This window comes from Mesorhizobium sp. M0028 (assembly GCF_040323855.1).
Taxonomy (GTDB): domain Bacteria; phylum Pseudomonadota; class Alphaproteobacteria; order Rhizobiales; family Rhizobiaceae; genus Mesorhizobium.
This window is the reverse complement of record NZ_JAMYVG010000016.1, coordinates 57,672-115,093: the sequence shown is the minus strand read 5'-3', so window position 1 is coordinate 115,093 and position 57,422 is coordinate 57,672. Positions and strand designations below refer to the sequence as shown.

Genomic DNA, 57,422 nt, shown 5'->3' with positions numbered 1-57,422 from the left:
CGAGGCTTTCATCGAAGAGCTGGAGCTGGCGCGCGAAGCCTGCCGCCCGCTCGACCTCGATGCCTTCCGCGAGGGCCATCTGACGCCGGTCTATTTCGGCTCGGCGCTGCGCAATTACGGCGTGCGCGACCTGATCGAGGCGCTCGGCGCCTATGGGCCGCCGCCGCGTGCGCAGGAGGCCGACAGCCGCAAGGTCGAGGCGACCGAGGACAAGATGACGTCCTTCGTCTTCAAGATCCAAGCCAATATGGACCCTAACCATCGCGACCGCATCGCCTTCGTCCGGGTCTGCTCCGGCAAGCTCGAGCGCGGCATGAAGGCCAAGCTGGTGCGCACGGGAAAGCCGATGAGCCTGTCGGCGCCGCAATTCTTCTTCGCCCGCACCCGCGTCACCGCCGACGAGGCGTTCGCCGGCGATGTCGTCGGCATCCCCAACCACGGCACGCTGCGCATCGGCGACACGCTGACCGAGGGCGAGGAGATCCTGTTTCGCGGCGTGCCGAATTTCGCGCCTGAAATCCTGCGCCGCGTTCGCCTCGGCGATGCCATGAAAGCCAAGAAGCTCAAGGAGGCGCTGCATCAGATGGCCGAGGAAGGCGTCGTGCAATTGTTCTCGCCGGAGGACGGCTCACCGGCCATCGTCGGCGTCGTCGGCGCCCTGCAACTCGATGTCCTGAAAGAGCGCCTGAACTTCGAATACACACTGCCGGTCGATTTCGAGATGTCGCGCTTTTCCGTCTGCCGCTGGATATCGGCCGACGACAGGGCCGAACTCCAGCGCTTCATCGAAGCGCATCGCGGCGACATCGCCCGCGACCTCGACAATGATCCAGTGTTCCTCGCCCAGCACGCCTTCTCGCTAAACTACGAAGCCGAACGCTGGAAGGCGATCCGCTTCGCGGCGGTGAAGGATTACCAGGTCCGCGACAGAGCGGCTTGATGCGGCGCTTTCCTTCTCCCCTTGCGGGAGAAGATGTCGCCGAAGGCGACGGATGAGGGGTGTTCCAGGAAACACCAACGTCTCATTCCGTCCAACACCCCTCAACCGTCTCGGCGCCTTGCGCCGATCCCCTTCTCCCACAGGGGGAGAAGGGAAGATCGCGTTCGTTCACCCCTTGGCCGCCTCTTCGATCTTGGCGACGTCGATCTTGGTCATCTGCATCATCGCCTGCATCACGCGGCCGGCCTTTTCCCTGTCGGGGTCCAACAGCAGTTTGGGCAGCTGCTCGGGAACGACCTGCCAGGAGAGGCCGAATTTGTCCTTCAGCCAGCTGCACTGGCTGGGCTCGCCACCGCCCGCGATGAGCCTGTCCCAGAAATAGTCGACCTCTTCCTGCGTCTTGCAGTCGATGGAGAGCGAGACCGCCTCGGTGAACTTGAATTGCGGGCCGCCGTTGAGGGCCTGGAACGGAACGCCGTCGAGCTCGAATGAGACCATCAGCACCTTGCCCTCACGATCGCCGCTGCCCTTGGGCCAGCGCATCACGCTCAGCACCTTCGAATTCTTGAAGATGGAAACGTAGTGGTTCATGGCCTCCTCGGCCTGGTCGTCGAACCACAGGCAGGTGGTGATCTTTTGCATTCTCTTGCTCCTCGGGCTGGTTTGTTTGCTTTCGAAACGGCCGGCTGGTGATGATGCCCCGCTCCTGCCGTCTGCCCAAGGACGCTCGAGCAAAACACGATCCGACAGCACCTCTGACTTTTTTGCGGTCTGGACCGGCTGCGTCTTTGGCTGGCCGTTCGTTCCGCTACCTGGCGCAGCGCAAAATTGTGGCCAGACCAGAGCGTGGCGTCTATAAGGCCTGCGGCTCAATTCCGGTTTTCCGCACCTTTGGGTGCGACGCAGACAGCAAGGACAGTTCAATGCCCGCCTACCGTTCCCGCACCACCACCCATGGCCGCAACATGGCCGGCGCCCGCGGCCTGTGGCGCGCCACCGGGATGAAGGATTCGGATTTCGGCAAGCCGATCATCGCCGTGGTCAATTCCTTCACCCAGTTCGTGCCGGGCCACGTCCATCTCAAGGACCTCGGCCAGCTGGTTGCCCGCGAGATCGAGAAGGCCGGCGGCGTCGCCAAAGAATTCAACACCATCGCCGTCGACGACGGCATCGCCATGGGCCATGACGGCATGCTGTATTCGCTGCCGTCGCGCGAATTGATCGCCGATTCCGTCGAATACATGGTCAACGCGCATTGCGCAGACGCCATGGTCTGCATCTCGAATTGCGACAAGATCACGCCGGGCATGCTGATGGCGTCGCTGCGCCTCAACATCCCGACTGTCTTCGTCTCGGGCGGACCGATGGAGGCCGGCAAGGTGGTGCTCGCCGGCAAGAGCCAGGCGCTCGACCTGGTCGACGCCATGGTCGCCGCCGCCGACGACAAGATCTCCGACGAGGACGTCAAGATCATCGAGCGCTCGGCCTGCCCGACCTGCGGCTCGTGCTCGGGCATGTTCACCGCCAATTCGATGAACTGCCTGACCGAGGCGCTCGGCCTCTCGCTACCCGGCAACGGCTCGACGTTGGCGACGCACGCCGACCGCAAGCGCCTGTTCGTCGAGGCCGGCCATCTGATCGTGGATCTCGCCCAGCGCTATTACGAGCAGGACGACGACACCGCGCTGCCGCGCAGCATCGCCTCGAAGGGCGCCTTCGAGAACGCCATGACGCTCGACATCGCCATGGGCGGTTCGACCAACACCGTGCTGCACATCCTTGCCGCAGCACATGAGGGCGAGGTCGACTTCACCATGGAGGACATCGACCGGCTGTCGCGGCGGGTACCGGTGCTTTGCAAGGTGGCTCCGGCCAAGGCCGACGTCCACATGGAGGATGTCCACCGCGCCGGCGGCATCATGGCGATCCTCGGCCAGCTGGATAGCGCCGGGCTGATCAACCGCGACCTGCCGACGGTGCACACCGCGAGCCTCGGCGAAGCGCTCGACCACTGGGATATCTCGCGCACCACCAGCCAGAATGTCCGCGATTTCTTCCTGGCGGCACCCGGCGGCGTGCCGACGCAAGTCGCGTTCAGCCAGGACCGCCGCTGGGATGATCTCGATCTCGACCGCGAGAAAGGTGTCATCCGCTCGGCCGAACATCCTTTCTCAAGGGATGGTGGCCTCGCCGTGCTGAAAGGCAATCTCGCATTCGACGGCTGCATCGTGAAGACTGCCGGCGTCGATGAATCGATCCTGAAATTCACCGGTCCGGCAAGAGTGTTCGAAAGCCAGGACGCCAGCGTCAAGGCGATCCTGTCGAACGAGGTCAAGGCCGGCGATGTCGTCGTCATCCGCTATGAAGGGCCGCGCGGCGGCCCCGGCATGCAGGAAATGCTCTATCCGACCAGCTATCTTAAATCGAAGGGTCTCGGCAAAGCCTGCGCACTGATCACCGACGGGCGTTTTTCCGGCGGCACCTCCGGCCTGTCGATCGGCCACGTCTCGCCGGAAGCGGCGGAAGGCGGGCTGATCGGGCTGGTCAGGGAAGGCGACACGATCGAGATCGACATCCCCAACCGCACCATCCGGCTGGCTGTCGACGACGCGGAACTCATCGCCCGTCGCGCGGCGATGGAGGCGAAGGGAACAGCCGCTTGGAAGCCCGAGGAAAAGCGCAAGCGCAAGGTAACGACGGCCTTGCGCGCCTATGCGGCAATGGCAACCAGTGCTGCCAAGGGTGCGGTGCGGTACGTGCCGGAATAGGCATCATTCTTCAACGAGGTGGCGATAAATGGATTTCGACCTTGTGGTGCGCGGCGGGACGCTGCCCGACGGCAGGATCGCCGATATCGGCATCGTCGGCGAGACGATCGCGGCGATCGAGCCCGAGCTCAACATCAGCGCCGGCACGGCGATCGATGCCCATGGCAATCTGGTCTCGCCGCCTTTCGTCGATCCGCATTTCCATATGGACGCCACGCTTTCGCTCGGCATTCCCCGCATCAATGTCTCGGGCACGTTGCTCGAAGGCATTTCGCTGTGGGGCGAGCTGAAGCCGCTTCTGACCCACGAGGCGGTGCGCGACCGTGCGCTTGCCTATTGCGACTGGGCGGTGTCGATGGGCCTGCTCGCCATCCGCACCCATGTCGATGTCTGCGACGATCGCCTGCTGGCGGTGGAAGCGCTGCTCGACGTGAAGAAGACGGTTGCGCCGTATATCGACCTGCAATTGGTCGCCTTCCCGCAGGACGGGTTTTACCGCTCGCCGACGGCGCGCGACAACACCACCCGCGCGCTCGACATGGGCGTCGATGTCGTCGGCGGCATCCCGCATTTCGAGCGCACCATGGCCGACGGTACGCGCTCCGTCACCGAGCTCTGCGAGATCGCGGCCGAGCGCGGCCTGATGGTCGACCTGCATTGCGACGAGACCGACGATCCGCTGTCGCGCCACGTCGAGCAGCTTGCCTATGAGACGCAGCGGCTTGGATTGCAGGGCAGAGTGGCCGGCTCGCACCTCACCTCGATGCATTCGATGGATAATTACTACGTCTCGAAGCTGTTGCTGCTGATCGCCGAGGCCGGCGTTTCGGCGATCCCCAATCCGCTGATCAACATCATGCTGCAGGGCCGCCACGACACCTTTCCCAAGCGCCGCGGCTTGACGCGGGTCAAGGAAATGCTGGCGCACGGGATCCGCGTCGGCTGGGGCCAGGATTGCGTGCTCGACCCCTGGTATTCGCTGGGCACCGCAGACATGCTCGACGTCGCCTTCATGGGCCTGCATGTCGCGCAGATGTCGAGCCCAGCCGAGATGGCGCGCTGTTTCGACATGGTCACCGACGTCAATGCCGCCATCATGGGTCTCGACCACCTTGGCCTGGCCGTCGGCAAGCGCGCCAGCCTTGTCGTTCTCGATGCCGGCAACCCGCTCGAGGCGCTGCGCCTGCGCCCCGAGCGGCTCTGCGTCATTGCCAAAGGCAAGGTGGTGGCCGAGCGGAGCCGGCAGGACACGCGGCTTTCGATCGCCGGAAGGCCGGGCACCGTGAATCGGCGCCACGCTTAGACCAGCCGATTTCCGGCGCTGGTCTTACCGAATTCTCGATTTTCGCCTCGTCACGGCCGCTGCTAGCGACTACGACGCGGGTCACCGTAGCCACGGCGAGGAACCGGTAACGGAATGGGGCAGCGCGCAGCCCAGAACTCGACGATCAGGAACGTGCTGCTGGCCGGCATCCTGCTGATGCTCGCCGGCGATTTCCTGTTTGCCTTGAACGACGTGATGGGCAAGTGGCTGGTCGCCAGTTTTTCCGTCGGCCAGGTCGTGCTGATCCGCTCGATCGGCGCCTTTTTCACACTCGGGCCGATGATTGCACATCAGGGTGCGGCCAAGCTGTTTCGCATGGAGCGGCCGGAGCTGCAGCTGCTGCGCGTGGTGATGACGACGCTCGACACGGCGCTGTTCTACGCGGCGGTCGTCTATCTGCCGCTCGCCGACGTGATGAGCTTCTACATGGCCGGGCCGATCTATGTCGCGGCGCTGTCGCACTTCTTGCTTGGCGAAAGGGTCGGCTGGCGCCGCTGGGCGGCTATCCTGGTCGGTTTCTGCGGCGTGCTGATCATGCTGAAGCCGTCTTCGGCGGCGTTGTCGCTGTCGTCGATGTTCGCGCTCGCCGGCAGCATTTCCTTTGCCTTCGCCATCATCCTCAACCGGCGACTGCGCGGCACCAGCGACACCTCGCTGGTCACCTGGCAAACCATCGGCACGCTGCTGGTCGGCGCTGCGTTGACCATCGGCAGTTGGAAGACGCCGTCCTCGCTCGATTTCGGCGCCATGCTGCTTCTGGGCATTGTCTCCTGCGGCGCGCATCTGATGATCACTAGGGCATTGAAGCTTGCGCCTGCCTCGACCTTGGCGCCGCTGCATTACAGCCTGCTGTTGTGGGCAGTGATCTTCGGCTCGGCCTTCTTCGGCGATGTGCCTGGGCCACGCATCCTGGTCGGCTCGGCCATTGTCGTGCTGGCCGGCCTGTTCATCTTCCACCGCCAGAAGGTGGTCGACACGGTGCCGCCCGAAAACGTGCCGAAGGGTGTGAATTAACCCCGGCGCACCGCCGCGAGATGCCGGGAAAATTCCGGCGTCTCCATCAGTGCCTTGCAGCGCGCGAAGCGGCCGTCGGCGTAGGCGCGGAAATCGTCGACCGGATTTTTGTTGGCAAGCTGGATCAAGCCCCACAGCGTCCACAACAGGTCGCACATCGCCTTGTAGATGACGATGCGGGCGCGCTCCGCCGGTCTCGGCTCGCCGCCGAAATAGGCCAGCATCATCTCCTCGTCCTGCGCGGCGTCGAATTGCCCTTCGACGCTGAGGTCGCCGAGATCCCAGAGCGGATCGTTCATCCCGGAATATTCCCAGTCGACGATCCACATCCTGTCGCCCGTATCGAGAAAGTTTTCGCAGAGCGGATCGCAGTGGCAGGCGACGATTGGCAGAGGATGAGCCGCAAGTGCCGAGCGCACGGTTTCCGCTTCGCGGACCCCATCGTGGTAGCCGGCAGGCAGGGCGACGTCCTTGGTCGACAGCACTTTCAGATAATCATCGATCATCGCAAACAGTTCAAAGCGGAAGGGGAACACCGCGCCGGATGTGTGCAGTTTGCGAAAGGCCTTGCCGGCGCGTGCCGGGCTGCCCGGTCGGGTCTTGAATTTTTCCGGCGACATCGTCTCGGCGCTGGCGATGAAGCGGGTCACCAGCACGCCGGTCTCGGCATCGACATGCAGCACTTCCGGGCTGACGCCGGCCTTCGCCGCTTCCCGCGCCGCCACTGCCTCGTTGGCGCGGTTGATGTATTCCTCGGTACCCTTGCCGGGGATACGCAGGCAGAAATCCTTACCCCTGAAGACGAGGTTGGTCAGGCCGCCGAGCCGTTCCAGCGGGCCGTCATAACCGGCCAGCATCGGAATGGCCGCAAGTGCGGCGCGTGCCTGGTCGTCCGCCATGGCTTTCGCTCCTTTTCCAGTCTTTATTGTCGCGACGACGGTTCCACAGTTTTCGCCGTTTGGCTATGATCGCGTCGCAGATCGATACCAGGCGACGGAAAGCGATGACGGACAGCAAACAGCAGAGCGCGCTCGCCGCAGCCTATGCGGCGAAGCGACCGGAAGACGTCGCGGCGCTCTACGACAGCTGGGCCGGCACCTATGACGCCGACATGTCGGCGGCCGGCTATCGCCATCCGACCATCTGCCTTGCCTTGCTGGCCCGCCATCTGCCGCGCGGCGCCGCTCCTCTCCTCGATGCTGGCGCAGGCACCGGGCTCATCGGCGAATGGCTTGCCATCACCGGTTATCCGCAGGTCGAGGCGCTCGACATTTCGGAAGGCATGCTGGCGCAAGCCGCGCGCAAAGGCGTCTATTCGGCCCTTCATTGCCTGGCGCTTGGCGCGCCGCTGCCTTTCGTGGACGATGCCTATGCCGGGATCATCTCAGCCGGCGTCTTCACGTCCGGCCATGTCGGGGCCGAGGGTCTGGACGAGCTGATCCGCATCTGCCGGCCGGGCGGGGTGATCGTGCTGACGGTGAAGAACACGCTGTGGGATGCGGGTTTTGCCGCGCGGATCGCCGAGCTCGAGGCGCAAGGCACCGTCACCCGCGCCGAGGAGACGCCGCCCTATGTCTCGATGCCAGGCGAGGCCGATACGGTGCCCAGCCGGGGGCTGGTGCTCATCGTGAACTGAGGCTGAAACCGGAAGGCTCTAGGCCTTCACCTTTGCTCCCGCCGGATCGTAAAGCGGCTCGAGGTGGATTTTAGCCGGCGTCCGTTCCATCGCCACCACCAGCTCGTAATCGCCGGAGGTGAGGAAATCATCGCCGACGCCATCGGCATTGCGCACATAGCCGTAGCCGATGTTCTTGCCGACGGTATAGCCATAGCCGCCGCTGGTGAGATAACCGACGGCCTCGCCATTGCGCAGGATGGTCTCACGCCCGAGCAGCACGATATCCGGATCATCGACTGTGAAGCCGGCAAAACGTTTCCTGAGCGCCGCGCCGTCGAGCTTTTCAAGCGCCCGCCGGCCGAGGAAATCGGTGTTCTTCCTGAGCTTCACCGCCCAGCCGAGGCCGGCCTCCTGCGGCGTGTCGTTGGGCGTGATATCGGCGCCCCAGGCGCGGTAACCTTTTTCCAGCCGCAGCGATTCTAGCGCCCGATAGCCGACCGGGCGAATGTTGTGGACAGCGCCCGCCGTCATCAGCGCGTCGAAAACCTCGCCCGTCGCCGCGATCGGCGCATGCAGCTCCCAGCCGAGCTCGCCGACATAGGTGACGCGCAGTGCCCGAATGACGTGGCCGGCAATGGCGATCTCGCGAACATGGCCGAACGGAAAGGCGGCGTTCGAGACGTCAGCATCGGTCACCGCTGACAGCACGTCGCGGGCGCGCGGCCCCATCAGCGACAATGTGCCGAACTCCTCGGTGACGTCGGTCAGCGTCACGTCGAACTCGCTGCCGATATGATCGGCAATCCAGGAGAAATCATGCGTGCGGAAACCGGTGCCGGTGACGATGTAGAATTTCTCCTCATCGAGCCTCGCCACGGTCAAATCGGCCTCGATACCGCCGCGCGTGTTGAGGAGCTGCGTGTAGGTCAGCCGGCCGACCGGCTTGGCAACGTCGTTGGCGCAGATCCAGTCCAGCGCCTTCAGCGCGTCGGCACCGGTCATTTCGTATTTGGCGAAAGACGACTGGTCGAAAATGCCGATCTTTTCGCGCACGTGGCGGTGCTCGTCGCCGACGGGTGAAAACCAGTTCTGCCGGCCCATCGAATAGAGGTCCTTCGGCTCGATGCCTTCCGGCGCGAACCAGTTCGGCCGCTCCCAGCCAAGTTTCGAGCCGAACACGGCGCGATGTTTTTGCAGCCGTTCGTATAAAGGCGAAACGATGCGTGGCCGGCCGCTGACATATTCCTCGTGCGGGAAGCCGATCGTGTAGTGCTTGCCGTAGGCTTCCAGCGTGCGGTCTCGGACCCATTGCCGGTCGCGGTGCAGATCGGAAAAGCGGCGGATGTCGACCACCCACAGATCGAGCGGCGCCTCGCCGTCGACCACCCATTGCGCCAGCACCCAGCCGGCGCCGCCGCCGGATGCAATGCCGAAGGCGTTGAAGCCGGCGCCGACGAACATATTGGGGCATTCCGGCGCCACACCGAGGATGAAATTGCCGTCCGGCGTAAAGCTCTCCGGACCGTTGATCATCTGCTTGACGCCGACATTGGTGAGCGCCGGGACACGCTCGATCGCCTGGCTCATATGCTGCTCGAAATGATCGTAATCATCGTCGAACAGCCGGAACTCCCAATCGTCCGGCACATCGCCGCCGGGCAGACCGGTCGTCCAGGCCTGCGGGTTCGGCTCGTAGCCGCCCATCACCAACCCGCCGACCTCCTCCTTGAAATAGGTGCGGCGATCGGGGTCGCGAATCGTCGGCGCATCGGTCGCCAAGCCGTCGATCCTCCCGGTGATGATGTACTGGTGCTTCACCGGCTGCAGCGGCACGTTTATGCCGGCGAGCGCACCCACCTGCCGCGCCCATTGCCCGGCGCAGTTCACCACCTTGTCGCAGGCGATATCGCCCTTGCTGGTCTTCACCGCGGTGATGCGGCCGTCTCTCATTTCGAAGCCGGTGACCCGCACCTCCTCGAACAATTTTGCGCCGTGCATGCGCGCGCCCTTGGCCAGCGACTGGGTGATGTCGGAAGGGCTTGCCTGACCGTCGCTGGGCAGCCAAGAAGCGCCGACGAGGTCGCCGGTTTCCAGCAGCGGCCACATTTCCTTGACCTCGGTCGGCGACAGCAGATGCATGTCCATGCCGAAGCTCTTTGCCGTCGTTGCCAGCCGCTTATACTCAGTCCAGCGGTCGGCATTGGTGGCAAGCCGCAGGCAGCCGGTCATCTTCCAGCCGGTGGCAAGGCCGGTTTCGGCTTGCAGCCCTTTGTATAGATCGACCGAATATTTGAGCACCCGCGTGATCGACGCCGACGAGCGCAGCTGGCCGACCAGCCCGGCAGCATGCCAGGTCGAGCCCGAGGTCAGCTTGCCCTGTTCGAGCAGCACGATTTCGGCCTTGTGGTCGCGCGCCAGATGATAGGCCGTCGAACAGCCGATGATGCCACCGCCGATGACGACGATGCCGGCCTGGGCGGGCAAGGTCATGGCCGCATCCCGTATTTTGTCCTGTAGTTTTCCAGGGCGGCTTCGAGCCGCGCCAGGTTTTCGTCGGCGTAGGCGGCGTAGTCGACGCCGGGCGCATCGAGGTAGAGCTCGGAAACCATGCCCCACATCGCCTCGCGCAGCAGCGACGCGCATTGCATGGCGGCGTGCGAGCGCCGTATCGCTTCGTCCGGCTCCTTCATGAAGTAGGCGGTCAGGAAGGCGAAGGATTCCTCGTCGCTCATGCCGGCATTGGAAGCCGCGCCGGCAAGGTCGAACATCGCGGTGTTGAAGCCGGCATATTCGAAATCGATGAGCCATAGCCTGTGACCGTCATCGATTATGTTAGCCGGCAGAAGATCGTTGTGGCCGAAGACGATCGGCAGCAGTTTTTGCGCGCGCTCGAGCTCGTCCGCCAGCGTCAGCAGGCGTGGCAATTCGCCCAGCTTGCGGCTGCCGCCTTCCTCCAGCGTGCGCGCATAGTCGCGAATGACGTGGAATACCCAGAACATGAAGCCGGCGCCGGAGACATGACCGGGCATCTCCCGGTGGAAACCGCGCAGCAACGCGGCGACGCGGCCGAGATCGGCGCGCACGTCTTGCGCGACATAGGCCTTGGCGCCGAGATACTCCGTCACCATGACGCCGGGTCCGGTGTAGCGGACGGCCGGAGCGAAGCCTGCCGCGTGTGCTGCCCGCGCGGTCATCATCTCGCGCTCGCGAAAGACATGGTGGAACGGATAGTCCTGCCCGATGCGCACGACGTGCCGCCCGGCCGCGTCCTTGACCAGGTAATTGGCATTGCTCAACCCGCCCGGCAGCGGCGCAATGTCGATGCTGCCGGTCCAGCAAGGCAGCGCGCGGATGCGGTCTTCGACAGTCACGATCTCGTCCAACATTGGGTCAATTTTCCACGCATGTCATGGCTGGCCAGCGATGACAATCGGACGGAGGAATGGAGGCAACGCGAAGATCTCGTCGGTGCAGATCTCGGGATCGGTATCCCGCACCGCACCGACGAGCCCCTTTGTGCCGGGTTCTTCGACGCCGGCATCCGCCCCCGCGGATCCTAATTTTCGGTTCCCTCGCACCCGAGGATTTCCCAGGCGTTCAGGCAAGCAATTTTTCGTGCGGCTCAGCCGTCGGCCTCCGTTCCGAGCCTGTCACAGCGATAATGTCGCGCCAGGCTGGAGACGTTGTCAACGCGAAATTGTGGTGTTTTCTGCTTTTTTGCCCGAATTTTGCGAAATATCTTGGAGTAAGTGGCATTTATGCTGTAGAAACGGTCAATGGTGCAACAATTCGACCGGTTGGAACCGATGGGCCACTCGAAGCGGCATGGCGAAATCCTGCGCCTCCTCAAGGAGGAAGGCACCGTCACCATTGCCAGCCTGGCTGACCGGCTGGGCGTCTCGCTGGAGACGGTACGCCGCGATGTCAAGCCACTGACCAGCGATGGTTCCATCCTCAAGATGCATGGCGCCGTCGGCCTGCCGTCGATTGCCGGCGAAGCGCCGTTCGAGCGGCGCATGCGTGAGAACGCCGATGCCAAGCGGGCAATTGCCCGCATGGTCGCTGCCACCATCCGCGACGGCGAGTCGATCATGCTCGACACCGGCACGACCACGAGCTTCCTGGCCCGCGAGCTGCTCGGCCACCGGCGGCTGACGGTCGTCACCAATTCCTCCGACATCGCCCGCACGCTGGCCACCGTCAACGGCAACAAGGTCTATATGGCCGGCGGCGAGCTGCGCAGCGATTCCGGTGCTGCTTTCGGCGTCTCAGCCATCGAATTCGTCAGCCGCTTCTCCGTCAGCCACGCGGTGATTTCGACCGGCGCGGTCGATGCCATCACGGGTGTCATGGACTATGACCTCGAAGAGGCTGAGTTCGCCCGCATGGTGCTGTCGCGCGGCCAGCGTTCGCTTGTCGTCACCGACCACAGCAAATTCGGCCGGCAGGGTCTGGTTCAGGTCTGCGGCTTCGACGGCTTTTCCGAACTCGCGACCGACCGTCTGCCGCCGCATGACATCGCCGCCGCCCTTGCCCAGGCCGGCGCGCGGCTCAGCATTGCGGATGGCGGAAGCGAGGACTGAGCTCTATCGGGAGAACGGCACCAGCACCCACTTCCCAGCGCCGCCTCTGCCGTGTTTAGTCCGGCCATGGCTTTCACCATCCGCCAATTGCAGTTCTTCATCGCCGTCGCCGAGCAAGGCACGGTGTCGGGCGCCGCCCAGAATCTGTCGATCTCGCAATCCTCGGTCACCGAGGCGATCAAGGAGCTGGAGCACGATCTCGGCGTCGAGCTGTTCGAGCGCCACCCGCGCGGGCTGAACATCACCCACAAGGGCCACCAGTTCCTGCGCCATGCGAGGAAGATCCTTGCCGACGTTTCCGATGCGCGCCGCGCCTTCTTCGGCGAACAGATCGCGGCAAGCGGGCGGCTGCAACTTGGCGTCACCTCGCTGGTCGCCGGCTATGTGCTGTCCGATCTTCTTGCCCGCTACCGCCGCGCCTATCCGGGTGTCGAGGTCTCGGCGATCGAGGACAATGGCGACTATCTCGAGCACCTGTTGATCGGCGGCAAGCTCGACATTGCGGTCATGGTCACCTCGAACCTGCGCGACCGCACCGCGCTGCAGTCCGAAATCCTCGAAGTCTCGGCCTACCGGCTGTGGCTGCCGCTCGGCCATCCGTTGGCCGGTGCCGACATCATCGGCATCGGCGATATCGCCTCGGAACCGCTGATCATGCTGACCGTCGACGAGATCGAGGAGAATACCGGAAAGCTGCTGACGGCGATCGGCGCCAAACCGCACGTCGCATTCCGCACCCGCTCGGTCGAAGCGGTGCGCAGTCTCGTCGCCACCGGCGCCGGCGTGGCGCTGCTGCCGGACCTCGTCTACCGGCCATGGTCGCTGGAAGGCGACCGCATCGAATCGCGCGATATTTCGGGATCGTTGCCGGTCGTCCAAGTCGGCATGGTCTGGCGGCGCGGCTCCGGCCTGCCGCAGGCGGCGCGCGACTTCATCGGACTTGCCCAGTCGCAGCGCATGGTGCGCCAACGGCCCGAGAAGATCGGCCGGTGATGTATCGGAAAAACCGATATCGGCTTTCTGATAAATGAATTTGCGAAACCGGAAATTTCGCAGCACTTTTGAGCCAGGGAACAAAGCTGCCGCAGGAGCACGGCCCCTTAGAGCCGCGCATCCAACGTTTGAACGGGCGCATGACCTTTTCCGAAAACCGAAACCGGTTTCGAGGTCATGCAAAATGGGAGATCGACGATGAATTCATTGCTGAAATCATGCACTGCCTTGACGGTCGCGCTGACCTTCTCCGGCCAGGCCATCGCCCAGGTCAAGGAGCTGGGCAAGGGTGAAGGCGAGGTCAATATCGTCGCCTGGCCGGGCTATATCGAGCGCGGCGAAACCGACAAGGGCTATGATTGGGTCACCTCGTTCGAGAAGGAAACCGGCTGCAAGGTCAACGTCAAGACCGCCAACACCTCCGACGAGATGGTTTCGTTGATGAACGAAGGCGGTTTCGACCTTGTCACTGCCTCCGGCGACGCCTCGCTGCGCCTGGTTGCGGGCAAGCGCGTCCAGCCGATCAACACCGACCTCATCCCGAGCTGGAAGACGGTCGACGACCGGCTGAAGGATGCGCCCTGGTTCACCGTCGGCGGTGTCCATTACGGCGTGCCGTACCAATGGGGGCCGAATGTGCTGATGTACAACACCGAAGTGTTCAAGGAGGTGCCGAAGAGCTGGAACATCGTGTTCGAGGAAATGAAGCTACCCGACGGCAAGTCGAACAAGGGCCGCGTCCAGGCCTATGACGGGCCGATCCACATTGCTGATGCCGCCAACTACCTGATGGCCCACAAGCCGGAGCTCGGCATCAAGGATCCGTACGAACTGACTGAGGACCAGTACAAGGCTGCGCTCGACCTGCTGCGCGTCCAGCGTACGCTGGTCGGACGCTACTGGCATGACGCTGCCATCCAGGTCGACGATTTCCAGAACGAAGGCGTCGTCGCCTCCGGTTCATGGCCCTATCAGGTCAACACGCTGATCGCGGCCAAGAAGCCGGTCGCCTCGACCATTCCCGAGGAGGGCGTCACCGGCTGGGCCGACACCACCATGATGGAGGCCGATGCGGCCCACCCGAACTGCGCCTACATGTGGATTGAGCATTCGCTGTCGCCGAAAGTGCAGGGCGACGTCTCCGCCTGGTTCGGCTCGCTGCCGGTGGTGCCCGCCGCCTGCAAGGGCAACGAACTGCTCGGCGAAGAGGGCTGCAAGACCAACGGCTACGACAATTTCGACAAGATCAAGTTCTGGAAGACGCCGGTCTCGAAATGCGCCACCCAGAACGACCAGTGCGTGCCCTATTACCGCTGGGTGTCGGACTATATCGGCGTCATCGGCGGACGGTGAGTTCGTCTCACCTACGAAGCTCGGCGCTGCCCCTCACCCTTACCCTCTCCCCGTGAAGAACGGGGGGTCGCCAGCGTTGGAGCGCCTCCCTTCTCCCCGTCCACTACGGGAGAAGGTACCGGCAGGCGGATGAGGGGCAGCGCTACCCTGAATTTGATGAGCCTGACAGATCAGGACAACCCATGACCCCCGCCGTTTCTTTCCAAAAAGTCTCCCGCCATTTCGGCAGCGTGCGTGCCGTCGACGCGGTCGATCTCGACATCGTGCCGGGCGAGTTCTTCGCCATGCTCGGGCCTTCCGGCTCGGGCAAGACGACGTGCCTGCGCCTCATCGCCGGGTTCGAGCAGCCGACGGCGGGCTCGATCTCGATCTTCGGCGAACGCGCCGAGGGCGTGCCGCCCTATCGCCGCAACGTCAACACCGTGTTCCAGGATTATGCGCTGTTCCCGCATCTCAACGTGCTCGACAACGTCGCCTATGGGCTGATGGTCAAGGGCGTCGGCAGACCGGAGCGGCAAAAGGCGGCGGAAGAAGCGCTGGCGCTGGTGCGGCTTCCCGGCTACGGCGCGCGTCGCCCTGGCCAGCTTTCCGGCGGCCAGCGCCAGCGCGTCGCGCTCGCCCGTGCGCTGGTCAACCAGCCCAAGGTGCTGTTGCTCGACGAGCCGCTCGGCGCGCTCGACCTCAAGCTTCGCGAGAACATGCAGGAGGAGTTGAAATCGCTGCAGAAGGCGCTCGGCATCACCTTCGTGTTCGTCACCCATGACCAGGGCGAGGCGCTGTCGATGGCCGATCGCGTCGCCGTCTTCAACGACGGCAAGATCATGCAGATCGGCACGCCGGAAGACATCTACCAGCGCCCCAAGACCCGCTTCGTCGCCGATTTCGTCGGCTCGTCCAACGTACTGCCGCCGGATTTCGTCCAGCGCTATGCCGGCCAGCATCGCTGGGGCAGCCTGCGCCCTGAATCCATTCGCATCGGCCGGGCGGCCAAGGGCGACGGCGTTGCGGCTCGCCTGGTGTCGACCAACTATCTCGGCGCGACGATAAGACTGGCGCTCGATGCCGAAGGCTTGCGGCTGCATGCCATCGTGCCGGCGGGTGCTGCCTTGCCCCGGGAAGGCGAGGCGGTGGTGCTCACCTTCAACCGCGAGCATTTGCATCTGATGGACGAGCTGGGATGAGCCTGGACACCGCCATGCCGCGGGCCACGACCCCCGCCATCCTGCCGGGAAGCGGCGGCCTGCGCGGCGCGCTCTCCGACCTCTTCTGGCGCCGGCCCCAACTCCTGCTTCTGCTCATGCTGCTGCCGCCGGTTCTTTGGCTCGGCATCGTCTATATCGGCTCGCTGTTCGCGCTGCTTTTGCAGAGCTTCTTCTCGATCGACGAGTTCTCCGGCCTCATCAACCGCGAGTTCACGCTGAAGACTTATGGCGACCTGCTGCAGGCCGCCAATCTCGACATCATCCTGCGCACGGTGACGATGGCGGCGCTGGTGACGTTTGCGTCGGCGGTCATTGCCTTTCCCATCGCCTATTACGCGGCGCGCTATGCGCGCGGCCGTTGGAAGGCGTTGTTTTATCTCGGCGTCATGCTGCCGCTGTGGTCGAGCTACCTGGTCAAGATCTATGCCTGGAAGCTGATCCTCGCCAAGGAAGGCATCCTGACGTGGCTGCTGGCCAAATTGCATCTTCTGTGGCTGCTTGATGCCTGGCTATCGCTGCCGATCGTCGGCGGCAACTCGCTGTCGGTATCGTCCACCGGCACCTTCATCGTCTTTGTCTATGTCTGGCTGCCGTTCATGATCCTGCCGGTGCAGGCGGCCCTCGAGCGCGTGCCGGGCAATCTGGTCGAGGCTTCTTCCGATCTCGGTGCGTCACCCGGCCAGACCTTCCGCAACGTGCTGTTCCCGCTGGCATTGCCGGGTATCGTCGCCGGCTCGATCTTCACTTTCTCGCTGACGCTCGGCGACTACATCATCCCGCAGATCATCGGCACCTCGCGGCTGTTCATCGGCCAGGCCGTCTATTCGCAGCAAGGCACCGCCGGCAACATCCCGCTCGCCGCCGCCTTTACCGTGGTGCCGATCGTCATCATGGGCTTCTATCTCTGGGGCGCCAAGCGCATGGGGGCTTTCGATGCGCTCTGACCGTGGCCCATCCGCGCCGATCGGCCTGAAGCTCGCTGCCACCGGCGGCCTGCTTTTCCTGCACCTGCCGATTCTGCTGATCTTCGTCTATGCCTTCACCACCGAGGAGAAGAGCTTCGTCTGGCCGCCGCCGGGCCTGACCACGCAATGGTTCGCCGTCACCTGGAACCGCCCCGACGTCTGGCAGGCGCTGTCGCTGTCTGTACGGGTCGCGGCGATCTCGACCGCCATCGCGCTGGTCCTCGGCACGCTGTGCGCCGCCGCCGTGTCCCGCACACAATTCTTCGGCCGCGAAACCATCTCGCTGCTGGTGATCCTGCCGATCGCGCTGCCCGGCATCATCACCGGCATCGCGCTGCGCTCGGCGTTCGCGCTGGCCGAAATCCCGTTCTCGTTCTGGACGATCGTGCTCGGCCACGCCACCTTCTGCGTGGTCGTCGTCTACAACAATGCGGTCGCCCGTTTCCGCCGCACGTCCGGCTCGATGATCGAGGCGTCGATGGACCTCGGCGCCGACGGTTTCCAGACCTTTCGGCATGTCGTGCTGCCCAACATCGCAACCGCGCTGCTGGCCGGCGGCATGCTGGCCTTTGCGCTGTCCTTCGACGAGGTCATCGTCACCACCTTCACCGCCGGCCAGCAGCAAACGGTGCCGATCTGGATGCTCGAAGAGTTGATCCGTCCGCGCCAGCGTCCGGTCACCAATGTCGTGGCGATGGTCGTGGTGCTGGTGACGCTGCTTCCCATCCTCGCTGCCTATTACCTGACCCGCGACGGCGACCAGATCGCCGGTTCGGGCAAATGATCTCGTTCATAAGGGAGAGACTTCCATGGACACGCAGATGCTGATCGGCTCGAAATTCGAAAAAGGCACCGAGACCGAGGAACCGATCCTCAACCCGAAGACCGGGGCGACCATCGTCAACCTGCCCGAGGCCAGCCCGGCGCAGATCGAGGCAGCAGTGCTTGCCGCGGAAAAAGCGTTCGTCACCTGGTCCCGCACAACACCGGCGCAGCGCGCCGGCTATCTCCTGAAGATCGCCGATCGCATCGAGGCCGCGGCAAAGGATTTCGCGACGCTCGAGGCGCTGAACTGCGGCAAGCCGATCAATGCCGTGCTCAATGACGAGATCCCGGCGATCGTCGACTGCTACCGCTTCTTTGCCGGTGCGGTCCGCTCGATGCCCGGCCAGGTCGCCGGCGAATACATTCCCGGCCACACCTCGATGGTCCGCCGCGACGCCATCGGCGTTGTCGCGTCGATCGCGCCGTGGAACTATCCGCTGATGATGATGGCCTGGAAGCTGGCGCCGGCGATTGCCGGCGGCAACACCGTCGTCTTCAAGCCGTCGGAACAGACGCCGCTGACCGCGCTGAAGCTGGCGAAAATCCTTGCCGATATCCTGCCGGAAGGCGTCGTCAACGTCGTGCTCGGCCGCGGCGACAGTGTCGGCAACACGCTGATCAACCACCCGAAGGTCAACATGATCTCGATCACCGGTGACGTCGCCACCGGCAAGAAGGTGCTGCAGGCCGCCGCCAAATCGGTCAAGCGCACACATCTCGAGCTCGGCGGCAAGGCGCCGGTCATCGTGTTCGATGACGCCGATCTCGGTGCGGTGGTCAACGGCCTGCGCGCCTTCGGCTATTACAATGCCGGCCAGGACTGCACCGCCGCCTGCCGCATCTACGCCGGCAAGAAGATCTACGACAAGCTTGTCGCCGACCTCTCCGCTGCGGTCTCGACCATCAAGTATGATCGCCCCGACGATACCGAGAACGAGATCGGCCCGCTGATTTCGCGTCGCCAGCGTGATCGCGTCTCGAGCTTCGTCGAGCGCGCCTCTGAGCTCAAGCACATCGAGATTACCACGGGCGGCAAGCCGGGCGAGGGCTCCGGCTTCTTCTACCAGCCGACCGTCGTCGCCGGCGCGCTGCAGGAAGACGAGATCGTGCGCCGCGAAGTGTTCGGCCCGGTGGTCTCGGTCACCCGTTTTTCCGAAGTCGACGAGGCGGTGAACTGGGCCAATGACTCTGACTATGGCCTGGCGTCATCGGTGTGGACCAAGGACGTTTCGCGCGCCATGGCGACGGCCGCCCGCCTGCAATATGGCTGCACCTGGATTAACACCCACTTCATGCTGACAAACGAGATGCCGCATGGCGGGTTGAAACAATCCGGCTACGGCAAGGACATGTCGCTCTATGCGCTGGAGGATTACACAGCCGTCCGCCACGTCATGATTGCGCACGGGTAGGGTCCAGATGCGGGAGAAGGTGGCCTGAAGGCCGGAAGTGGCGGCGCGACTATTCTTCCGCCTCGTCCGTCCCGTCCGCCGCCGGCGCCACCAGCAGCACGGTGGCGCCGAGGAGCGCGGCGATGAAGGAGCCGGCGAGGATGCCGACCTTGACCGCGTCCTGCAGAGCGACGTCGCTGGCGAAGGCGAGCAGGCCGATGAACAGGCTCATGGTGAAGCCGATGCCGCAGAGCAGCGAAATGCCGATCATGTGCAGCCAGCCGGCATTGACCGGCAGATCGGCGAAGCCGAGCCGGATGGCAAGCGCAGAAGACCCGAACACGCCGACCAGCTTGCCGGCGACGAGGCCGGCGGCGACGCCGAGCGTCAGCGGCTCGGCCAGGGCGGCAGCGCTGAGACCGCCGAGTGAGACGCCGGCGTTGGCAAAGCCGAAAATCGGGATGACGAAAAAGGCGACGACTTTGTGCAGGCCGTGTTCGAGCCGGTGCAGCGGCGAATGGTCGAGATCGTGGCCGCTGCCCGGCGATATCTTCAATGGAATGGTGAGGGCCAGCGCGACGCCGGCAAGCGTCGCATGGACGCCCGATTTGAGCACCAAAACCCACAGAACGATGCCGAGCAAGACGTACGGCAGCAACGTCAGCACCCGCATGCGGTTGAGCACCACCAGCAGCGCGATGACGGCGAAGGCGGCGCCGAGATAGGCGAGGGACAGCCCGCTGGTATAAAACACCGCGATGATGAGCACGGCGCCGAGATCGTCGATGATGGCGAGCGCGGTGAGGAATATCTTCAGCGAGCCCGGCACGCGGCCGCCAAGCAGCGACAGCACGCCGAGCGCAAAGGCGATATCGGTGGCGGTCGGGATCGCCCAGCCGGACAGAGCGGCTTCATTGTTGCGGTTGATGGCGACGTAGACCAGTGCCGGCACCGCCATGCCGCCGGCGGCGGCGATGCCGGGCAGCACGCGGCGCGGCCAGGTCGAGAGCTGGCCGTCGAGCATCTCGCGCTTGATCTCGAGGCCGACCAGCAGGAAGAACACCGCCATCAGGCCGTCATTGATCCAGTGCGAGACGCTGAGCGGTCCGAGATAGGCGTGGAGGGCGGAGAAATAAGCCTCGCCCAGCGGCGAATTGGCGACGATCAGGGCCAGGGCCGCCGCAGCCATCAGGATGAGGCCGCCGGCCGCCTCGCTGTCGAGGAATTCGCGCAGCATGGAGACCAGCCGCTTTTCGTCCTGCATGTCGCCTCCGTCGTATCAGCGGCAAGGTCCGACACCGCCAAGCGATGATGCGCAAACAGCGCTGGCCGGGCAAGCCTGCAGTCAGAGCCTTTTAGCGCGGCGCGCGCTTGGCGAGGATACGCTGCAGCGTGCGGCGATGCATGTTCAGCCGGCGCGCGGTTTCCGAGACGTTGCGGTCGCACATTTCATAGACGCGCTGGATGTGCTCCCAGCGTACCCGGTCGGCCGACATCGGATTTTCGGGCGGTGCTGCGCGTTCGCCCGCCGTGCGGGTCAGGGCTGCAAAGATGTCGTCGGCGTCGGCCGGCTTCGACAGATAGTCGATAGCGCCGAGCTTCACCGCCGTCACCGCGGTGGCGATGTTGCCGTAGCCAGTGAGGATGATGGCGCGGGCATCGTCGCGCTTCTCGCGGATCGCGGCGACGACGTCGAGGCCGTTGCCGTCGGCCAGCCGCATGTCGACCACCGCGTAGGCAGGCGGATTGGCGCGCGCCTTGGCAACCGCCTCCTCGACGCTCTCGGCCGTCTCGACCACGAAACCCCTGGTTTCCATGGCGCGGGCAAGCCGCGTCAGGAACGGCTTGTCGTCGTCGACGATCAGCAGCGAGGTGTCCTCGCCTTCGACCATTGCGCCAATCGTTTCGTCAGTACTCATCGTGCTGAAAATCCTGCTGCCTGATTTTTACGCAAATATAGTTTCGCGACGCTATTGTCCAATTTAGGCCGTGTCGAACATGGTGGCCGAAGCCTGCTCGGGATTGAGGAAGACGCTGCGCGGCCACGATATCTGCACGATAGCGCCCTCGCCGGGCTCGCTCGAATTGCGGAAATCGAGCGTCGCCCCGGAGCGTTCGAGCAAGGTCTTGGCGATGAATAAGCCAAGGCCGAGGCCGCCGCCGGCTTCGGTGCCTTGTCGCGTCGACATATAAGGTTCGCCGATGCGGTCGATGATCTCCGGCGGAAAGCCCGGCCCGTCGTCGATGATCGAGAAGCTGACGGCGGCCTCGTTCCAGCTCCAGCGTACAGTGACGTTCTTGCGAGCGAAGTCGACGGCGTTCTCGACCAGATTGCCGAGGCCGTAAATGACGCCGGGATTGCGCCGGCCCACCGGTTCCGGGCCGATGCGCTCGCCCGGCCGAAGCTTGATCGAAATGCCGAAATCGCGGTGCGGCGCCGTCACCTCCTCGACCAGTGAGGTCAGCGGCAGGCGCGAGAGGTGCACCTCGCTCTCGGAGGAAAGGCTGGTCAGGCGCTTTAGGATTTCGCGGCAGCGCTCGCTCTGCGAACGCAGCAGCTTCACGTCCTCGCCGTATTTGGGATCTTCGCCAAGCGCCTTCTCCATCTCCTTGGCGACAAGCGTGATCGTGGCGAGCGGCGTGCCGAGCTCGTGCGCGGCGGCCGCGGCGAGGCCGTCGAGGGCTGAGAGATGCTGCTCTCGCTGCAGCACCAGTTCGGTGGCGGCAAGCGCGTTGGCAAGCAGCCGCGCCTCCTCGGCCACCCGGAAGGCATAGATCGCGGTAAAGGCGATGGAGCAGAACACCGCCATCCACATGCCGGCGACATAGATGAACGGCATCGCCAATGGTGCGCCCTCATGCCAAGGCAGCGGCAGGTGGTAAAAGACCAGCAGCGTCGCCGCCACGATCACCAGCGCGCCGAGCATGGCGGTCAGCCGCAGCGGCAGCGACGTCGCCGAGACGACGACGGGCACGGTCATCAGCAGCGAAAACGGATTGGTGAGGCCGCCGGTCATGTAGAGCAGGCCGGCAAGCTGCAGGCTGTCGAAGGTCAGGATGGCAAAGGCCGAGAGCGGGGTAAGCCGATGCGCCGCCGGATAGCGGAAGGTCAGCAAAAGGTTCATCCAGGCCGAACAAGCGATCAGCGCAAAACACATGCTGACCGGCAGCGGAAATTTCAGCCCGTAAGCGACGACAAGCACGGTCAGGCTCTGGCCGACGATGGCAAGCCAGCGCAACCTGATCAGCGTGTTGAGGCGCAGCCGCTGGCTTTGCTGGAAGTCGGGTGCGTGCAGGATGTTTATCATGGCCAATGATTATAGAGGGGAAACAGCCGGAGGTCTTTTCCGAAAAAGCGCCGAAGCTGGCCTTCCGTTCGGGATAACAGTCCGGGAATCATTAGGCACCGCGCGGTTTGGCGCGGCTCGTTGCGGCGGCGAGAAGCGGGTTCTCCGGCCAGACATGCCTGGGATAGCGGCCGCGCATGTCTGTCCGCACATCGGCCCAGGAGCCGCGCCAGAACCCGGGCAGGTCGCGCGTCGTCTGGATCGGCCGGCGCGCCGGTGACAGCAATTCGAGCGTCAGCGGCACAGTGCCGTTGGCGATCGCGGGATGCCGGTCGAGGCCGAACAGCTCCTGCACGCGGATTGCCAGTACCGGCCATTCGCCGTCATAGCGGATCGGCAGCCGACTGCCCGACGGCGCGTCGAAATGGGTCGGCGCCAATGTGTCGATCTTGCGCTGCAATTCGTGCGGTACCAGCGTCATCAGGCCTTGCGAAAGCACGCTGGGATCGATCGCGGCAAAGGATGCGGCGCCGGAAAGGAACGGCAGCAGCCAGTCGTCGAGGCGCTCGACGAGCGCCGCATCGGAGACATCGGGCCATGGCGCACCGAGGCCGCGATGCAGCCAGCCGAGCCGCTGCCGCAACGTCTCCGCTTCCCTGCTCCACGGCAGCAGCGACAGGCCGTGTTCGCGCAAGGCGTCGAGAATGGCGCTGTCTGCGTCGGCACCGGTCGGCGCCGGCAGCATGCGTTCGGACAACGTGATGGCGCCGAGCCGAACCGTTTCGCGCACCCGCACCGCGCGCCTATCGCGGTCGAAGCTCACCTCGCGGCGAGTCTCGATCTTTTCCGCCAGCGCGGTGCGGATGTCGGCCTCGTCGAGCGCCGCCGCCGCGGTGATGCGGGCGTTCTGCGCCTTACCCTGCAGATCGGCGACGACGAGCCAGGTCTCGCCGGCCAGCGGGTCGGAGGCGTCGAGCATGGCGCCGGAGCCGTTGGCAAGCACGAAGCGGCCACGCTCGCCGCGAGCTTTAGCGACCCGGTCCGGCCAGGCATGGATGAGGAGAGCGCCGGCGGTGCTGCCCTCTCCCTTGAGGGGAGGGTCGATCCGCGTAGCGGACCGGGGTGGGGTCGGTTCGGGCACGCCATCGGCGACCCCGCGTCTCCCTCGTCTCGCTGCGCTCGGCTCGCTCGCCGACCCTCCCGTCGAGGGGGAGGGTGAAGCCTGCTTTGCCAACCTCTCGGCCAGCTGCCGGGCAGCGGTGGCACGCGGCGATCTTTCGGCATGAAAGCGCATCAGCCGCCGTTCGAGATCGGCACCATCGCCGCCAAGGCCGCGCTCGGTGAGCAGCATGGCCAGCATCGCCGCCTCGAGCGCCTGGCCGGTCCTTGCCGCCTCGGCGACCATGTGGGCGAGCCGGACCGGCAGAGCCAGCTTGCGCATCGCGGCACCGGCCTCCGTCAAGCGCCCTGCCGCATCGACGGCATCGAGCGCGCGCAGCAGCGCCCTTGCCTCGTTGAGCGCCGGAGCCGGCGGGGGGTCGAGGAAGGACAGGCTCGTCGGATCGGCAACGCCGAACGCCGCGCAATCGAGCAACAGGCCGGAGAGATCGGCTTCGAGGATTTCCGGTGGCGTGAAGGCCGGCAGTGCCGCTGTCTGCTCGGCCCGCCACAGCCGGATAGCGACGCCCGGCTGTGTGCGCCCGGCCCGGCCGGCGCGCTGGTCGGCGGAAGCGCGGGAAGCACGCACCGTCTCCAGCCGCGTCAGGCCGCTGGCCGGCTCATAGCGCGGCAGCCGCGACAGGCCGGAATCGATGACGACCCGCACGCCGTCGATGGTGATGGAGGTTTCGGCGATCGACGTCGCCAGCACGACCTTGCGACGCCCGGGCGGCGCCGGCTTGATCGCTGCGTCCTGCGTCCTGTTGTCGAGCATGCCGTAGAGCGGCACGATGTCGGTGTCGGCGCCGACCTTGCCCGCCAGCCGCTCGGCGGTGCGCTCGATCTCGCGCTGGCCGGGCAGGAAGACAAGCACGCTGCCCTCCTCCCCGGCAAGCGCCGAGCGGATCACCCTGGCCATGGCATCCTCGATGGTGACGCCGGCCGGCCGCTCGTCATAGCGGATGTCGACCGGAAAGGCGCGGCCTGCGCTCTCGATCACCGGCGCGCCGGAAAGCAATTTTGCGACACGCGCGCCATCGAGCGTCGCTGACATGACCAGCAATCTGAGGTCGGGCCTCAGCGCACCCTGCACGTCGAGCGCCAGCGCCAGCCCGAAATCACCGTCGAGCGAACGTTCGTGGAACTCGTCGAACAACACCGCCGAGACACCAGGCAGCTCGGGATCGTCGAGGATCATGCGGGACAACACGCCTTCGGTGACGACGACGATCCTGGTCTTCGCGGAAGTCCGGTTTTCCATGCGCATGGCATAGCCGACGGTTTCACCGGGCTCTTCGCCAAGCAGTTCGGCCATGCGGCGGGCGGCAGCGCGGGCGGCGAGGCGGCGCGGCTCGAGCAGGATGATCTTTCCGGCGCCGAGCCATTGCGCATCGAGCAGCGTCAGCGGAACCAGCGTCGTCTTGCCGGCGCCGGGCGGAGCCACCAGCACGGCGCTGTTACCATGGCTCAGCGCTTCATTGAGCGCCGGCAAGACCGCGGAGACCGGCAGGTCCGGCAAAGGTTTTGTCGTCATTGTCCTATGATGTGCAGCCAGTTGGCAGCGATCGCATATCAGCGGTGGCGGTCGCCGCGCAAGCTTGGTACCAGCTCAAAGTCGGGTCCGCGCAAACGGGTTCCAGCGCACCGTGCCGAGCCGCACCTCCTCGCGCACCATCGTCAGCAGACCGGAACCGCCGACCACGGCAAGCCCGACCAGCGACAGAAAATCCGGATATTCCCTGAAGAACAGCGCGCCTAGAACCACCGCCCAGACGATCTGCGAATAATGCGTTGGCGCGATGCGGTTGGCCGGCGCGTATTTGACCGCCAGCAGATGCAGCAACTGACCGCCGGCGGTAAAGGCGCCGGCCAGCACCAGCCACGCCCATTGCCTGCCATCCGGCAGCGAGAACGAGGTAGCCGCCGCACCGACGCCGTTGAAGAGCAGGCCGTAGCCGATCAGCACGCCGAGCATCGTCGTGCGCTTTTCCTGCGCGGCGAGCGAACGCATCAGGATGACATTGGTGGCGGCCAGGAAGGCGATGATGAACGCCGCCAGATGACCAAGATGCAACTCGCGAAACCCAGGCCTGACGACCAGCATCACCCCGGCAAAGCCAGCGACGACCGCCAGCCACCGCCATGGGCCGACCTTCTCTTTGAGGACGAGCGTGGCCAGGATGGTGACGAACAGCGGCGCCAGGAAGATCAGCGCATAGACTTCCGCCAGCGGGATGGTGGTGAAGGCGTAGACGCTGAGCACGCCGGAGGCGATGCCGGCCCAGGCGCGGGCCTGTACCGCCCAAGGCCGTGTCGTGCGCCAGAAATCGCGCCAACGCTCGCCTGGCGGCCTGGCAAAGAGCAGAAAGCAGCCGGCAAACAATGTCGAGAAGAAGCCGATCTCGAAGACGTTGAACTGCCCGCCCAGGCTTTTGACAACCGCGTCGCTGCACGAATAGCTTGCATAGGCGATGAGAGCGAGCAGAATTCCGTTGGGCACGTTTTCCATTTCCGGGAGGGATGAGAGTGAAGATATTGGCGCTTGGCGCGCATCCGGACGACATCGAGATCTTCATGTTCGGTACGATGGCCGCCTATGCCGCGCAAGGCGCAGAACTCTTTTTTGCCGTAGCCACGGATGGCGCCAGGGGCGGCTACGGCGATCCGGCCGCGCTTGCCCGCACGCGCCGCAAAGAGGCGACGGCGGCGGCCGGTCTGCTTGGCGTGACGCCGCGCTTCATCGATTTTCCCGATGGCGCGCTGGTGGCGGACGCCGCCCTGATCGCGGCGCTGAAAGCACTGATCGGCGAGATAGGGCCGGATCTGGCGATCACCCATGCGCCGAACGACTATCATGGCGACCACCGCGCGCTATCGGATAGCGTGCGCATCGCAGCGTCATTCTCGGTGCCGGTGCTGCATGCCGACACGCTCGGCGGCACCGGGTTTTCGCCAACGCACTACGTCGATATCTCCAGGCATTTCGATCTCAAGGCGGAGGCGATCCGGGCGCACCAATCGCAGGATCCCGAGCGTTTCGTCGACGCGGCGCGCACGCAGAACGCCTTTCGCGCCGGCCAGTGCAACGGCCCAGCCGGATCGTTCGCCGAGGCCTTCCGCTTCGAGCCGGTCTTCCCCTTCGCCGATATCCGCGCGCTGCTGCCGCCGGCCCCAGTGATCCGTCCGGTGGCGGTCAGCAACAAGACGGTGACCTAGGCAGGTCGCCGCAACTTCTCACGTTGCTTTCCTATCCAGCATGCTGCGGTGCAGCAACGAATTCGCTTGCCTTGTTTAGTAAAAATTGCATCACTAAACAAATTACTAAACATCCGACGTGTTGCCGCGCCGTTGTGTTTAGGCCCCGGAGGAGGGGTTTAGCGGGCTCTTGAAACCGTCATCCGGACGCGTTTCGCAAATGGGAGGAAGGCATGAAATCGACCTTGAAACTGGCGTTGGGACTGGCATCGACACTCCTCGCGTCGACAGCCGTTTCGAACGTCGCGCAGGCAGAAGATCTGACGCTTTGCTGGGCAGCCTGGGACCCGGCTAACGCGCTCGTGGAATTGTCCAAGGACTTCACCAAGGAAACCGGAATCGGCATGAAATTCGAATTCGTGCCGTGGACCAACTATGCCGACCGCTTTCTCAACGAGCTGAATTCGCACGGCAAGCTGTGCGACATGATCATCGGCGACAGCCAGTGGATCGGCGGCGCCGCCGAGAACGGCCATTACGTCAAGCTGAACGACTTCTTCGACAAGGAGAAGATCAGCATGGACGATTTCGTGCCGGCGACTGTCGTCGGCTACTCGGAATGGCCGAAGAACTCGCCGAATTACTGGGCGCTGCCGGCTATGGGCGACGTCGTCGGCTGGACCTATCGCAAGGACTGGTTCTCCAAGCCGGAACTGCAGAAGGAATTCAAGGAGAAATACGGTTGGGATCTCGGCCCGCCGACAACCTTCGACCAGCTGAGGCAGATCGCCGAATTCTTCCAAAAGCGCGAGATCGACGGCAAGACCGTCTATGGCGCGTCGATCTACACCGAGCGCGGCTCGGAAGGTATCACCATGGGTGCCATGGACGTCCTCTACAGCTTCGGCTTCCAGTATGAAAATCCGAAAAAGCCCTACGAGATGGAAGGTTTCGTCAACTCCGATAAATCGGTGAAGGGCTTGGAGTTCTACAAGGCGCTCTATGATTGCTGCACCCCTCCCGGCGCCTCGAACAGCTACATGGGCGAAGGCGTCGACGCCTTCAAATCCGGCCAGGTGGCGATGCACATGAACTTCGCCTTCACCTGGCCAGGCCTGCAGAAGGACGAAAATGTCGGCGGCGACAAGATCGGCTATTTCGTCAATCCCAAGGGTCCCGACGGCGACCAGTTCGCCCAGCTCGGCGGCCAGGGCATCTCGGTGGTCTCCTATTCCGACAAGCAGGAAGCCGCGCTCAAATACATCAAATGGTTCGCCAACAAGGACGTGCAGTCCAAATGGTGGTCGCTCGGCGGCTATTCCTGCCTCAACGCGGTCGTCAAGGACCCGGGCTTCCCGGCCAGCCAGCCTTATGCGCAGACCTTCCTCGACTCTATGGCCATCGTGAAGGATTTCTGGGCCGAGCCGAGCTACGCACCGCTGCTGCAGGCATCGCAGAAGCGCTTCCACGACTATGTCGTTGCCGGGCAAGGCTCGGCCAAGGACGCGCTCGACGGCCTCGTCAAGGACTGGACCGAGGTCTTCCAGGACGATGGCAAGATGTAATCGGATGTAACCGGCTCCTCCCGAGCCCATGACCGAACCGTCCCGTGCCGCCCTTGGCACGGGACACAGTTCAGATAAATTCCATTGTCGAGACGATCCAAGTGACCGAAGCAGGACTGACCATGCTCAATCGGACGGCGGACAGCGTTGCCCGGGCTACGCCTGAGCCGTTGGCCCGCAAGGTCCGGGGCATCAGCGACAAGGGCCTCGCCTGGCTGTTCATCTCGCCGACGATCCTGTTGCTTCTCGCCATCAATATCTTCCCGCTGTTCTGGGCGATCTACCTGTCCTTCACCAACTTTCGCGCCAATCGCCCCAACGAGGTGGTGAAGAACCTTGGGCTGGCCAACTACAAGCGCATCCTCGCTGACCAGGACATCTGGATCGCCATGCAGACGACGGCGCATTTCGTGTTCTGGACCATCCTGCTGCAGACGCTGATCGGCTTTACGCTGGCTTGGCTGATCGACCGCAAGTTTCGTGGCCACGCCTTCTGGACGACCATCATCCTGGTGCCGATGATGCTGTCGCCGGCGGTGGTCGGTAATTTCTGGCGCTTCCTCTACGAGCCGCAGATCGGGCTGTTCGCCTACGCCGTTTCGTTCGTCACCGGCATTCCGGCAACCGAGATCAGCATGCTGTCCAACGTGTCGCTGGCGCCATGGTCGATCATCATCGTCGATACCTGGATGTGGACTCCCTACGTGATGCTGATCTGCCTCGCCGGCCTGCGCTCGATCCCCGAATACATCTACGAAGCGGCCGAGGTCGACCGCGCCTCCAACTGGCGGCAGTTCTGGTCGATCACGCTGCCGATGGCGCTGCCCTTCATCATGCTGGCGGTGCTGTTTCGCGGAATCGAGAACTTCAAGATGTTCGACATGGTCAATTTGCTGACCGGTGGCGGGCCGGGATCGACCACCGAAGTGGCCTCGATCACGCTGAAGCGGCAGGCCTTCGAAAGCTGGCGGACGGGCTATTCCTCGGCCTTCGCCATCATCCTGTTCGTCGCGGTGTTCGGCCTGGCGAACATCTACGTCAAGGCGCTCAACAAGGTGAAGCAGAGATGAGCCTGACGTCAGCCCATTCGGTCGTCGCGCCCTCGGCCACGTCAAAGCGCGTCGCCGGCACGATCATCGTCGCCTACGCGTTGATCTCGATCGTGCCGCTGCTGTGGATCTTCGCCACCAGCTTCAAGACGCCGCCGGATTCGATCGCCTATCCGCCGAAGATCCTGTTCCAGCCCAGCGTTGAGGGCTACTGCAACCTGTTCACGACGCGGACAAGGCAGACGCCGGAATACATCAACTCGCTGGGGCCGGCGACGGGCCTTTGCGACGAGACGGTGCGCAAGCGCAACATGGTGATCGCCGGCCCCTCGAACTTCATGCCGCGCTTCGTCAATTCGCTGATCATCGCCTTCGGCTCAACCTTTTGCGCAGTGTTCCTCGGCACGCTGTCGGCCTACGGTTTTTCGCGCTTCAAGGTGCCGCTCGCCGACGACCTTTTGTTCTTCATCCTGTCGACGCGGATGATGCCGCCGATCGCTGTCGCCATCCCAATCTACCTGATGTATCGCGAGCTTGGCCTGTCGGACACGGCTCTCGGCATGATCCTGCTCTATACGGCGGTTAACGTGTCGTTGGCAGTGTGGCTGCTAAAAGGCTTCATCGACGAGATCCCGCGCGAATATGAAGAAGCGGCGATGATCGACGGTTACACCAGGCTGCAGGCGTTCTGGCGCACGGTACTGCCGCAGGCGACCACCGGTATTGCCGCAACCGCCATCTTCTGTCTGATCTTTGCCTGGAACGAATATGCCTTCGCTGCGCTACTGACCTCGGGCACGGCGCAGACCGCGCCGCCCTTCATCCCGACCATCATCGGCGAAGGCGGCCAGGACTGGCCGGCGGTCGCGGCCGGCACAACGATCTTCCTGGTGCCGATCCTGGTCTTCACCATCCTGCTTCGCAAGCAATTGCTGCGCGGCATCACCTTCGGCGCGGTGCGCAAATGAACCTGACCGCAAAACGCAAATCGCGCTGGCCCGTTTGGGCCAGGCGCGGGCTGATGGAAAACGTCGCCACGGCGATCATCGCGATCGGCTTCCTGATGCTGTTCCAGCCCTTCGCGCTGGCGCTCTACACCTATTCCTTCATCACCATGCTGGCCGGCACGGCAATGTTCATCATCGTCTCGAAATTTCCGGAGTAGACGATGGCCGAGATCAGGGTCGAACATCTGAGGAAGGCATTCGGCGATTTCGTCGCCGTGCAGGATTCCAACTTCGTCGTCGAAGACGGCGAGTTCTTCGTCATGCTGGGGCCGTCGGGCTGCGGCAAGACGACGACGCTTCGTATGATCGCCGGGCTCGAACTGCCGACCGGCGGCAAGATCCTGCTTGACGGCGAGGACGTCACCATGCGGCGTGCCCGCGAGCGCGACATCGCCTTCGTCTTCCAGCTGTTCGCGCTCTATCCGCACATGAATGTGAGAAAGAACATCGGCTTTCCGTTGCTGGCGCAAGGCATGCCAGGTGCTGAAATCCGGGCCAGGGTGGAAGAGACGGCGAAGCTTTTGCGGATCGACCATCTGCTCAACAAATCCGTCTCCGGGCTTGCCGGCGGCGACCGCCAGCGCGTAGCGCTCGGCCGCGCCATCGTGCGGCGGCCAAAGTGTTTCCTGATGGACGAGCCGCTCGGCACGCTCGACACCGAATTCCGCGACCTGATGGTCCATGAGCTGCGCGACCTGCACAACCGCATCCACGCCACCACCGTCTATGTCACGCATGACCAGATGGAAGCGATGTCGATGGCCGACAAGATCGCGGTGATGAACCATGGCGTCATCGAGCAGTTCGGCACGCCGCGCGAAATCTACGACCGGCCGGCAACGATGTTCGTCGCCGACTTCATCGGCTCGCCGCCGATGAATTTCCTCGGCTTCGGCGGCGGCCTTTCAAAGGGCGCCAGGGAAATTGTTGTGCAAGGCGCGAAGGTGGCCGTGCCGGAGGTGCGGGAGGATATTGCGCCGGCTGAGATGGCGCTTGGCATCCGGCCGGAGCACATCCGTTTCGATGACGCTTCGAAGCTGCGCGGCGCCATTTACGGCACCGAGTATCTCGGTACCACGCAGATCGTGGCGGTGGAGACGGCAGACGGCATCATCAAGGCCAGGGTGCCGGCCGAAATCCGGCTCAATCCGGGCGATCATGTCGGCCTGGCGCTGAGCAGCGCGCGGCTGTCGCTGTTCGCAAAAGGATCCGGCCGTGCGGTGCGCACCGAAATCCATGAGTCGGCCTCCCAGGGGAGAGCGCATCATGGCTGACGTTCACATCAAAGGCGTGACCAAGGTTTTTGGCGAGCATGTCGCCGTCGACAATCTCGACCTGCATATCGCCGACGGGGAATTCGTCGTGCTGCTCGGGCCGACTGGCGCCGGCAAGACGACGACGCTCAGGCTGATCGCTGGGCTGGAGCGGCCCGAAGCGGGCTCGATCCATATTGCCGGCCACGACACGACGACGCTGTCGCCGGCCGAGCGCGACACCGCTTTCGTGTTCCAGCAATATTCGCTCTATCCGCATCTGTCGGTCTACGACAACCTCGCCTTTCCGCTACGCTCGCCGGCGCGCAAAATGCCGGAGGATCAGATCCGCCGCCGCGTCGAGGATGTGGCCAAGATGGTGCGCATCCACCACAAGCTGAATAATCGCTCGACCAAACTGTCGGGCGGCGAGATGCAGCGCGTCGCCATCGGCCGCGCTCTGGTGCGCAAACCGTCGATCTACCTGATGGACGAGCCGCTGTCGTCGCTCGACGCCAAGCTGCGCGCCGATCTCAGGCTCGAGCTGAAGCGCATCCAGGCCGAACTCGGCGCTACAATGCTCTACGTCACACACGACCAGATCGAAGCGATGACCATGGCCGACCGCATCGGCATCCTCGCCGACGGCGTGCTGGTGCAGATCGGTTCGCCGCGCACGATCTATTCTGAGCCGGCAAACCTTCACGTCGCGGCAAGGCTAGGCCAACCGGCCATCAATTTGTTGCCGGTCGGACTGCTGCCGGATGGCGGCGCGCCGGCGGGAACCAAGACGATCGGAGCGCGCACCGAACATCTTTCGATCGAGAAGGCGGCGAACGGCCATGCCGACGGCGTCGTCGATTGGGTCGAGCATCTCGGCGACCAGAACCATCTGCACGTGACGGTGGGGACCAAGAAGCTGGTGACGCTGACTGACCCCGACACCGACCTGGCGCAGGGCGACAAGATCATGATCCGCTATCGCTCGCCGCTGTATTTCGGCGCCGATGGGCGACGGCTGATGTGAGCGCTGCGCGAGTGTTTTCCTGGCACCTTTCAACCGGCAATTTCGGGCACCGGACTGGACCAATTCGATGAAGCATTTTTTCAATCGCAGGGATACGATCGTAACTGAGGCACTGGACGGCTTTCTCGGCACGACCGGCGCCGGCGATCTCGCTCGCCTCGACGGCTATCCCGAAATCAAGGTCGTCCTCCGTGCGGACTGGGATAAGAGCAAGGTCAGCATCATCTCCGGCGGCGGGGCCGGGCACGAACCCGCGCATGCCGGCTTCGTCGGCGTGGGCATGCTGACGGCGGCAGTATCAGGCGAGATCTTTGCTTCGCCGAGCGTGGAAGCAGTATTGGCCGCCATCCGCGCGGTAACCGGTCCCGCCGGGTGCCTGCTGATCGTCAAGAACTACACCGGTGATCGCCTCAACTTCGGCTTGGCAGCCGAGAAGGCGCGCGCCGAAGGCTTCCGCGTCGAGATGGTGATCGTCGCCGACGACATTGCCCTGCCGGATATTGCCCAGCCGCGTGGCGTTGCCGGCACCTTGTTCGTGCACAAGATCGCCGGCCACCTGTCGGAAGCCGGCAACGATCTGGCGACGGTTGCCGCTACGGCGCGGGCCGCGGCGGTGGACATCGTTTCACTCGGCATATCGCTGTCGTCCTGCTCGATCCCCGGCCAGAGCCATGACGAAAGATTTGGCGCCGACGACGCCGAACTCGGCCTCGGCATTCATGGCGAACCGGGCGTTGAGCGGATTGCGGTGCAAAGTGCCGAAAGGCTGGTTGCGATCATGTCGGAGCGCCTTGCCGCGCGGCTCGATCCCGCCAGTGACTACGCCTTGCTGATCAATAATCTCGGTTCGGTGCCGCCGCTGGAAATGTTGCTTGTCACCAATGCGGTGTTGGCTTCACCGCTGGCACGAAAGGTGACGCTGACGATCGGGCCCGGGCAGCTTATGACGGCCCTCAACATGAACGGCTTTTCCCTGTCGCTGATCCGGCTCGATGCGCCTCGCGAAGTAGCCTTGCGGGCGCCGGTCGGCCCTCACGCCTGGCTGCCGGCAAGAGCCGTTCGCCCAGTGAGCGTCGTGCCGGTGGCCAAAGCCACCGGCCCGAACAACGCGTCAAAAGCCAGCCAGGATGCACGCACCGAGCAGTTGGTTGTCGCGGTCTGCGAACGGCTGATCTCGCTTGAAGGCGCGTTGAACGGACTGGATGCCAAGGCGGGAGACGGCGACACCGGATCGACTGTGGCGGCCGGTGCGCGGAGCGTGCTTAGCCGCCTTGAGACACTGCCGCTCGCCGACGCTGCCGCAACGCTCGCCACCGTCGGCGACATACTGAGTACCAGCATGGGCGGCTCCAGTGGCGTGCTGCTGTCGATCTTCTTAACCGCCGCCGCGCAGGCGTCGAAATCTGGCGAAACGCTTCCCAAGGCGCTTCTCGTCGGCCTGGATCGGATGTCCTTCCATGGCGGAGCGAGGGTCGGCGATCGCACGATGATCGATGCCCTGGAACCCGCCTTGAGGGCGTTGGATAGCGGCAGTCTGGAGGACGCGGCGGTCGCGGCGCGACGCGGCGCCGAGGCCACCGCGGCCATGCGCAAGGCCAAGGCCGGGCGGTCCGCCTATATTGGCAGCCAGCTCGACGGCGTGGTCGACCCCGGCGCCTTTGCCATCGCCGAGGTCTTCACTGCCCTCGCTGCGTTGCTCGAACCCGCTTGACTGGGGAAAAGAATGCTTCAATTGCCGGATATGCAATTTTCTCGTACTGCCGGCAGCGCGGAGGCCAGGAGCATGGGTGATATGGCGGTAGCGGATCTTTCCAGGCTAATCGAGGCGGCGGCAAACACCATCGCCGCCCATGCCGAAGAGCTGACCGGGCTCGACCAGGCGATCGGCGACGGCGACCATGGGCTCAACATGAAACGCGGCTTCGAGGCCGTGCGGGCCGAGGCCGGCGCGTTCGCGGCAAAGCCATTGCCCGAGGCGCTGAAGGCGATCGGCACCAAGCTGGTGATGACGGTCGGCGGAGCCTCCGGTCCCCTGTTCGGCACGCTGTTCATGGCGCTCGGCAAGGAGATTTCCGCCGCGCCGGGTCGCGCCGATCTGGCAGCGGCCTTCGGCAAGGCAATCGAAGCGGTAGCCGCCAGAGGCAAGTCGCAGGCCGGGCAAAAGACCATGCTCGACGTACTGCAGCCGGTGCATGAAGCGCTGGTGCAGGGAAAGACAGCAGGGGAAATCGTCGACATCGCCGACAATGCAGCCGACGCGACCGTGCCGATGAAGGCGTTGCGTGGGCGCGCCTCCTTCCTTGGCGACCGTTCGATCGGTCATATGGATGCCGGCGCACGCTCGACCGCGCTTCTGGTGCGGGCCGTCGCCGAAGCAATCGAGGCGCGCGCATGAGCAATGTCGGCATCGTCATCGTATCGCATTCGCCGCTGGTCGCCGAAGGCACCGCAGACATGGTGCGGCAGATGGTCGGCGACGAAGTGCCGCTTGCATGGTGCGGCGGAAACGGCCATGGCGGGCTGGGAACCAATGTCGAGGCGATCATGGGCGCCATCGACAAGGCGTGGTCGGAGGCGGGTGTCGCGATCCTCGTCGATCTCGGCGGTGCCGAGACCAATAGCGAGATGGCGGTAGAGATGATCGGCGAACCACGCGCCCAGAAGATCATCGTCTGCAATGCGCCGATCGTCGAAGGCGCGGTGATGGCGGCGACCGAGGCTTCCGGCGGCGCCTCGCTCAAGGAAGTGGTGGCGACGGCGCACGAACTGTCGCCGTCGTGAGTGAACGGGAACTTTGACAAGCATGTCCGCAGCAGCCGAAGCCAGCGTCCTGATCACCCATGAGGTGGGACTGCATGCGCGTCCTTCGGTGAAGTTCACCAAGCTTGCCAAGACGTTTTCGGCCGACGTCGAGATTGCGCTCGCCGCCAACGGGCCATGGTTCGACGCCAAGAGCATCGTCAAGGTGATGGCTGCGAAAGCGCCGAAAGGCACTGTCCTGCATATCAGGGCCAGAGGCGACGGCGCCGGCGAGGCCGTCGGGGCACTGGTCGAGCTGGTGCGGCGCGATTTCGACGAAGGCAAGGACCATGCCCGAACCGCTTAGGCTGCAGGGCATTTCGGCATCGGCCGGCTATGCCGAGGGGCCGCTGTTCGACCTCGACCAGGCTGCTGTGCGTTATGTCCGCAAGGCGACTGCCGCGGACGAGAAAGCGGCGCTTGAGGCCGCCATCTCCATTGCCGCAGGCCGGCTCGCGATATTGATCGAAACCAGCGACAGCGAGGCGGCCGGGATCCTCGAATTCCAGCTCGCCATGCTGGAGGACGACGCGCTGACCGGCCCGGCTTTTTCGCACATCGCCGAGGGCATGGCTGCTGATGTGGCTTGGCGAACAGCGCTCGACGCCGAGATCGCCGGCTACGAAACATCCGAGCAGGACTATTTCCGGGGGCGCGCGGCCGATATGCGCGATATACGCGACCAGGTGCTACGCGCGCTGACCGGGGGCGGCGACATTGCCGCGCCGGCGGGTGCGATCTTGTATGGCGAGGATATCGCACCGACGCGCTTCCTCGAGACCGACTGGAGTGCCGGCGGCGGCATCGCGCTTAAGGCCGGAAGCGCCGCAAGTCATGTCGCAATGCTGGCACGCTCGCGCGGCGTGCCCATGGTGGTGGGGCTTGGGCTCGTGGGGCGTGGGGTAGCCGGGCCTGGTGCTTCGCCGGCTCACCTTGCCGGAATCGCACTGCTCGATGCCGAACATGGCGGCATCGTGTTGGGGCCTTCGAAAGCGGAGATCGACGCGTTCCGGCGATCGTCGTCGTCTTTCGCGGCGCATCGCGGCAAAGCGGCAGCCTATCTGACAAGGCCGGCGGCAACGAAGACCGGCATAGCGATCGGGGTGCAGGTGAATATCGCCGATCCGTCCGATGTAGACAGCATCGATGTCGCGACGTGCGACGGTGTCGGGCTGATGCGGACCGAATTCCTGTTCGGCAAGACGCTGCCGGACGAGGAGACGCAATATCACGCCTACCGCAAAGTGCTGGAATGGGCCAGCGACAGGCCGGTAACAATCCGTACCGTCGATGCCGGCGGCGATAAGCCTGTGCCGGGCCTGACCGTCGAGGAAGGTAATCCATTCCTTGGCCTGCGCGGGATCAGGCTGTCGCTGGCGCGCCCAGAGGTCTTTCGCGTGCAGATCCGCGCCTTGCTCCGCGCCGCCATGCACGGCAATCTGAAGGTGATGTTCCCGATGATCGCCGTTCCGGAAGAGTATGAACGCGCCACCGCGCTGTTCGCTGAGGAGCAGGCTGACCTTTTGGCGCGCGGCATCGCGCAAAAAATGCCGCCACTTGGCATCATGGTCGAGGTGCCTTCGGTGGCGATTGCGCCGGAGGCATTCGCCAGGGCCGCCTTCTTCTCGATCGGCTCGAACGATTTGACCCAATACGTGATGGCCGCCGCTCGCGATAACATTTCGGTCGCACATCTGAATTCCGTCAGGCACCCGGCCGTACTCCGGCTGATCGCGTCGGTTGCCGCCTTCGGGCGCGAGCATAATATCCCGGTCAGCCTGTGTGGCGATGCCGGCGGCGACCCCGCCTCGATCCCGGCGCTGCTCGAAGCCGGCCTGCGTGACCTCTCCGTCGCTCCCGCCCAACTCGCGATGGCCAAGGCGGCCATCGCGGACGTTTGGATCTAGGCCCGGCATGTCAGACAAGGCGTCGCAATCCGGCCCCGAAGAGGCGATCCGCGCCTACAAGACGATCCTGTCGCAGGTGATCGATCAGCGCCCGTCCGGCATGCGCCAGCGCCTCGCCGACGCGCTGGGCAAGCATCGCAGCTTCGTCACGCAGATTTCCAGCCCGGCCTATTCGACGCCGATCCCGTCGAAGCATTTGCCGGCTATCTTCTCCGTCTGCCATTTCAGCCCGGCCGAACGCGATCATTTCCTCGAAGCCTACCATCGGGCGCATCCGGGAAAGATGTCGCTGGCTGCAGGCATGCGCAAGACACGCCATGTCTCGCTGATCGTTCCCGATTTCGGCGACGACAAGCAGAACGCGGCGCTCGACCGGGCGGTCAATGATTTCATCCAGAAGATCACCAGCATCGCCGGCAAGGGCAGCTGACGCTGGGCTATTTCGGGAGGACAGCCATGAAGAAATTTCTGAATTCCGTCGACACGGTGCTGACCGAGAGCCTCGACGGCTTCGTTGCCGCGCATGCCGATATCCTGGCGCTTGGCGAGGAGCACAAATTTGTCCGCCGCAAGCTGCTCAAATCGGGCAAGGTGGCGCTGATCTCCGGTGGCGGCTCGGGTCACGAGCCGCTGCATGGCGGGTTCGTCGGGCACGGCATGCTGGATGCCGCCTGCCCCGGGCAGGTGTTCACCTCGCCGACGCCGGACCAGATGATGGCGGCCGTGGAAGCCGTCAATACGGGCGCCGGCTGCCTGTTCATCGTCAAGAACTACGAGGGCGACGTGATGAATTTCGACATGGCCGCTGAAATGACAGAAGGCGTCATGCAAATCGTGACCAATGACGATGTCGCGGTCGAAAACTCGTCCTACACCACCGGCCGGCGCGGCGTCGCCGGCACGCTGGTGGTCGAGAAGATCGTCGGCGCGGCGGCCGAGCAAGGCATGGCACTGGAGCCGTTGAAGGCGCTCGGCGAGCGCGTCAACGGAGCGACGCGCTCGATGGGCGTGGCGCTGACCAGCTGCACCGTGCCGGCGGCGGGCAAGCCGACCTTCGACATCGGCGACGGCGAGATGGAGTTCGGCGTCGGCATCCATGGCGAGCCCGGAAGGCGGCGCGACACGTTGAAGAGCGCCGACGCTATCGTCGAGGAGATCTGTACCGCGATCCTCGGCGATCTGGGCGACAGCGCCAAAGGCCGGGCGCTGCTCTTCGTCAACGGCTTTGGCGGCACGCCGCTGATGGAGCTTTATCTGATGTACAACAGCGCCCGCAAAACCTTCGAGAAGCACGGCGTGACGGTGACCCGGTCGCTGGTTGGGTCCTATGTGACTTCGCTCGACATGGCCGGCTGCTCGATCACGCTGAGCATGTTCGACGACGAGACGGCAGCGTTTTGGGATGCGCCTGTGCACACCGCCGCGCTGCGCTGGGGCATGTAGCGGCGGAGAATGCCCCAGAAATAGTCGGTGATAAGACCGACAGCAGCAGCGTGGTGCATCGCCAGACTGTTGTCCTCCTCACCCTAGGTAAGATAAGGGGCTCAGCGGGCTTGGGGAGTTGGGGCATGCGTTACAATTGGGATCGGGCGCCGACAGGTTTCGAGCGTCATGGGAAAATGCTGGCAGCCGCCTTGCTGATCGCCGGCGGGGTTGGCCTTATGCTCGCTGCGCTGCCGCTTTAGGAATCAACTCGAGTAGGAGATTATTTCTCAGCGGGTTATCTCAACGCGCCTGCCCTGTCACGGCGATGAAACGGCGGTCACGCCCTTCAAATCCCTGGCTGAAACGCTGCACGAGCATGACAAGCACGCCTGCTTTGCGGTCGGGGGTGAATGCGTAAGATTCCGACAGGCTGTAAGAAGTCGGGCAATTCCTCGAACCCGGCACCGCCTTGTCCTCATGCAGCAGCTTGATCGGCTTGCCGTCCTGACCCTGCAGCGTCAGGCGAAAGCCGAGCGCCTTGCCGGTCGTTTCGCCTTGCTGCGTCCTGTCGAAACTCGATGAACAATCCGCCGTGCTGTCGGCAAGGATCTGGTCGAGCTGAATGGTCGAGATGCCAAGCTCGTCATAAGTCGGCCAAAGCCATTTCTGCGAGACTTGCTCGAGGCGCGCAATGTCGTTGTAGGCGACCATGTCGTCGGGAAAGGTGAATTTGTCGAAGCCCGTCCGCTCGCCGCGCAGTGCGATGGCATATTTGGCCAGCAACGGCGCTGCCAGCTCGGCGGCCTGTGCCCTCGCCTGCGCAAGTGTCAGCGTCGAATCCTCCGTCTCGTCAACGATGAGGATCGGCTTGCCGCCGACGAACTCATCGGTGCGGGTGTCGATGATTTCGATCTCCGACCAGCCCGAATCCGAAGCACCGGCATCGAGCGTGCCGTACTGCTCGAAGGCGAAATAGTTGCCGTCGGGCGAAAAGCCGATGATGCGCCGTGCCGCCGCATCGCCGGCCTGAGCAGCTGAAGCGAGTGCGAACGCCAGCGTCGCAACGACGGCAAATCCAAGCTCGTATCGCAGTTTCATCGCGCCCTGCCCCCAATGTCGAAAATTCGGCCGTATCAGCCCCGCAGGCCACGACGACCCTGCATTTGCGGCCGAATTAGACCGACGGCAAACGAAAAGCACAAATACATGGTTACAGAAAGCAGCATACGCTATTTCAAGGACAGCAAACATTCCTGGGGAGGAAGCTGGATGGCGTCACGCTACCACGAGGTCTATGATGGCTGGAAACGCGACCCGGAAAAATTCTGGGCCGATGCCGCCGGCGCAATCGACTGGTTCTCGCCCTTCGAGACCGTGTTCGATGCCAATGCCGGCGTCTATGGCCGGTGGTTCAATGGTGCCTCGTGCAACACCTGCTTCAATGCCGTCGATCGTCATGTGGCGGACGGCCGCGCCGACCAAATAGCGCTTATTCATGACAGCGCGATTTCGGGCACAATCAGGAAATTCACCTATGCCGAGTTGAAGCGCGAGGTGGTCGCACTGACCTCGGTACTCAAGAATCGCGGCATCCAAAAAGGCGATCGCGTCATCATCTACATGCCGATGGTGCCGGAAGCAGCCTTCGCCATGCTTGCCTGCGCGCGGATCGGCGCCGTGCATTCAGTGGTCTTCGGCGGTTTTGCCTCACATGAGCTCGCCACGCGCATCGACGATGCCAAGCCGAAGCTGATCATCTCGGCGTCCTGCGGCCTGGAGCCCGCGCGTGTCGTTGCCTATAAGCCGCTGCTCGACAAGGCGATCGAGATGTCGCGGCACAAGCCCGAAGCCTGCCTCATCCTGCAGCGCGACCAATTGCGCTGCGAGCTCAGGGAAAACTACGACATCGACTATGCCGACGCTGTGGCGCGGGAGCGGGCCGCGGGTGCCAATGTCGACTGCGTTCCGGTGCTTGCCACCGATCCGCTCTACATCATCTACACGTCCGGCACGACCGGCCAGCCAAAGGGCATCGTGCGCGACAATGGCGGCCACATGGTCGCGTTGAAATGGTCGATGGAAAACGAGTTCGGTGTGAAACCCGGCGAAGTGTTCTGGGCGGCTTCGGACGTCGGCTGGGTGGTCGGCCATTCCTACATCGTCTACGGCCCGCTGCTGCATGGCTGCACGACGGTGCTGTTCGAAGGCAAGCCGGTCGGCACGCCCGATGCCGGCACCTATTGGCGTGTGATCGCCGAGCATGGCGTGGTCGCACTTTTCACCGCGCCAACCGCCTTCCGCGCCATCAAGGGACAGGACCCGAGGGGCGAGTTCGTCCCGAAACACGATCTGTCCCGGTTCCGCACGCTGTTCCTTGCCGGCGAGCGCGCCGATGCGGAAACCATCAAATGGGCCGAGCAGAAATTGAACGTGCCGGTGATCGACCACTGGTGGCAGACCGAGACCGGTTCGCCGATGACCATCAATCCCGCCGGACTGGGCCTGCTGCCTGTCAAATACGGCTCGCCCGGCATGCCGATGCCCGGCTACGACATTCGCGTGCTCGACGATGCCGGGCATGCGGTCAAGCGCGGCACACTGGGCAACGTTGTGGTCAAACTGCCATTACCGCCCGGCTGTCTGCCGACGCTGTGGAATGCCGACGAGCGGTTTCGCCAAGCCTATCTCGAGGAGTTCCCCGGCTTCTACAAAACGGCGGATGCCGGCATGATGGACGAGGACGGCTATCTCTATGTCATGGCCCGCACCGACGACATCATCAACGTCGCCGGCCACCGGCTGTCGACCGGCGCCATGGAGGAGGTGTTGGCCGCGCATCCCGACGTTGCCGAATGCGCCGTCGTCGGCATCGCCGATGCGATGAAAGGCCAGGTTCCGCTCGGCTTCGTCGTGCTGAATGCCGGCGTCGACCGCGACGCGGGCATCATCGAAAACGAGGTGGTCGCGCTGGTGCGCGAACGGATCGGCCCGGTCGCCGCCTTCAAGACGGTGGTGACGATCAAGCGCCTGCCGAAGACGCGCTCCGGCAAGATCCTGCGCGGCACCATGCAGAAGATCGCCGACAAGGAGGCATGGGCCATGCCGGCAACGATCGACGACCCGGCCATCCTCGACGAGATCACCGCCGCGCTGAACGGCCGTGGCATCGGCGTGTAGGAGGCCGAAGCCGAGTTGCGTCCGAAGCTCCGGTATGGAACGACCGGCGCCAGACATGGTATCCAGGCGCTGCGTCTTCATGTTGTTTCGGAATCGAGACGCCCCCACAGCCATGCGAGACGCCATTCGTGACCCTGTTCCAACGATCGAGAAAGCCCCCGACGGCGGCGCGCCAGCGGCTCGAGATGGATCTGCAGGACACGGTCGTCTATGCGATCGGCGACGTGCATGGCTGCTATAAGGAGCTTCGCTCCCTGGAGCAGAACATCCTGGTCGATTCTGCGTCTTTCGAAATGCGCAAGCTCATCATCATGCTCGGCGACTACGTCGATCGTGGCCCCCAGTCGGCGCGCGTGCTCGATCATCTGCTGGCGCCGCCACTCCAAGGCTTCCAGCGCATCTGCCTTGCCGGCAACCACGAAGTCGTGATGCTGAACTACCTCGACGGGATCATTTCGAGAGAGTCGTGGCTGGCGATAGGTGGCCTGCAAACGCTGTTTTCCTACGGCGTTGATCCGTCGCGCATGGCCGATCTCTACGGTTCAAGCGAGGAGGTCGACCGGCGCATTCGGGAGATCATTCCAGCCGGCCATGTCAGCTTCATGCGTGCGCTGCCGGTCATGGTCTATTCGGCCAAATTCGTGTTCGTACACGCCGGCATCAGGCCCGGCATCGAGCTGGCCGCGCAAGACGAGGACGACCTGCTCAACATCCGCTCGGAGTTCTTCGAAGCCGCGCATCTTCTCGAACGTTATGTCGTGCACGGGCATACGCCGGTCGACATTCCGAAGCTCGAGGGACGCCGGCTTGGCATAGACACCGGCGCCTTCCAAACCGGCCAGCTGGCCGCCCTCAGGATCGTCGACAACCGCGCGAGGCTGATATTTTCCTAGAGCGGGAAGGTCTCAAGCCGCCTGCTCATGAGTGGGTGTAAAGCGCTGGGTTTGTCTTGCTCGCTCGGACGCCAGCAGCGTCGCATATCCCAACCGTGATGGCTTAAAACACTGCGAGGTACTTCAGCAGCGAAATGATGCCAATAATGATCACGACAATCTGGGCAATCTGACGAGTGCGACCATCAAGCGGCAACCGATTGACCAGATACAGCACCAGAATTATGACAAGGAAAGTGATCAGAATGCTGATCAACGGAGTGCCGGCCATTGTCCCTCACTGTATGAAAACGTAGAAAAAAGCCAGCACACCGCATCGTGTGAAGATTGCCCATGCTTGTTCGAGCCGTAGCACCTGACAAGTGATTCGAACAGCCTGGCTGGCGGTGTCGAAGGCTGTCTGGCACGCCACAGAACCTTAACCTCCTTAAATCGTTTTAAATCCGAGAAGGGATATCAACCATTCCTTCAAAGGAGATTTATGAACAAGATATGTGGCGACGGTCGACTACAAGCCGTGGATGAAGCGGAAATTCAACCGCAATCGCAATTTTTCGCGCAACGATGGCGTAAACTGGATCGGTCATCGCGGCTATCGTGAATACCATCGCGGTTATCGCCGTCATGGTGACTACTGGTTTCCTCTGGCGGCCTTCGCTGCCGGCGCGGTGATCAGCGGCGTGATCATTAACAACAACCAGAACCCGGTCGATCGCGGCGATTCGCATGTACAGTGGTGCTACGACCGATACCGGAGCTATCGAGCTTCAGACGATACATTCCAGCCTAGCTATGGCCCTCGGCAGCAGTGTAATTCGCCGTACTGAAATGTAAGGTTTTTGACCGCATCAACAACCTCGCATCGCGCGGGGTTTTCGTAGCGGCGCCAAGGCGGCGATAGAAAAGCGAAAGTAGCGTGGATCTCGGCTTGAGTGTCTATTCCAGACGGAATTCGACAGCGTGCGCTTCAGCCTCGGCAATGAGGCCGCCGTCGACGGCGGCTTCGAACGCTTTGGCAAAATACTGATCATCGGAAGTCTGGTGATCCTGGCCCGAAAGATCGATCGGATACGCGCCGATCACCCGGCCCGTAATTTTCTCGATTACTGTCACGGTCCGCTGCATTGGTTTCTTCTTCAATTAAACGGAACCTATAGCACAGAGAATAGGAACATCAGCGACAGCCGCTAGCGAGCGGCTTCGAAAAATTCGAGCTACACCACCTGATGGGATGATCTTCAAGGCGCAATTCGGACAACCGCTTGAAGCGTACGCCAGGCGACCAAGCTATGCTGCTTTCGGCATCCGCGACGTGAATGTCGCTCTGGTAATGGCAATCGTCGTGCCAGTATTGCCCGTGACCGTGTCAATGCGTGCTTCAAGCTGTTTGACAAGCGCCTCGACGATCGCTGTCCCCAGTCCCGCACCTGGAATGTCGCGAACGGGTTTGCCCCACCCGTTGTCCGATACGGTCAACTTCCAATCCTCCGCATCGGTCTCATAGGTCACCAAGATCAGCGCATCGACCTTTTCTGTCGAGAATGCATACTTGATGGCGTTGAGAACGAGCTCGGTAACGATCAGGCCAAGGCTGACCGCCTTCTGGGAATCTATCCTTCCATTTTCCGCCATAACGTTTACAGCAATAGCCTGTGCTTCCCCGATCATCGAAGCGGCCAAACTGCTGCAAAGCTTGGACAGATAAGAACCAACCTCGATTTCGTCGGCACCGGTTGAGGCATGGAGATGCCGCTGCACTTCTGCTACCGACAGCACGCGTTGATGGGCATCCTTCAGGTGCTGCCGCGTTTCATCTGAGGTGACGGACCGAGCCTTCAGCAGCAAAATGCTGGCGATGATCTGCAAGCTGTTGGCGACCCGGTGCTCCATTTCGCGCAGCAGCACATCCTTCTGCCGCAGCAGGTCTTCGGTGCGGCCGAGAAGTTCTTCCTTTTCCCTTTCTATGGCGCGGCGCGCCGTGATGTCATTGAAGGCGAGCAGGATGGTCGCGGCTGAACTGTGGTCGTAAAGGACCTTCCGCGCGTTGAGCAGCATCGTGCGCCGGCCGATATCGGGGAAATCATGCTCGACCTCGAAGCCGTCCATGGCGGTCTTCTCGGGAATGATCGTCTCCAAGAGCAGGTGAAGCGCTGGAATGTCCCACTGGCCGTCGCCCAGCGCGTAGAGCAGCGAGCCGTGCGTCTGCTCGGGGTCGACCCTGAAGGTCTGATAGAAGGAGTGGTTGGCCGCCAGCACGCGAAAGTTCTCATCGAGAACGAGGTTCGACCATCGTATTGACGATGGCCTGCGCCAGCGTCTGCGCGTCTTCGATATTCGCAATGGGATGGAACATAGGCTTCGAGGCCAATCCAGGGGCTGTTTCCCCTTGATTTTCTTTCTACCGGGTCGCCAAGCACCTGTCGCGAATTGAATCGGCCTGACACGAGTGAGCGGCCGGTCCGTGCGCACAATTGTTTTAGGAATGGCCTTAGGACACCCGAGGCACTAACACCGGCTCGATGATTCCAGCACTCGACCTCCCGGAAAATACTCTCGAGCTCGACGATGATGCGCTGTTGGATGTCGTGCAGCGGCAGACGGTGCGCTATTTCTGGGAAGGCGCGCATCCCGTCAGCGGTCTTGCCCGCGACCGGCAAAAGACCACAGGTGATCCTGCCAACGATCTGGTGACGATCGGGGGGGCCGGTTTTGGCATTGCAGCCATCATCGTTGCGGTCGAGCGGGGATGGATCGACCGCACCGCGGCTTTGCTGCGATTGCACGGCATGCTCGATTTCCTGGAGAACTCCCCGCGCTACCACGGCGTTTTTCCGCATTTTATCAACGGGCGAACTGGTGCGACGATCCCGTTTCGTCGCAAGGACGACGGCGCTGATCTCGTCGAAACCACCTTCCTGTTTCAGGGTCTGATTTGCGCCCGTGAGTATTTCGCCGGGATGACAACTGGCGAAGTGCGCCTGCGCCAGCGCGTGGACGCGCTGTTGCTACAGGCCGAATGGAACTGGTTTACACGCGGCGCTCGGCAACTCATGTGGCATTGGAGCCCTAATTTTGGCTGGGCGATGGACAGCCCGATCAGGGGTTGGAACGAATGCCTGCTCACTTTCGTGCTGGCGGCGGGATCGGCGCGCCACCCTATTGATCCGGGAATCTATCACGAGGGTTTTGCTGTAGGACTTGGCTTTCGAAACGGGCGCGACCATGACGGGATCGTGCTGCCGTTGGGAATGAATTCTGGTGGCCCGCTCTTCTTTTCGCACTATTCTTTCTGCGGGCTCGATCCCCGGGGCCTAAGTGACCGCTACGCCGATTACTGGCAACAGAACGTCAGTCATACGCAGATCAATTATCGGCATTGCGTTCGCAATCCCCATAGCCATTTGGGATATGGACCGGACTGCTGGGGTCTGACCGCGAGCCATGGGCCGCGAGGATACGTCGCGCATGCACCCGACAGGGACTTTGGCGTGATCACTCCGTCTGCTGCCCTGTCGAGCTTTCCCTATGCCCCGGCGGAGGCGATGCGCGCACTGCGTGGCTTCCTGGGCAAGCCTCGAAAACGCATATGGGGCCGCTTCGGCTTTGTTGACGCGTTTTGCGAAAGCCGCAACTGGTACTCCCGAACCTATCTGGCGATCAATCAGGGGCCGATCATCGCGATGATCGAGAACCATCGTACAGGGCTGTTGTGGCGGCTTTTCATGAGGGCGCCGGAAGTGCGCAGAGGCTTGGAGAGGCTTAGCTTCATCAGCAAGCATCTCAGAATGTCAACACCCTAATAGATCTTTGCGACGCCGGGTGATTCCGCTTCGGTGCAAAAATGCTCGAAACGCGCGGACCGCACTCAGGCAGCCGCCTTTGTGCGCGCTTCTGATTTTTCCAGATAATAGCTCGAATATTTGTCGAAGAATTTTTCCGAGCCGCCGATCGCGCCATACTTGGCGAGTTTCTTCAGCTCGACCTTGTTCAGGACCGCGCCAATGATCTTCTTCGCGATATAGGGTTCCGAGCTGAGCATCGATTGCACCATCGCACGCGGCGTGCGTCCCCACTCGGTGACCAGCACGAAGCCGTCGACAAGCGGAGCGAAGGCCTTGGCGTCGACGACAGGCCCGAGCGGCGGCAGATCGACGATGATGTACTCGAAGGTTTCCTTGGCGTTGTCGATGAAGCGCCGCATGCCGGCCGAAGACAGAAGCTCGCTGGTATGCGAAAACTGGCCACGCAGGACGGCCGGGATGATCACCAGTTTGGTCTGCCGGTCGATCTTGCCGACCGACTGCCAGGTCTGCCCGCTCACCACCGCTTCCATCAAGCCCTGCTCGGCCTCCATGCCGAGGCTGCGGCTGAGGCCGGGATTGCGCAAGTCGCCGTCGATCAGCAGCGTTTTCGATCCGTTGGCGGCAAGCAGCCCGGCAAGATTGGCCGCCACCGTCGACTTGCCTTCGCCCGGAAGCACCGAGACCACGCCGATGACCCGGCTGCCCTGGCCTTCTATCACGACGTCAAAGGCGATCTTTGCGTTGCGCAGCGTCTCGGAGAACATCGATGCCGGTGCATCAACGGTTACCCGCATGCGCGCACGTTTTTCGGCTGCCGACAATGTTTTGGAGGGCTGGGATTTGGACGACTTGGCGGTCTTGGATTCAACGACTTTGACGTCAGGCTGACCGCCATTGCGCTGGTCATCCTTGCCAGCCTTGCCGATGACCGGGAGATAGCCGAGGAATTTGAGGCCGACACGGTCGCGCACATCCTCGCCGGTCCTGAAGAAGCGTTCCCTGAATTCATTCAGACCACCAACCCCTGCCCCCATCATTATGCCAAGCGCCAGCGAAAGCCCCAGCACGATGGCCGTTCGCGGGGTTGCGGCCGACTGTGGCATCGTCGCGTCCGAGATGACCCGGATCTTGCCGACTGGGAAGGATTGCTGTTGGGCGGCCTCCTCATAGCGGTTCAGGAATGTCTGGTAGAGTGTCGAGAGCGCCGTCGCCTTCTGGTCCAGTTCACGCAGCTTGACCTGCGACTGGTTGTCGATGGAGCTCTTGCCTGCCGCCAGGGCGACATTTGCGCGGAGCGCGGTTTCGCGCGCCAGAGCGACCTCGTATTCGTTGCGGTAGCTTTCGGTCAGTTGCTTCAGCTCGCCGAAAATCTGCGCCGATATGTCGGCCTTCTCCTTGGCGAGCGCGACGGCCTGCGGATGTTGCGGGCCGAAATTGGCTTCGACGTCCTGCTGCCGCTTGGCGACTGTGAGATAGCGGTTCTTCAGCGTCGTGATGACGGAGCTGCTCGGCTGGTCGTTCGATATCGCGGCGTCCTTGAACGCATTGTCCGACCCGCTTTCGACGATCGACTTGTACTGCTGATAGCGGGCGCCGGCACGTGCGGTATCGGCCTGTGCGACGATCAGCTGAGTGTTGAGATCGGACAGTTGCTTGTCGCTGATCAGCTGGCCGTCATTGACGGCCAATCCATGTTCGGCCCTGAACTTTTCGACCGCCAGTGCGGCCGCCTGGGAGCTCTCACGAAGCTCGGTCAGCCGGCCCTGCAGCCAGACAGCCGCCCGCTCGGTCGCGTCGAAGCTGGCATCAAGCTGATCGGCGAGATAGGCGTCGGCATAGGCCTTGGTGATGGCGGTCGCAAGCGCCGGATCCGTCGCCTGAAAGGAGATGCTGATGACAAAGCTTCGGCCGATCCGCTCGGCATCGAGTTGGTTCTGCAGTTTGAAGATTGCGTAGTCGCGGGACGACGACGATGCGGTGATCGCGTCACGCGTCGCGGCATCAAGCTGAGTGACATCGGTTGTGCTCGCGGCGCGCTTGGGGCGGACAGACTGGATGATACCGCGTACAAAGCTTGCGACCTTAGACAGGGCCGATGTCGGAGGGTTCATGAAAGCGTCGTTCTGATCGAGCTTCAGCTTGTCGACGACCACCCCCGCCAGCCTGGCCGACTGTAGAATTTCGATCTGGCTCAGAACGGCGGAGTCGGTCTGCATGCTGACCGACGCCGCCGAAATATCGTCGACGACCTTGTTCAATCCTTCGTCGATCAGCACGCTGCTCGTCGCCACATAGGTAGGAGGCGTGGTCTGCAAATAGAGCACGCCGAGAAAGAGACCGATGATGGCGCAGGCGGCAACCACTTTCGCCTGCCGCGCGGCCATGCCAAGCAGACGCTCGATGTCGATGAAGTCTTCGGCGTTTGCCGCACTCGAAGTCGGCAATGGCGTCCTCTTGTCGACAGGAAAATTGGCATAGTTCATCTTCGGTCCAATTCTAGTTTGCAGGCGCTACCGCCTCGAAGATCGGCACATAGGGTGCAAACCTTGCGCCGGACAGTGCGCGTTACGCGCGGCGCAACGGCCTGTCCTGCGTCATCAGCCGCACCCACAATGCCTCGAAAAAATGGACATTATGCGGCTTCTTCCCGACGCTGATGCGACCGGACGAATTCCTGCAGCATCTCGAAGATCGGACCCTTCATGTCCTCACGCGCCAGCGCGAAAGCGACATTGGCCTGGATGAAGCCCTCCTTCGAACCGCAGTCGAACATGCGGCCGTTGAAAGGCTGGGCGAAGAAGGCCTGCGTCTGTGCGAGACGCACCATTGCGTCGGTCAGTTGGATCTCGTTGCCGGCGCCGCGTTGCTGGCTGCCCAGCAGCGAGAATATCTCGGGCTGCAGGATGTAGCGGCCGTTGATGTAGAAGTTCGACGGCGCGTTGGCCGGTGCCGGCTTTTCGACCATGGCCGTCACCTCGAAGCCGGTGCCGACATCCGCGCCGCGCCCGACAATGCCGTATTTGTTGGTCTCGGTCGGATCGCAACGCTCGACGGCGATAACGTTTGCGCCAGTCTGCGCATAAAGATCGGCGACTTCGGCAAGACACCCTCGCCCGCCAAAGGACACCATATCCGGCAACAGCAACGCGAAAGGTTCGTCGCCGATGACCTCTCGCGCGCACCAGACGGCGTGGCCGAGGCCTTGCGGCGACTGCTGACGGATGAAGCTCGTCGCGCCGGCGACGGGAAGCAGGCTCTCGAGTGATTCGAGCTGCGCCTTCTTGCCGCTCTGCTCCAGGGTTCCGATCAGTTCAGGATGCAGATCGAAATAGTCCTCGATCACCGCCTTGTTGCGGCCGGTGACGAAGACGATGTGCTCGATGCCGGCCTCGAATGCCTCGTCCACCGCATATTGCACCACAGGCTTGTCGACCACCGGCAGCATTTCCTTCGGCATGGATTTGGTCGCCGGCAGGAACCGCGTTCCAAGCCCCGCCACCGGTATGACTGCCTTCCTGACTTTTTTCATTGCATGTTCCTTCTGAGGAGATCGATTTCAACCCTGTCGCAGGCGGCGAAATTTGTCTTCATTCGCCTGCAGCCCTTTACCTCCCCGCCACCACGGCAAACTGTGCCGCTACCCTTCGCAGCCGGACGGCGATCGGCATGCTCATATGCCGAACCGCCGCCGGATCGCTGAGCGCCGTCCATATCGCCTTGAGCGGGGACCGCGCCTTGATGTGCTGAACCAGCGACAGGAATGATGCCGCCCGCCGCAGGCTGCGAGCGCGCCTGGCGAACGCCGCCGCGGCCGCAGCATCCATGGAATGGGTCGCGGCGAAGGTGGCATCGGCCCGGCGCATCGCCTCGACGTGATGAAGTTCGAGCACCCGGGAGATGGAACCGGTGCGAATGTGGTAAATATAGCCCGTCGTCGGCTCGACCACGCATTTGCCGCCTTTGGCCAGAGCACTGGCCAGGAGGATGTAGTCTTCGCCAATGATCAGGCTTTCATCGTAACGAAGCCCGTTCTCGTTCAGGAACCGGCGCTGGAAGATCGGCTTGAGATAGCCGAGATTGAACCTCGATTCGAAGAGGACATTGCCGCCGATGTAATCCGCCAGCGAGATTTCACTGAGCCCTTCCAGATAGTCGGCCGGGAACATCGTCTCTTCCGCAACGCCGTCCTCCCGAACGACCTGCAGATTATCGACCGCGATCTCGGCGCCGGCTTTTTCCGCGCGTTCGATCATGGTGCAGATTCGCCCGGGATAGACCGCGTCGTCGGAATCGAGAACCGCTACCCACCTGCCGCGGGCAAGCTCAAGGCCGGCATTCCTGGCGCCGCCAGGCCCACGGTTTTGCTCAAGCGCGACAACGCGTACGATGTCTTCGGGGTAGGATCTCGCCAGGTCGAGCGTCCGGTCGCGCGACTTGTCGTCGACGACGATGACCTCGAGGCTGACATTGCGCTGGGCGACGGCGCTGGCAATCGCCCGATCGATGGTCGCCTCGGCATTGTAGGCGGCAATCACGAAGCTCACGTCAGGCTGCACGCTTGCCCCCTTGCTGCGGCGAAGACAGGCCGTATTGGCGGATTTCACGAACCCCGACGAGGCCGCTGACGACGCCGACATGCATAATGCCGCGAAGGACGCTGCGGTTCCGTCGGACGGGGTCGATGGCGACCGGAATTGCCGACAGGAAACTATAGCCGGCCTTTGCCGCGGCAATGCCGACCTGCTTGAGCCGGGCAAGGCCGCGCGCGTTGCGCCCCAGGAGGTGGCCATGCGTCTGTCCGACGCGGAACCGGCGGCGGCCGAGCCAGTCGAATGCCGCCCTGGCAGGCGGCACGACTTCATCGACCCAAGCCTCTGGCGAAAAGGCGATACTGCCGCCGGCCTTGACCATCTGGTCGAAGAATTCCGTATCTTCGCCGCCGGTCTGGCCACGTGCCAGGCTGAAGCGCCGGCCGCGCAGGCTCTCAGCGCCAATTCTGAGCAGGACGTTGCAGGTGTAGCCGGTGCGGATCTCGCCGCGCACCCAGACCGGCGAGGTCGAGTGGAAATCGCCTTTGCGCATCCAGTCGGGCGCATCCGGCAGGTAACGGGCTTGCACCGGCCCGAGCACGGCCGCAGCACCAGTTGCTTCCACCGCCGCCACCAGTTCGGCAAGCCAGCCAGCGGTGGCCGTCTCGTCGTCGTCGATAAAGGCGACGAAATCCGCCGCACTGGCATCGAGGCAAGCGTTGCGCGCGATCGAAATGTTGCGGGCCGGGGCGTGCCGGTAGGTCACCGGCAGCTTCAACTCCCCCGCTAGCTTGGCGACCAGCGTTTCGGCCGTCGGCGTATCGTCGTTGTCCGCGATGATGACACCGACATCGAATCCCGCGGGCATATCCATGGCTGCTACGGAGCGGAGCGTGTCGACAAGCTCCGGCCGGCGAAATGTGCAGACGCAAATATCGATGCTTCGATTTTTCTTGACCGGGTCCATCACGCTACCCCGCGCTGCGGTCGCGGTGCTAGCAGCTGCAGCCAGAAGCCGACCGACCAGCCGAAATGCATGACCATTGCCGAGACCCCGGCAAGCGCAATGTCGGGTTTGCGCTGACTGACCGCGGTCCAGAAGCCGTAGCCAAGGCAGACCGAGACCCATAGCAAAAGCGGCACGGCCGCCAGCCAGTGGACGAAGGAAAAGGCGGCGAGAAGAACCACGGGAAACACCAGAAGCGGCACCATCTGCCGGATCTTCGGGATCATGCGGTGCTTGAGAACGTTCTTCGCCCGGCCGCGGCCATAGCCGAGATACTGAAAATAGAGGCCCTTCAGCGAGGAGCGCGGGTAGTAGACCATTTGTGTCTTACCGGTCATCCAGATCCGGTAACCGGCCTGACGGAGCCGATAGTCGAGTTCGGCATCCTCATTGTGGCTGAACGTCTCGTCATAGCCGCCGACCGCGGTGAAGGCCGATATCCGGATCAGCGCATGGTGGCCATGATCGACCCATTCCCCCGCCGAAAGGTGCCGATGCTTGGAGCCGCCGGTGCCGAGCCTGGAATTCTGGGCCGCGGCCGCCGCCTTCTGCACCATGCCGCTGCCACTGGTCAGCATCGAGACGACGACCGAATCCGCCCCGGTGGCCTGCGCTTCTTCGACCAGCCGGTCGCAATAGTCGGCGGGATAGCCGCCATGCGCGTCGATGCGAATGAGATAGTCGACGCCCTCCCCGAACCTGGCAACGGCGAGATTGATCGCCGCGCTCTGCAAGCGCTTTTCATTGTGGAGCAGGACCACCCGCTGATCTTTTGCGGCGATATCCGCGACGATCGTCCTGGTGCCGTCCGTACTGCCGCCATCGGCAACGATGATCACGGCGCCCAGCCTCTTGGCCGCAGGGCGGAGCTCTCGAAGCAACGCGCCGATATGGGGCGCTTCGTTCAGGCACGGAACCACGATCATGCAGGATGGGAGCGTTTCGGTTTGCGTCATCGGCCGTCCTTCTATGCCAATGCTTCGGCAGCATATGGACCGGGCGCCGCGGCAAGGCCGCGGAGTTTTTCGACGAGCGCCCGGCAATCGGCGCGGTCGTAGCTCCAGGTGCGCGGATTGCGGGCGAGAACACGTGCCCTCAATGTCTCGAACCGATGCTGCTCCATGGTGCCGAGGGCAGCTTCGAGCGCCTCGGGCGTGGCTTCTGGCAAAAGAACGCCGATGCCTTGCCGATCGAGGAACCGGCCGGTCTCGGTGTTGCCCATCGAGATCGGCACGGCTCCGAAGCGGCAGCCCTCATAGAGACGGTTGGGCAGCAGCCATTCGGAATTCAGGCCCTGCTCAAAAAAGTCGATGGCCCAGGAAAAGTGAACCTCGCGGTAGATCGCCGCCATATCCTCCGGATTGCGATAGGGTCCGCCAAACGAGAGCCAGGGTTCCGATTCAACAAAACCGTGGAAATCGGGAAATTCGGACAACGCCGGGCGGCCTCTGAGGACGATTTCGAAGCGGCCGTCGAGGCGGCGCGAAAATTCGGCCAGAAGCTCCAGGGAGCGGCGGCAGCGGAGCGCCCCGAACCAGCCGATTCGCCAAGGCGGCGCAACAGGATTCTCCTCCGTCATGCGGTCATCCAGGGAAGCCGCGGCTGGCTCGAAATACTTGTTTTCGAGCAGTTCGACCGGCGCGGCAATCTGTCCGAACGGCTTGAAATAATTGGCGATGAAGGCCGGAGAGCTGGTCACCAGAAGCTTCACATCCCTGGCCAGGAAGCGTTCTGCGCCGCGCATCGCCCAGCCCAGCGGATCGTCGCGAAGCAGCAGACGATGGATGTCGAGGCACTCGTAGACAATCGGCACCGTTGCCTGGAAAGCCGACCTGGCCCGCCGGGCAAGCGCCAGCATTTCCAAATTGCGCGCGATAATGAGGTCGGGCCGTTGCATTGAACCCAGCTTGGAGCCGGTCGAGACCACCGCCTTCATGATCGCCGCCAGACGCTGGGCGAATCGGCCATCACGCGTCGGGCCGAGATCGATCGGCTGCAAGCCCTCGACATCAGCAACCGCGCTTGCCGTTCGACGAAAGCCCGCCAGCGTAACCTGGGCGCCGCCTGCCTTGAGCATTATGATCCGCCGGCGCACTGCCGGGTCGGAGACGTCGTGTACCAAGTACAAGACATGCAGCATGAAAACTCGACCGCTGTTGGCCCGCCCGCGACAATGCTAGTACAGCTCTTGCTGCATCGCAACATTTTTGGTTGCAGCGTAGCAAAGATCCACATTTTTTGTTGCACTGCAAAATCGATGGGTTAATCTCGCTCTGCTTGGGCCGCATGGACCGCGCGTTGGCCCTGCCATTGGGCTGCGCGCCAATAATCACGACGCGAGGACCATCCTTGGCGTGCAGCATTTTCGGCCAACCCGCACCTCGGCATCCGTCGACCGAACCGCGGGACTACTCACGAAATGAGGTCATTCAATGAAGATCGCGGTTGAAAACACCGTCTGCCTGAATACCGGAGACGCAGCGATTCTCCTGGCGATTCGCCATGTTTTCAAGACGATCGTGCAGGACGATATCCAGTTCTACGTCTTCGACAGCCAGCCGGAGGTGGCGGCGAGGCTCTACACGAAGAAGGAGTATCCAGATCTCGAATTCCACAAGCTGCTGTCGGAATCGCTGTTCCGCTACAAATACGGCAGTGGGCTGAAGAACCTGTTCAAGCCGATCTACAATCGGCTCGTACTCAATGCCCTGCGGCGGTTCGGCATCCGCGGCGTTCTCGGGCGTTTGTTCAGCTCAAGCAATCGCCGTGGTCTCGAGATCTACAAAGACGCCGACCTCGTGGTCACGACAGGCGGAACCTATCTCGTCGAGACCTACAATCTGGAACGGCGCCTCAATCAATTCCGGATCGACGCGATTCTGGGCAAGGACCCGGTCTTCTTCACGCAATCGCTCGGCCCGTTCAACAAAAGTTACAATCGCCAGGAGTTGAGCCCGATCTTCGACCGGAGCCCGCTCATCCTGCTGCGCGATGAACGTTCGAGAGGCCACATTGTGGACATGGTGAAAGACCCCGGCAAATGCCACGTCGTGGCCGACGCCGTCTTTGCGCTGGCCGATACCGACAGGATCGGAAGTTTTCTGGCCTCCGGCCAGTCGGCGACTGTCACCGGCCGCGTCGCCATTTCCGTCCGTCACTGGAACTATGTCAGCGACGGCGAGGGCGGCATGCGCCGCTACATCGACTCGATCCGCGAGATTGCGACCATCCTGGTCAGGGACCACGCCAAGCAGGTGACCTTCGTCTCTACCTGCCAGGGCGTGCCGGAATACGCCCATGACGATTCCAAGACGGCGCGGGCGATCGTTGCCGAACTCGATCCGGAGATCGCCAAGCATGTGAGCGTGGACGCTTCGTTCCACACGCCGGAGCAACTGATGGCCCTGGTGAAAGGCTTCGACTTCGTCGTCGCGACGCGCATGCACATGATGATCATGTCGCTCTGCGTCGGCACGCCGGTGCTGCCGATCGCCTATGAATTCAAGACCAAGGAACTCGCCAAGCGGATCGGCGTCGCCGACCTGCTGCTCGACATCGACACGGTAACGCCCGAGGAAGCGAGCGAGAAGCTCGGCAGACTTACCGCCAATCTCGACCTCTATCGCAGGACGAGCCTTCAGGCAGTGCTTGAGGAGCATGCGTCGGCGATGTCGGCAGGTGAGCTTTTGAGGCCGGTGATCGCCGGCCTAGCGGGCGTTGCGCATGGCGCTGGAAAGCGTGGTGAACAGGGCGCTGCGCGACTGGCGAAGGGCAAGCATGAGGACCAGTCCGATCGAATAATTGAGGGCAACCGCCAGGACCACCGCGAGCAGGTCTGACTGGCCGGTCAGCGATACGGGCAACTCCCGGTAGACGGACCAGGCAAGCAGCGACGACATGATGAAAAGCCCCTGCATGATCAGGAAGTCGGCTGCGGTCACCGGACCGACCCGATGGACAAGAACGGCAAGCACCGGGACGCGCAGCATATAGCCGCTGATCGCGTAGGCCGCGGCGACACCGACGGCGCCCCAGTGCAGGCCGATGATGAAGGCGGCGACCGTCGTCAGCGACGAGTAGATGCCCCAGTGGAACATGGTCTTGGTCTTGCCCTGGCAGATGAAGATCCATCCGGTGGTGCTCGAGACGGACTGGATCAGGCTGGCGATGCCCAGCCAGGCGAAGATCGGCGCCACCGCTGTCCAGCGCTCGCCGAAGAGAAGCCCGACGACCTGGTCCGACGTCAGCGTCAGCGCCGCGATGCCGGGCATGGTGATGGCCGCCAGCATCCAATTGGTCCGCACATAGATGTCGCGAAACCGCGCCTTGTCCTCATGGATGCGGCTCAGCAGCGGCACCATCACGCGTGTCAGCGGCTGGTTGATGTTCTGCAGCGGAAACAGCAGGAGCTTATAGGCGCGGTCATAGTAGCCGAGTTCGATCGCGCCCGAATATTTTCCGATCAGGATGTTGTCGAGATTGCGCGAGAAGAAGTTGGCCAGATTGAAGCCGGTCAGATTGGCGCCGAAGGACAATATGTCGGTATCGACCTTCAGGTCCGGCCGCGACGGCGTCCAGCGCGCCACCTGCCATGCCGCGGCCAGCGCGACAACAGCCGAAACCGCCGGGCCGATGACCAGCGACCAGTAGCCCAGTCCCGCATAGGCGGCGATTGCGGTAGTCGCAAGTCCGGCAGCGGCGGTTATCACATCGTTCAGCGCGAGCTGGCCAAAGCGCAAATGACGGTTCATCAGCGCCAGCGGCACCGCGGCGAGGCTGCCAAGAAGCAGCGGCAAGGCAGAGCCGATGGTGATCCCGACCATGCGTTGATCGCCGTAGAAGGCGGCGATGGCGGGCGCCAGGCATGCCACCACCACGGCACTGCCCAGCCCAACCAGCGCACTGATCCAGAATACCTGGTTGAGCTGTTCGGTGCTGATGTCCTTGCGCTGGACCACAGCCTGCTGCAGGCCTAGGTTTTGAAGCAATCCGACAAAGGCCACGATCGGCCCGACGGAAGCCACGAGACCAAAATCCTCGGGGACCAGCAGACGCGCAAGCACGATGACCGAGAGAAACTGGATCGCCATCTTGAAGCCTTGCGCGCCGATCGTCACCACGCCGCCGCGCAGAGCGACGCGACCGAACTGGGGGGGCGGGTTGGCGTTCATGCCGGGCGCCTGGCTTCGGCGAGTTGAGCAACGATCTGCGCAAAACGTTCGTTGAGCAGGTCCGCGTTGAAATCCTGCTCGATCTTGCGGCGCGCCGCACGTGCGATGCGCTCGCATTTGTCCGGGTTCTCGGCCACCCAGACAAGCTTGCGGGCCAACGCCGCAACGTCTCGCTCCGGTGCGAGGAAGCCTGTC

The 57,422-nt window shown here is 63.2% G+C and carries 49 protein-coding genes and 3 pseudogenes (2 of these 52 cut by a window edge); 31 read left to right on the top strand and 21 right to left on the bottom strand.

Going from position 1 to position 57,422, the window contains the following annotated elements:
* A protein-coding gene (locus NKJ93_RS24500) for a peptide chain release factor 3 (RefSeq protein WP_352484942.1) crosses the window boundary here: on the top strand, positions 1-940 show its 3' portion. 653 nt of this gene lie to the left of the window's left edge; only the last 940 of its 1,593 coding nucleotides appear in the window; its start codon lies off the left edge, out of view; it ends in the stop codon at positions 938-940.
* 168 nt (positions 941-1,108) lie between these two features.
* Here the strand turns inward: NKJ93_RS24500 and NKJ93_RS24495 are convergent, their stop codons facing one another.
* Positions 1,109-1,582: a VOC family protein gene (locus tag NKJ93_RS24495; protein ID WP_352591632.1), complete on the bottom strand. Its 474-nt coding sequence runs from the start codon at positions 1,580-1,582 to the stop codon at positions 1,109-1,111.
* 281 nt (positions 1,583-1,863) lie between these two features.
* Between NKJ93_RS24495 and ilvD the strand changes: the two genes are divergently transcribed.
* The 3 genes from ilvD (at position 1,864) to NKJ93_RS24480 (ending at position 6,046) form a co-directional block, all read left to right on the top strand.
* Positions 1,864-3,708, top strand: coding sequence for a dihydroxy-acid dehydratase (gene ilvD / locus NKJ93_RS24490; RefSeq protein WP_352483996.1), 1,845 nt, complete (start codon positions 1,864-1,866; stop codon positions 3,706-3,708).
* 28 nt (positions 3,709-3,736) lie between these two features.
* Entirely contained in the window at positions 3,737-5,011 is a 1,275-nt protein-coding gene (locus NKJ93_RS24485) for an amidohydrolase family protein (protein WP_352591629.1), read from the top strand.
* A 114-nt stretch (positions 5,012-5,125) separates the two neighbouring features.
* Positions 5,126-6,046 carry a DMT family transporter gene (locus NKJ93_RS24480; protein WP_352591627.1) on the top strand — a complete coding sequence of 307 codons (921 nt, stop codon included), beginning with the start codon at positions 5,126-5,128 and terminating at the stop codon, positions 6,044-6,046.
* Here the strand turns inward: NKJ93_RS24480 and NKJ93_RS24475 are convergent.
* Positions 6,043-6,945: a phosphotransferase gene (locus tag NKJ93_RS24475; RefSeq protein ID WP_352495762.1), complete on the bottom strand. Its 903-nt coding sequence runs from the start codon at positions 6,943-6,945 to the stop codon at positions 6,043-6,045. The genes NKJ93_RS24480 and NKJ93_RS24475 overlap by 4 nt on opposite strands.
* A 104-nt stretch (positions 6,946-7,049) precedes the next feature.
* Between NKJ93_RS24475 and NKJ93_RS24470 the strand changes: the two genes are divergently transcribed.
* The gene (locus NKJ93_RS24470) at positions 7,050-7,682 is read left to right on the top strand and encodes a class I SAM-dependent DNA methyltransferase (RefSeq protein ID WP_023717942.1); all 633 of its coding nucleotides are present in this window, start codon (positions 7,050-7,052) and stop codon (positions 7,680-7,682) included.
* 18 nt (positions 7,683-7,700) lie between these two features.
* Here NKJ93_RS24470 and NKJ93_RS24465 read toward each other — a convergent pair whose 3' ends face one another.
* Positions 7,701-10,154 (bottom strand): GcvT family protein, encoded by a 2,454-nt coding sequence (locus NKJ93_RS24465; protein WP_352483992.1) that lies wholly within the window; start codon positions 10,152-10,154, stop codon positions 7,701-7,703.
* A complete protein-coding gene (locus tag NKJ93_RS24460; RefSeq protein ID WP_023717944.1) occupies positions 10,151-11,035 on the bottom strand; it encodes a phosphotransferase family protein in 885 nt (294 codons plus the stop codon). Before NKJ93_RS24460 ends, NKJ93_RS24465 begins: the two co-directional genes overlap by 4 nt.
* Positions 11,036-11,470: 435 nt before the next feature.
* Between NKJ93_RS24460 and NKJ93_RS24455 the strand changes: the two genes are divergently transcribed.
* The 7 genes from NKJ93_RS24455 to NKJ93_RS24425 all read left to right on the top strand — a co-directional run bounded on the left by NKJ93_RS24455 (position 11,471) and on the right by NKJ93_RS24425 (position 18,997).
* Positions 11,471-12,247: a DeoR/GlpR family DNA-binding transcription regulator gene (locus NKJ93_RS24455; protein WP_352484001.1), complete on the top strand. Its 777-nt coding sequence runs from the start codon at positions 11,471-11,473 to the stop codon at positions 12,245-12,247.
* 66 nt (positions 12,248-12,313) lie between these two features.
* Positions 12,314-13,240 carry a LysR family transcriptional regulator gene (locus NKJ93_RS24450; RefSeq protein ID WP_023717947.1) on the top strand — a complete coding sequence of 309 codons (927 nt, stop codon included), beginning with the start codon at positions 12,314-12,316 and terminating at the stop codon, positions 13,238-13,240.
* Between the two features lie 198 nt (positions 13,241-13,438).
* Positions 13,439-14,593 (top strand): ABC transporter substrate-binding protein, encoded by a 1,155-nt coding sequence (locus NKJ93_RS24445; RefSeq protein WP_352483991.1) that lies wholly within the window; start codon positions 13,439-13,441, stop codon positions 14,591-14,593.
* Positions 14,594-14,775: 182 nt separating this feature from the next.
* On the top strand, positions 14,776-15,774 hold the full coding sequence (locus NKJ93_RS24440; protein ID WP_352483990.1) for an ABC transporter ATP-binding protein: 999 nt from the start codon (positions 14,776-14,778) through the stop codon (positions 15,772-15,774).
* Positions 15,775-15,788: 14 nt separating this feature from the next.
* The gene (locus NKJ93_RS24435) at positions 15,789-16,739 is read left to right on the top strand and encodes an ABC transporter permease (RefSeq protein ID WP_023717950.1); all 951 of its coding nucleotides are present in this window, start codon (positions 15,789-15,791) and stop codon (positions 16,737-16,739) included.
* Positions 16,729-17,544 carry an ABC transporter permease gene (locus NKJ93_RS24430; RefSeq protein WP_352591624.1) on the top strand — a complete coding sequence of 272 codons (816 nt, stop codon included), beginning with the start codon at positions 16,729-16,731 and terminating at the stop codon, positions 17,542-17,544. Before NKJ93_RS24435 ends, NKJ93_RS24430 begins: the two co-directional genes overlap by 11 nt.
* Before the next feature lie 25 nt (positions 17,545-17,569).
* Positions 17,570-18,997, top strand: a complete 1,428-nt coding sequence (locus NKJ93_RS24425) for a gamma-aminobutyraldehyde dehydrogenase (RefSeq protein ID WP_352495756.1) — start codon at positions 17,570-17,572, stop codon at positions 18,995-18,997.
* Positions 18,998-19,046: 49 nt separating this feature from the next.
* On the opposite strand, the gene nhaA is transcribed toward NKJ93_RS24425, so the two are convergent.
* The 5 genes from nhaA to NKJ93_RS24400 all read right to left on the bottom strand — a co-directional run bounded on the left by nhaA (position 19,047) and on the right by NKJ93_RS24400 (position 25,921).
* Positions 19,047-20,240, bottom strand: a complete 1,194-nt coding sequence (gene nhaA, locus NKJ93_RS24420; protein WP_352483987.1) for a Na+/H+ antiporter NhaA — start codon at positions 20,238-20,240, stop codon at positions 19,047-19,049.
* 91 nt (positions 20,241-20,331) lie between these two features.
* A complete protein-coding gene (locus tag NKJ93_RS24415; protein WP_023676342.1) occupies positions 20,332-20,895 on the bottom strand; it encodes an ActR/PrrA/RegA family redox response regulator transcription factor in 564 nt (187 codons plus the stop codon).
* Between the two features lie 63 nt (positions 20,896-20,958).
* Positions 20,959-22,284: an ActS/PrrB/RegB family redox-sensitive histidine kinase gene (locus NKJ93_RS24410; protein WP_352483986.1), complete on the bottom strand. Its 1,326-nt coding sequence runs from the start codon at positions 22,282-22,284 to the stop codon at positions 20,959-20,961.
* A 91-nt stretch (positions 22,285-22,375) separates the two neighbouring features.
* Positions 22,376-24,955 (bottom strand): ATP-dependent helicase HrpB, encoded by a 2,580-nt coding sequence (gene hrpB / locus NKJ93_RS24405; protein WP_352591621.1) that lies wholly within the window; start codon positions 24,953-24,955, stop codon positions 22,376-22,378.
* A 75-nt stretch (positions 24,956-25,030) separates the two neighbouring features.
* Entirely contained in the window at positions 25,031-25,921 is an 891-nt protein-coding gene (locus NKJ93_RS24400) for a DMT family transporter (protein ID WP_352483984.1), read from the bottom strand.
* Between the two features lie 26 nt (positions 25,922-25,947).
* Here NKJ93_RS24400 and NKJ93_RS24395 point away from each other — a divergent pair, with 26 nt between their 5' ends.
* From NKJ93_RS24395 to dhaK, 14 genes are all read left to right on the top strand, one after another.
* Positions 25,948-26,637: a PIG-L deacetylase family protein gene (locus tag NKJ93_RS24395; RefSeq protein WP_352483983.1), complete on the top strand. Its 690-nt coding sequence runs from the start codon at positions 25,948-25,950 to the stop codon at positions 26,635-26,637.
* A gap of 212 nt (positions 26,638-26,849) precedes the next feature.
* The gene (locus NKJ93_RS24390; RefSeq protein WP_023717957.1) at positions 26,850-28,181 is read left to right on the top strand and encodes an ABC transporter substrate-binding protein; all 1,332 of its coding nucleotides are present in this window, start codon (positions 26,850-26,852) and stop codon (positions 28,179-28,181) included.
* Between the two features lie 122 nt (positions 28,182-28,303).
* On the top strand, positions 28,304-29,251 hold the full coding sequence (locus tag NKJ93_RS24385; RefSeq protein ID WP_031211681.1) for a carbohydrate ABC transporter permease: 948 nt from the start codon (positions 28,304-28,306) through the stop codon (positions 29,249-29,251).
* Complete coding sequence (locus NKJ93_RS24380; protein WP_023717959.1) at positions 29,248-30,198, top strand: carbohydrate ABC transporter permease; 951 nt, start codon at positions 29,248-29,250, stop codon at positions 30,196-30,198. The genes NKJ93_RS24385 and NKJ93_RS24380 overlap by 4 nt, the downstream gene beginning before the upstream one ends.
* Positions 30,195-30,395 carry a hypothetical protein gene (locus NKJ93_RS24375; protein WP_023717960.1) on the top strand — a complete coding sequence of 67 codons (201 nt, stop codon included), beginning with the start codon at positions 30,195-30,197 and terminating at the stop codon, positions 30,393-30,395. Before NKJ93_RS24380 ends, NKJ93_RS24375 begins: the two co-directional genes overlap by 4 nt.
* Positions 30,396-30,398: 3 nt before the next feature.
* Entirely contained in the window at positions 30,399-31,511 is a 1,113-nt protein-coding gene (locus NKJ93_RS24370; protein ID WP_352548911.1) for an ABC transporter ATP-binding protein, read from the top strand.
* Complete coding sequence (locus NKJ93_RS24365; protein WP_023717962.1) at positions 31,504-32,517, top strand: ABC transporter ATP-binding protein; 1,014 nt, start codon at positions 31,504-31,506, stop codon at positions 32,515-32,517. Before NKJ93_RS24370 ends, NKJ93_RS24365 begins: the two co-directional genes overlap by 8 nt.
* 67 nt (positions 32,518-32,584) lie before the next feature.
* Positions 32,585-34,228 carry a dihydroxyacetone kinase subunit DhaK gene (locus tag NKJ93_RS24360; RefSeq protein ID WP_352548913.1) on the top strand — a complete coding sequence of 548 codons (1,644 nt, stop codon included), beginning with the start codon at positions 32,585-32,587 and terminating at the stop codon, positions 34,226-34,228.
* Between the two features lie 81 nt (positions 34,229-34,309).
* Positions 34,310-34,912: a dihydroxyacetone kinase subunit DhaL gene (gene dhaL, locus NKJ93_RS24355; protein ID WP_352548915.1), complete on the top strand. Its 603-nt coding sequence runs from the start codon at positions 34,310-34,312 to the stop codon at positions 34,910-34,912.
* Positions 34,909-35,298 carry a dihydroxyacetone kinase phosphoryl donor subunit DhaM gene (gene dhaM / locus NKJ93_RS24350; RefSeq protein ID WP_172220312.1) on the top strand — a complete coding sequence of 130 codons (390 nt, stop codon included), beginning with the start codon at positions 34,909-34,911 and terminating at the stop codon, positions 35,296-35,298. Before dhaL ends, dhaM begins: the two co-directional genes overlap by 4 nt.
* Before the next feature lie 22 nt (positions 35,299-35,320).
* Positions 35,321-35,623, top strand: coding sequence for an HPr family phosphocarrier protein (locus tag NKJ93_RS24345; protein WP_023717966.1), 303 nt, complete (start codon positions 35,321-35,323; stop codon positions 35,621-35,623).
* Positions 35,607-37,223: a phosphoenolpyruvate--protein phosphotransferase gene (ptsP, locus tag NKJ93_RS24340; RefSeq protein ID WP_352591618.1), complete on the top strand. Its 1,617-nt coding sequence runs from the start codon at positions 35,607-35,609 to the stop codon at positions 37,221-37,223. The genes NKJ93_RS24345 and ptsP overlap by 17 nt, the downstream gene beginning before the upstream one ends.
* A gap of 7 nt (positions 37,224-37,230) precedes the next feature.
* A complete protein-coding gene (locus NKJ93_RS24335; protein ID WP_023717968.1) occupies positions 37,231-37,653 on the top strand; it encodes a hypothetical protein in 423 nt (140 codons plus the stop codon).
* Between the two features lie 26 nt (positions 37,654-37,679).
* Entirely contained in the window at positions 37,680-38,666 is a 987-nt protein-coding gene (gene dhaK / locus NKJ93_RS24330; protein ID WP_352591615.1) for a dihydroxyacetone kinase subunit DhaK, read from the top strand.
* Between the two features lie 282 nt (positions 38,667-38,948).
* Here the strand turns inward: dhaK and NKJ93_RS24325 are convergent, their stop codons facing one another.
* Positions 38,949-39,746: a DUF2259 domain-containing protein gene (locus tag NKJ93_RS24325; RefSeq protein ID WP_352591612.1), complete on the bottom strand. Its 798-nt coding sequence runs from the start codon at positions 39,744-39,746 to the stop codon at positions 38,949-38,951.
* 171 nt (positions 39,747-39,917) lie between these two features.
* Between NKJ93_RS24325 and NKJ93_RS24320 the strand changes: the two genes are divergently transcribed.
* Both NKJ93_RS24320 and NKJ93_RS24315 read left to right on the top strand, forming a co-directional pair.
* A complete protein-coding gene (locus tag NKJ93_RS24320) occupies positions 39,918-41,825 on the top strand; it encodes a propionyl-CoA synthetase (RefSeq protein WP_352591609.1) in 1,908 nt (635 codons plus the stop codon).
* 128 nt (positions 41,826-41,953) lie between these two features.
* Positions 41,954-42,718 carry a metallophosphoesterase family protein gene (locus tag NKJ93_RS24315; protein WP_352495745.1) on the top strand — a complete coding sequence of 255 codons (765 nt, stop codon included), beginning with the start codon at positions 41,954-41,956 and terminating at the stop codon, positions 42,716-42,718.
* A gap of 103 nt (positions 42,719-42,821) precedes the next feature.
* On the opposite strand, the gene NKJ93_RS24310 is transcribed toward NKJ93_RS24315, so the two are convergent.
* The gene (locus NKJ93_RS24310; RefSeq protein ID WP_023717974.1) at positions 42,822-42,989 is read right to left on the bottom strand and encodes a Thivi_2564 family membrane protein; all 168 of its coding nucleotides are present in this window, start codon (positions 42,987-42,989) and stop codon (positions 42,822-42,824) included.
* A 223-nt stretch (positions 42,990-43,212) separates the two neighbouring features.
* On the opposite strand from NKJ93_RS24310, the pseudogene NKJ93_RS24305 reads away from it, so the two are divergent.
* Positions 43,213-43,545: pseudogene (locus tag NKJ93_RS24305) on the top strand (BA14K family protein); the annotation flags it as partial.
* 109 nt (positions 43,546-43,654) lie between these two features.
* Here the strand turns inward: NKJ93_RS24305 and NKJ93_RS24300 are convergent.
* Together NKJ93_RS24300 and NKJ93_RS24295 are read right to left on the bottom strand one after the other, a co-directional pair.
* Positions 43,655-43,843 carry a hypothetical protein gene (locus tag NKJ93_RS24300; protein WP_352495744.1) on the bottom strand — a complete coding sequence of 63 codons (189 nt, stop codon included), beginning with the start codon at positions 43,841-43,843 and terminating at the stop codon, positions 43,655-43,657.
* A 162-nt stretch (positions 43,844-44,005) separates the two neighbouring features.
* Positions 44,006-45,071 (bottom strand): annotated as a pseudogene (locus NKJ93_RS24295) (sensor histidine kinase).
* 166 nt (positions 45,072-45,237) lie between these two features.
* Between NKJ93_RS24295 and NKJ93_RS24290 the strand changes: the two are divergent.
* Positions 45,238-46,518 carry a glucoamylase family protein gene (locus tag NKJ93_RS24290; protein WP_352591606.1) on the top strand — a complete coding sequence of 427 codons (1,281 nt, stop codon included), beginning with the start codon at positions 45,238-45,240 and terminating at the stop codon, positions 46,516-46,518.
* A gap of 65 nt (positions 46,519-46,583) precedes the next feature.
* On the opposite strand, the gene NKJ93_RS24285 is transcribed toward NKJ93_RS24290, so the two are convergent.
* From NKJ93_RS24285 to NKJ93_RS24260, 6 genes are all read right to left on the bottom strand, one after another.
* Positions 46,584-49,004 (bottom strand): polysaccharide biosynthesis tyrosine autokinase, encoded by a 2,421-nt coding sequence (locus NKJ93_RS24285; RefSeq protein ID WP_352591603.1) that lies wholly within the window; start codon positions 49,002-49,004, stop codon positions 46,584-46,586.
* 149 nt (positions 49,005-49,153) lie between these two features.
* On the bottom strand, positions 49,154-50,050 hold the full coding sequence (gene galU, locus NKJ93_RS24280; protein ID WP_352483974.1) for a UTP--glucose-1-phosphate uridylyltransferase GalU: 897 nt from the start codon (positions 50,048-50,050) through the stop codon (positions 49,154-49,156).
* A 76-nt stretch (positions 50,051-50,126) separates the two neighbouring features.
* Complete coding sequence (locus NKJ93_RS24275; RefSeq protein WP_023717979.1) at positions 50,127-51,077, bottom strand: glycosyltransferase family 2 protein; 951 nt, start codon at positions 51,075-51,077, stop codon at positions 50,127-50,129.
* Entirely contained in the window at positions 51,067-52,017 is a 951-nt protein-coding gene (locus tag NKJ93_RS24270; RefSeq protein ID WP_023717980.1) for a glycosyltransferase family 2 protein, read from the bottom strand. Before NKJ93_RS24270 ends, NKJ93_RS24275 begins: the two co-directional genes overlap by 11 nt.
* A complete protein-coding gene (locus tag NKJ93_RS24265; RefSeq protein ID WP_352483973.1) occupies positions 52,017-53,012 on the bottom strand; it encodes a glycosyltransferase family 2 protein in 996 nt (331 codons plus the stop codon). The genes NKJ93_RS24270 and NKJ93_RS24265 overlap by 1 nt, the downstream gene beginning before the upstream one ends.
* Positions 53,013-53,023: 11 nt before the next feature.
* Positions 53,024-54,196 carry a glycosyltransferase family protein gene (locus NKJ93_RS24260; protein WP_023717982.1) on the bottom strand — a complete coding sequence of 391 codons (1,173 nt, stop codon included), beginning with the start codon at positions 54,194-54,196 and terminating at the stop codon, positions 53,024-53,026.
* Positions 54,197-54,488: 292 nt separating this feature from the next.
* Between NKJ93_RS24260 and NKJ93_RS24255 the strand changes: the two are divergent.
* A pseudogene (locus NKJ93_RS24255) lies at positions 54,489-55,541 on the top strand (polysaccharide pyruvyl transferase family protein); the annotation flags it as partial.
* Positions 55,542-55,763: 222 nt separating this feature from the next.
* Here NKJ93_RS24255 and NKJ93_RS24250 read toward each other — a convergent pair.
* Both NKJ93_RS24250 and NKJ93_RS24245 read right to left on the bottom strand, forming a co-directional pair.
* Positions 55,764-57,227 (bottom strand): lipopolysaccharide biosynthesis protein, encoded by a 1,464-nt coding sequence (locus NKJ93_RS24250; protein WP_352483972.1) that lies wholly within the window; start codon positions 57,225-57,227, stop codon positions 55,764-55,766.
* Positions 57,224-57,422, bottom strand: partial view of a glycosyltransferase gene (locus tag NKJ93_RS24245; RefSeq protein ID WP_352591600.1) — the 3' portion only. 1,088 nt of this gene lie beyond the right edge of the window; the window shows 199 of its 1,287 coding nt (coding positions 1,089-1,287); its start codon lies beyond the right edge, outside the window; its stop codon occupies positions 57,224-57,226. The genes NKJ93_RS24250 and NKJ93_RS24245 overlap by 4 nt, the downstream gene beginning before the upstream one ends.

Bases quoted from the DNA above. Each gene is read 5' to 3' on its own strand.
- NKJ93_RS24385 (WP_031211681.1), top strand. From the start codon at position 28,304: ATGCTCAATCGGACGGCGGACAGCGTTGCCCGGGCTACGCCTGAGCCG.
- NKJ93_RS24285 (WP_352591603.1), bottom strand. From the start codon at position 49,004: ATGAACTATGCCAATTTTCCTGTCGACAAGAGGACGCCATTGCCGACT.
- NKJ93_RS24475 (WP_352495762.1), bottom strand. From the start codon at position 6,945: ATGGCGGACGACCAGGCACGCGCCGCACTTGCGGCCATTCCGATGCTG.
- dhaK (WP_352591615.1), top strand. From the start codon at position 37,680: ATGAAGAAATTTCTGAATTCCGTCGACACGGTGCTGACCGAGAGCCTC.
- NKJ93_RS24365 (WP_023717962.1), top strand. From the start codon at position 31,504: ATGGCTGACGTTCACATCAAAGGCGTGACCAAGGTTTTTGGCGAGCAT.
- NKJ93_RS24360 (WP_352548913.1), top strand. From the start codon at position 32,585: ATGAAGCATTTTTTCAATCGCAGGGATACGATCGTAACTGAGGCACTG.
- NKJ93_RS24425 (WP_352495756.1), top strand. From the start codon at position 17,570: ATGGACACGCAGATGCTGATCGGCTCGAAATTCGAAAAAGGCACCGAG.
- ptsP (WP_352591618.1), top strand. From the start codon at position 35,607: ATGCCCGAACCGCTTAGGCTGCAGGGCATTTCGGCATCGGCCGGCTAT.
- galU (WP_352483974.1), bottom strand. From the start codon at position 50,050: ATGAAAAAAGTCAGGAAGGCAGTCATACCGGTGGCGGGGCTTGGAACG.
- NKJ93_RS24435 (WP_023717950.1), top strand. From the start codon at position 15,789: ATGCCGCGGGCCACGACCCCCGCCATCCTGCCGGGAAGCGGCGGCCTG.
- NKJ93_RS24485 (WP_352591629.1), top strand. From the start codon at position 3,737: ATGGATTTCGACCTTGTGGTGCGCGGCGGGACGCTGCCCGACGGCAGG.
- ilvD (WP_352483996.1), top strand. From the start codon at position 1,864: ATGCCCGCCTACCGTTCCCGCACCACCACCCATGGCCGCAACATGGCC.
- NKJ93_RS24430 (WP_352591624.1), top strand. From the start codon at position 16,729: ATGCGCTCTGACCGTGGCCCATCCGCGCCGATCGGCCTGAAGCTCGCT.
- NKJ93_RS24445 (WP_352483991.1), top strand. From the start codon at position 13,439: ATGAATTCATTGCTGAAATCATGCACTGCCTTGACGGTCGCGCTGACC.
- NKJ93_RS24310 (WP_023717974.1), bottom strand. From the start codon at position 42,989: ATGGCCGGCACTCCGTTGATCAGCATTCTGATCACTTTCCTTGTCATA.
- dhaL (WP_352548915.1), top strand. From the start codon at position 34,310: ATGGCGGTAGCGGATCTTTCCAGGCTAATCGAGGCGGCGGCAAACACC.
- NKJ93_RS24370 (WP_352548911.1), top strand. From the start codon at position 30,399: ATGGCCGAGATCAGGGTCGAACATCTGAGGAAGGCATTCGGCGATTTC.
- NKJ93_RS24380 (WP_023717959.1), top strand. From the start codon at position 29,248: ATGAGCCTGACGTCAGCCCATTCGGTCGTCGCGCCCTCGGCCACGTCA.
- NKJ93_RS24495 (WP_352591632.1), bottom strand. From the start codon at position 1,582: ATGCAAAAGATCACCACCTGCCTGTGGTTCGACGACCAGGCCGAGGAG.
- NKJ93_RS24335 (WP_023717968.1), top strand. From the start codon at position 37,231: ATGTCAGACAAGGCGTCGCAATCCGGCCCCGAAGAGGCGATCCGCGCC.
- NKJ93_RS24345 (WP_023717966.1), top strand. From the start codon at position 35,321: ATGTCCGCAGCAGCCGAAGCCAGCGTCCTGATCACCCATGAGGTGGGA.
- NKJ93_RS24455 (WP_352484001.1), top strand. From the start codon at position 11,471: ATGGGCCACTCGAAGCGGCATGGCGAAATCCTGCGCCTCCTCAAGGAG.
- NKJ93_RS24415 (WP_023676342.1), bottom strand. From the start codon at position 20,895: ATGAGTACTGACGAAACGATTGGCGCAATGGTCGAAGGCGAGGACACC.
- NKJ93_RS24375 (WP_023717960.1), top strand. From the start codon at position 30,195: ATGAACCTGACCGCAAAACGCAAATCGCGCTGGCCCGTTTGGGCCAGG.
- NKJ93_RS24410 (WP_352483986.1), bottom strand. From the start codon at position 22,284: ATGATAAACATCCTGCACGCACCCGACTTCCAGCAAAGCCAGCGGCTG.
- dhaM (WP_172220312.1), top strand. From the start codon at position 34,909: ATGAGCAATGTCGGCATCGTCATCGTATCGCATTCGCCGCTGGTCGCC.
- NKJ93_RS24290 (WP_352591606.1), top strand. From the start codon at position 45,238: ATGATTCCAGCACTCGACCTCCCGGAAAATACTCTCGAGCTCGACGAT.
- nhaA (WP_352483987.1), bottom strand. From the start codon at position 20,240: ATGCAGGACGAAAAGCGGCTGGTCTCCATGCTGCGCGAATTCCTCGAC.
- NKJ93_RS24480 (WP_352591627.1), top strand. From the start codon at position 5,126: ATGGGGCAGCGCGCAGCCCAGAACTCGACGATCAGGAACGTGCTGCTG.
- NKJ93_RS24390 (WP_023717957.1), top strand. From the start codon at position 26,850: ATGAAATCGACCTTGAAACTGGCGTTGGGACTGGCATCGACACTCCTC.
- NKJ93_RS24250 (WP_352483972.1), bottom strand. From the start codon at position 57,227: ATGAACGCCAACCCGCCCCCCCAGTTCGGTCGCGTCGCTCTGCGCGGC.
- NKJ93_RS24465 (WP_352483992.1), bottom strand. From the start codon at position 10,154: ATGACCTTGCCCGCCCAGGCCGGCATCGTCGTCATCGGCGGTGGCATC.
- NKJ93_RS24325 (WP_352591612.1), bottom strand. From the start codon at position 39,746: ATGAAACTGCGATACGAGCTTGGATTTGCCGTCGTTGCGACGCTGGCG.
- NKJ93_RS24265 (WP_352483973.1), bottom strand. From the start codon at position 53,012: ATGACGCAAACCGAAACGCTCCCATCCTGCATGATCGTGGTTCCGTGC.
- NKJ93_RS24470 (WP_023717942.1), top strand. From the start codon at position 7,050: ATGACGGACAGCAAACAGCAGAGCGCGCTCGCCGCAGCCTATGCGGCG.
- hrpB (WP_352591621.1), bottom strand. From the start codon at position 24,955: ATGACGACAAAACCTTTGCCGGACCTGCCGGTCTCCGCGGTCTTGCCG.
- NKJ93_RS24450 (WP_023717947.1), top strand. From the start codon at position 12,314: ATGGCTTTCACCATCCGCCAATTGCAGTTCTTCATCGCCGTCGCCGAG.
- NKJ93_RS24270 (WP_023717980.1), bottom strand. From the start codon at position 52,017: ATGGACCCGGTCAAGAAAAATCGAAGCATCGATATTTGCGTCTGCACA.
- NKJ93_RS24300 (WP_352495744.1), bottom strand. From the start codon at position 43,843: ATGCAGCGGACCGTGACAGTAATCGAGAAAATTACGGGCCGGGTGATC.
- NKJ93_RS24260 (WP_023717982.1), bottom strand. From the start codon at position 54,196: ATGCTGCATGTCTTGTACTTGGTACACGACGTCTCCGACCCGGCAGTG.
- NKJ93_RS24440 (WP_352483990.1), top strand. From the start codon at position 14,776: ATGACCCCCGCCGTTTCTTTCCAAAAAGTCTCCCGCCATTTCGGCAGC.
- NKJ93_RS24320 (WP_352591609.1), top strand. From the start codon at position 39,918: ATGGCGTCACGCTACCACGAGGTCTATGATGGCTGGAAACGCGACCCG.